This window comes from Lentzea sp. NEAU-D7 (assembly GCF_026242055.1).
Lineage (GTDB): Bacteria > Actinomycetota > Actinomycetes > Mycobacteriales > Pseudonocardiaceae > Lentzea.
The window spans coordinates 110,574-166,250 of sequence record NZ_JAPJDL010000014.1 but is presented as its reverse complement, the minus strand read 5'-3'; the positions used below and the strand labels follow the sequence as shown (position 1 = coordinate 166,250).

General features: G+C 70.3%; 58 protein-coding genes, 1 tRNA gene and 1 riboswitch (2 of these 60 running past the window's edge). Of the genes, 32 read left to right on the top strand and 27 right to left on the bottom strand.

Features of this window, described 5'->3' with window-relative positions; translation table 11 throughout:
- A protein-coding gene (locus tag ORI60_RS26865; protein ID WP_266040776.1) for a DNRLRE domain-containing protein crosses the window boundary here: on the bottom strand, positions 1-1,247 show its 5' portion. 112 nt of this gene lie to the left of the window's left edge; 1,247 of the gene's 1,359 nt are visible here — the first part of the coding sequence; its start codon is at positions 1,245-1,247; the stop codon falls past the left edge of the window.
- A 184-nt stretch (positions 1,248-1,431) separates the two neighbouring features.
- Between ORI60_RS26865 and ORI60_RS26860 the strand changes: the two genes are divergently transcribed.
- Entirely contained in the window at positions 1,432-2,019 is a 588-nt protein-coding gene (locus tag ORI60_RS26860) for a hypothetical protein (RefSeq protein ID WP_266040775.1), read from the top strand.
- Here the strand turns inward: ORI60_RS26860 and ORI60_RS26855 are convergent.
- Positions 1,982-2,968: a PHP domain-containing protein gene (locus ORI60_RS26855; protein WP_266040774.1), complete on the bottom strand. Its 987-nt coding sequence runs from the start codon at positions 2,966-2,968 to the stop codon at positions 1,982-1,984. The genes ORI60_RS26860 and ORI60_RS26855 overlap by 38 nt on opposite strands.
- A gap of 339 nt (positions 2,969-3,307) precedes the next feature.
- On the opposite strand from ORI60_RS26855, the gene ORI60_RS26850 reads away from it, so the two are divergent.
- On the top strand, positions 3,308-4,879 hold the full coding sequence (locus ORI60_RS26850) for an alpha/beta fold hydrolase (RefSeq protein WP_266040773.1): 1,572 nt from the start codon (positions 3,308-3,310) through the stop codon (positions 4,877-4,879).
- Here the strand turns inward: ORI60_RS26850 and ORI60_RS26845 are convergent.
- Positions 4,876-5,823, bottom strand: a complete 948-nt coding sequence (locus ORI60_RS26845) for an MASE1 domain-containing protein (RefSeq protein WP_266040772.1) — start codon at positions 5,821-5,823, stop codon at positions 4,876-4,878. The genes ORI60_RS26850 and ORI60_RS26845 overlap by 4 nt on opposite strands.
- Positions 5,824-6,080: 257 nt before the next feature.
- On the opposite strand from ORI60_RS26845, the gene ORI60_RS26840 reads away from it, so the two are divergent.
- Together ORI60_RS26840 and ORI60_RS26835 are read left to right on the top strand one after the other, a co-directional pair.
- Complete coding sequence (locus ORI60_RS26840) at positions 6,081-8,219, top strand: molybdopterin oxidoreductase family protein (protein WP_266040771.1); 2,139 nt, start codon at positions 6,081-6,083, stop codon at positions 8,217-8,219.
- A 63-nt stretch (positions 8,220-8,282) separates the two neighbouring features.
- Positions 8,283-10,064, top strand: coding sequence for an AMP-dependent synthetase/ligase (locus ORI60_RS26835; RefSeq protein ID WP_266040770.1), 1,782 nt, complete (start codon positions 8,283-8,285; stop codon positions 10,062-10,064).
- A gap of 216 nt (positions 10,065-10,280) precedes the next feature.
- On the opposite strand, the gene ORI60_RS26830 is transcribed toward ORI60_RS26835, so the two are convergent.
- Positions 10,281-11,243, bottom strand: a complete 963-nt coding sequence (locus ORI60_RS26830; RefSeq protein WP_323055947.1) for a LacI family DNA-binding transcriptional regulator — start codon at positions 11,241-11,243, stop codon at positions 10,281-10,283.
- A gap of 342 nt (positions 11,244-11,585) precedes the next feature.
- Between ORI60_RS26830 and ORI60_RS26825 the strand changes: the two genes are divergently transcribed.
- On the top strand, positions 11,586-12,791 hold the full coding sequence (locus tag ORI60_RS26825; protein WP_266040768.1) for a glycosyltransferase: 1,206 nt from the start codon (positions 11,586-11,588) through the stop codon (positions 12,789-12,791).
- On the opposite strand, the gene ORI60_RS26820 is transcribed toward ORI60_RS26825, so the two are convergent.
- Positions 12,762-13,322, bottom strand: a complete 561-nt coding sequence (locus ORI60_RS26820) for a TetR/AcrR family transcriptional regulator (RefSeq protein WP_266040767.1) — start codon at positions 13,320-13,322, stop codon at positions 12,762-12,764. The two genes, ORI60_RS26825 and ORI60_RS26820, sit on opposite strands and share 30 nt — an antisense overlap.
- 100 nt (positions 13,323-13,422) lie before the next feature.
- Between ORI60_RS26820 and ORI60_RS26815 the strand changes: the two genes are divergently transcribed.
- Positions 13,423-14,295: an alpha/beta hydrolase family protein gene (locus ORI60_RS26815; protein ID WP_266040766.1), complete on the top strand. Its 873-nt coding sequence runs from the start codon at positions 13,423-13,425 to the stop codon at positions 14,293-14,295.
- 3 nt (positions 14,296-14,298) lie between these two features.
- On the opposite strand, the gene araD is transcribed toward ORI60_RS26815, so the two are convergent.
- From araD to ORI60_RS26800, 3 genes are read right to left on the bottom strand one after another with little or no spacing between them, the layout of a single operon-like run.
- Positions 14,299-16,020 (bottom strand): L-arabinonate dehydratase, encoded by a 1,722-nt coding sequence (gene araD / locus ORI60_RS26810; protein ID WP_266040765.1) that lies wholly within the window; start codon positions 16,018-16,020, stop codon positions 14,299-14,301.
- Positions 16,017-16,922 carry a dihydrodipicolinate synthase family protein gene (locus tag ORI60_RS26805; RefSeq protein WP_266040764.1) on the bottom strand — a complete coding sequence of 302 codons (906 nt, stop codon included), beginning with the start codon at positions 16,920-16,922 and terminating at the stop codon, positions 16,017-16,019. The genes araD and ORI60_RS26805 overlap by 4 nt, the downstream gene beginning before the upstream one ends.
- A complete protein-coding gene (locus ORI60_RS26800) occupies positions 16,909-17,571 on the bottom strand; it encodes a GntR family transcriptional regulator (RefSeq protein WP_266040763.1) in 663 nt (220 codons plus the stop codon). The genes ORI60_RS26805 and ORI60_RS26800 overlap by 14 nt, the downstream gene beginning before the upstream one ends.
- 199 nt (positions 17,572-17,770) lie before the next feature.
- Here ORI60_RS26800 and ORI60_RS26795 point away from each other — a divergent pair, with 199 nt between their 5' ends.
- The 4 genes from ORI60_RS26795 (at position 17,771) to ORI60_RS26780 (ending at position 20,807) form a co-directional block, all read left to right on the top strand.
- On the top strand, positions 17,771-18,325 hold the full coding sequence (locus ORI60_RS26795) for an anti-sigma factor (RefSeq protein WP_266040762.1): 555 nt from the start codon (positions 17,771-17,773) through the stop codon (positions 18,323-18,325).
- Between the two features lie 169 nt (positions 18,326-18,494).
- A complete protein-coding gene (locus ORI60_RS26790) occupies positions 18,495-19,430 on the top strand; it encodes a DUF1996 domain-containing protein (protein WP_266040761.1) in 936 nt (311 codons plus the stop codon).
- A gap of 124 nt (positions 19,431-19,554) precedes the next feature.
- The gene (locus tag ORI60_RS26785) at positions 19,555-20,106 is read left to right on the top strand and encodes a sigma-70 family RNA polymerase sigma factor (protein ID WP_089953784.1); all 552 of its coding nucleotides are present in this window, start codon (positions 19,555-19,557) and stop codon (positions 20,104-20,106) included.
- Positions 20,103-20,807 carry an anti-sigma factor family protein gene (locus tag ORI60_RS26780; protein WP_266040760.1) on the top strand — a complete coding sequence of 235 codons (705 nt, stop codon included), beginning with the start codon at positions 20,103-20,105 and terminating at the stop codon, positions 20,805-20,807. Before ORI60_RS26785 ends, ORI60_RS26780 begins: the two co-directional genes overlap by 4 nt.
- 48 nt (positions 20,808-20,855) lie before the next feature.
- Here ORI60_RS26780 and ORI60_RS26775 read toward each other — a convergent pair whose 3' ends face one another.
- A complete protein-coding gene (locus ORI60_RS26775) occupies positions 20,856-21,800 on the bottom strand; it encodes a zinc-binding dehydrogenase (protein WP_266040759.1) in 945 nt (314 codons plus the stop codon).
- Between the two features lie 150 nt (positions 21,801-21,950).
- On the opposite strand from ORI60_RS26775, the gene ORI60_RS26770 reads away from it, so the two are divergent.
- Positions 21,951-22,739, top strand: coding sequence for an oxygenase MpaB family protein (locus ORI60_RS26770; RefSeq protein ID WP_266040758.1), 789 nt, complete (start codon positions 21,951-21,953; stop codon positions 22,737-22,739).
- On the opposite strand, the gene ORI60_RS26765 is transcribed toward ORI60_RS26770, so the two are convergent.
- The 4 genes from ORI60_RS26765 to ORI60_RS26750 all read right to left on the bottom strand — a co-directional run bounded on the left by ORI60_RS26765 (position 22,714) and on the right by ORI60_RS26750 (position 28,439).
- Positions 22,714-24,102, bottom strand: coding sequence for an aminobutyraldehyde dehydrogenase (locus ORI60_RS26765; protein WP_266040757.1), 1,389 nt, complete (start codon positions 24,100-24,102; stop codon positions 22,714-22,716). The two genes, ORI60_RS26770 and ORI60_RS26765, sit on opposite strands and share 26 nt — an antisense overlap.
- Positions 24,099-25,712 (bottom strand): thiamine pyrophosphate-binding protein, encoded by a 1,614-nt coding sequence (locus tag ORI60_RS26760; RefSeq protein ID WP_266040756.1) that lies wholly within the window; start codon positions 25,710-25,712, stop codon positions 24,099-24,101. The genes ORI60_RS26765 and ORI60_RS26760 overlap by 4 nt, the downstream gene beginning before the upstream one ends.
- Positions 25,713-26,061: 349 nt before the next feature.
- Positions 26,062-27,000 carry an agmatinase gene (speB, locus tag ORI60_RS26755; protein WP_266040755.1) on the bottom strand — a complete coding sequence of 313 codons (939 nt, stop codon included), beginning with the start codon at positions 26,998-27,000 and terminating at the stop codon, positions 26,062-26,064.
- Positions 26,997-28,439 (bottom strand): sodium:solute symporter, encoded by a 1,443-nt coding sequence (locus ORI60_RS26750; RefSeq protein WP_266040754.1) that lies wholly within the window; start codon positions 28,437-28,439, stop codon positions 26,997-26,999. The genes speB and ORI60_RS26750 overlap by 4 nt, the downstream gene beginning before the upstream one ends.
- A gap of 82 nt (positions 28,440-28,521) precedes the next feature.
- Here ORI60_RS26750 and ORI60_RS26745 point away from each other — a divergent pair, with 82 nt between their 5' ends.
- The 7 genes from ORI60_RS26745 (at position 28,522) to ORI60_RS26715 (ending at position 34,596) form a co-directional block, all read left to right on the top strand.
- Complete coding sequence (locus ORI60_RS26745) at positions 28,522-29,856, top strand: PucR family transcriptional regulator (protein WP_266040753.1); 1,335 nt, start codon at positions 28,522-28,524, stop codon at positions 29,854-29,856.
- A 143-nt stretch (positions 29,857-29,999) separates the two neighbouring features.
- Positions 30,000-30,071 (top strand) — tRNA-Glu (locus tag ORI60_RS26740).
- Between the two features lie 119 nt (positions 30,072-30,190).
- Positions 30,191-30,853, top strand: a complete 663-nt coding sequence (locus ORI60_RS26735; protein WP_266040752.1) for an SAM-dependent methyltransferase — start codon at positions 30,191-30,193, stop codon at positions 30,851-30,853.
- Between the two features lie 83 nt (positions 30,854-30,936).
- Positions 30,937-31,545, top strand: a complete 609-nt coding sequence (locus tag ORI60_RS26730; RefSeq protein WP_266040751.1) for a DUF4383 domain-containing protein — start codon at positions 30,937-30,939, stop codon at positions 31,543-31,545.
- 186 nt (positions 31,546-31,731) lie between these two features.
- Complete coding sequence (locus tag ORI60_RS26725) at positions 31,732-32,412, top strand: M50 family metallopeptidase (protein WP_266040750.1); 681 nt, start codon at positions 31,732-31,734, stop codon at positions 32,410-32,412.
- Between the two features lie 61 nt (positions 32,413-32,473).
- Positions 32,474-34,207, top strand: a complete 1,734-nt coding sequence (argS, locus tag ORI60_RS26720; RefSeq protein WP_266040749.1) for an arginine--tRNA ligase — start codon at positions 32,474-32,476, stop codon at positions 34,205-34,207.
- A gap of 71 nt (positions 34,208-34,278) precedes the next feature.
- Positions 34,279-34,596: a WhiB family transcriptional regulator gene (locus ORI60_RS26715; RefSeq protein ID WP_090072333.1), complete on the top strand. Its 318-nt coding sequence runs from the start codon at positions 34,279-34,281 to the stop codon at positions 34,594-34,596.
- Here the strand turns inward: ORI60_RS26715 and ORI60_RS26710 are convergent.
- Together ORI60_RS26710 and ORI60_RS26705 are read right to left on the bottom strand one after the other, a co-directional pair.
- Positions 34,569-35,366 (bottom strand): SigB/SigF/SigG family RNA polymerase sigma factor, encoded by a 798-nt coding sequence (locus ORI60_RS26710; RefSeq protein ID WP_266040748.1) that lies wholly within the window; start codon positions 35,364-35,366, stop codon positions 34,569-34,571. The genes ORI60_RS26715 and ORI60_RS26710 overlap by 28 nt on opposite strands.
- A complete protein-coding gene (locus ORI60_RS26705) occupies positions 35,363-35,761 on the bottom strand; it encodes an ATP-binding protein (RefSeq protein WP_266040747.1) in 399 nt (132 codons plus the stop codon). The genes ORI60_RS26710 and ORI60_RS26705 overlap by 4 nt, the downstream gene beginning before the upstream one ends.
- A 71-nt stretch (positions 35,762-35,832) precedes the next feature.
- On the opposite strand from ORI60_RS26705, the gene ORI60_RS26700 reads away from it, so the two are divergent.
- Positions 35,833-36,561 carry an ATP-binding protein gene (locus ORI60_RS26700; RefSeq protein WP_323055946.1) on the top strand — a complete coding sequence of 243 codons (729 nt, stop codon included), beginning with the start codon at positions 35,833-35,835 and terminating at the stop codon, positions 36,559-36,561.
- On the opposite strand, the gene ORI60_RS26695 is transcribed toward ORI60_RS26700, so the two are convergent.
- Together ORI60_RS26695 and ORI60_RS26690 are read right to left on the bottom strand one after the other, a co-directional pair.
- Positions 36,558-36,914, bottom strand: coding sequence for an STAS domain-containing protein (locus tag ORI60_RS26695; RefSeq protein WP_266040745.1), 357 nt, complete (start codon positions 36,912-36,914; stop codon positions 36,558-36,560). The two genes, ORI60_RS26700 and ORI60_RS26695, sit on opposite strands and share 4 nt — an antisense overlap.
- A gap of 142 nt (positions 36,915-37,056) precedes the next feature.
- A complete protein-coding gene (locus ORI60_RS26690) occupies positions 37,057-37,725 on the bottom strand; it encodes an ANTAR domain-containing protein (RefSeq protein WP_266040744.1) in 669 nt (222 codons plus the stop codon).
- A gap of 253 nt (positions 37,726-37,978) precedes the next feature.
- Here ORI60_RS26690 and ORI60_RS26685 point away from each other — a divergent pair, with 253 nt between their 5' ends.
- From ORI60_RS26685 to gcvP, 9 genes are all read left to right on the top strand, one after another.
- A complete protein-coding gene (locus ORI60_RS26685) occupies positions 37,979-38,194 on the top strand; it encodes a hypothetical protein (RefSeq protein WP_266040743.1) in 216 nt (71 codons plus the stop codon).
- Between the two features lie 106 nt (positions 38,195-38,300).
- Positions 38,301-38,882, top strand: coding sequence for a CDP-alcohol phosphatidyltransferase family protein (locus tag ORI60_RS26680; protein ID WP_266040742.1), 582 nt, complete (start codon positions 38,301-38,303; stop codon positions 38,880-38,882).
- A gap of 42 nt (positions 38,883-38,924) precedes the next feature.
- The gene (gcvH, locus tag ORI60_RS26675; RefSeq protein WP_266040741.1) at positions 38,925-39,308 is read left to right on the top strand and encodes a glycine cleavage system protein GcvH; all 384 of its coding nucleotides are present in this window, start codon (positions 38,925-38,927) and stop codon (positions 39,306-39,308) included.
- 113 nt (positions 39,309-39,421) lie between these two features.
- Positions 39,422-39,880, top strand: coding sequence for a glycogen accumulation regulator GarA (gene garA / locus ORI60_RS26670; RefSeq protein ID WP_030476302.1), 459 nt, complete (start codon positions 39,422-39,424; stop codon positions 39,878-39,880).
- Positions 39,881-39,928: 48 nt separating this feature from the next.
- On the top strand, positions 39,929-40,468 hold the full coding sequence (locus ORI60_RS26665; RefSeq protein ID WP_266040740.1) for a MerR family transcriptional regulator: 540 nt from the start codon (positions 39,929-39,931) through the stop codon (positions 40,466-40,468).
- A gap of 151 nt (positions 40,469-40,619) precedes the next feature.
- Complete coding sequence (locus ORI60_RS26660) at positions 40,620-41,093, top strand: bifunctional nuclease family protein (protein ID WP_030468959.1); 474 nt, start codon at positions 40,620-40,622, stop codon at positions 41,091-41,093.
- Between the two features lie 328 nt (positions 41,094-41,421).
- Positions 41,422-41,988 (top strand): MerR family transcriptional regulator, encoded by a 567-nt coding sequence (locus ORI60_RS26655; protein ID WP_323055945.1) that lies wholly within the window; start codon positions 41,422-41,424, stop codon positions 41,986-41,988.
- A gap of 88 nt (positions 41,989-42,076) precedes the next feature.
- Positions 42,077-43,048 carry a Clp protease N-terminal domain-containing protein gene (locus ORI60_RS26650; RefSeq protein ID WP_266040738.1) on the top strand — a complete coding sequence of 324 codons (972 nt, stop codon included), beginning with the start codon at positions 42,077-42,079 and terminating at the stop codon, positions 43,046-43,048.
- Between the two features lie 56 nt (positions 43,049-43,104).
- A riboswitch (glycine riboswitch) is annotated at positions 43,105-43,200 on the top strand.
- Between the two features lie 152 nt (positions 43,201-43,352).
- Positions 43,353-46,244 carry an aminomethyl-transferring glycine dehydrogenase gene (gene gcvP, locus ORI60_RS26645; protein ID WP_266040736.1) on the top strand — a complete coding sequence of 964 codons (2,892 nt, stop codon included), beginning with the start codon at positions 43,353-43,355 and terminating at the stop codon, positions 46,242-46,244.
- A gap of 45 nt (positions 46,245-46,289) precedes the next feature.
- Here the strand turns inward: gcvP and ORI60_RS26640 are convergent, their stop codons facing one another.
- Genes ORI60_RS26640 through ORI60_RS26625 form a run of 4 tightly spaced genes read right to left on the bottom strand, consistent with a single transcriptional unit; the run spans position 46,290 to position 48,141 of the window.
- Complete coding sequence (locus tag ORI60_RS26640) at positions 46,290-46,472, bottom strand: hypothetical protein (protein ID WP_266040734.1); 183 nt, start codon at positions 46,470-46,472, stop codon at positions 46,290-46,292.
- A 12-nt stretch (positions 46,473-46,484) separates the two neighbouring features.
- Positions 46,485-47,090 carry a class I SAM-dependent methyltransferase gene (locus tag ORI60_RS26635; protein WP_266040733.1) on the bottom strand — a complete coding sequence of 202 codons (606 nt, stop codon included), beginning with the start codon at positions 47,088-47,090 and terminating at the stop codon, positions 46,485-46,487.
- Positions 47,091-47,101: 11 nt separating this feature from the next.
- Positions 47,102-47,761, bottom strand: coding sequence for a maleylpyruvate isomerase family mycothiol-dependent enzyme (locus ORI60_RS26630; protein ID WP_266040732.1), 660 nt, complete (start codon positions 47,759-47,761; stop codon positions 47,102-47,104).
- Positions 47,762-47,763: 2 nt separating this feature from the next.
- Entirely contained in the window at positions 47,764-48,141 is a 378-nt protein-coding gene (locus ORI60_RS26625; protein ID WP_266040730.1) for a DUF3224 domain-containing protein, read from the bottom strand.
- A 49-nt stretch (positions 48,142-48,190) separates the two neighbouring features.
- Here ORI60_RS26625 and ORI60_RS26620 point away from each other — a divergent pair, with 49 nt between their 5' ends.
- The gene (locus tag ORI60_RS26620) at positions 48,191-49,162 is read left to right on the top strand and encodes a helix-turn-helix transcriptional regulator (RefSeq protein WP_266040729.1); all 972 of its coding nucleotides are present in this window, start codon (positions 48,191-48,193) and stop codon (positions 49,160-49,162) included.
- The gene (locus ORI60_RS26615; RefSeq protein ID WP_266040728.1) at positions 49,150-49,962 is read left to right on the top strand and encodes an aldo/keto reductase; all 813 of its coding nucleotides are present in this window, start codon (positions 49,150-49,152) and stop codon (positions 49,960-49,962) included. The genes ORI60_RS26620 and ORI60_RS26615 overlap by 13 nt, the downstream gene beginning before the upstream one ends.
- A 102-nt stretch (positions 49,963-50,064) precedes the next feature.
- Here the strand turns inward: ORI60_RS26615 and ORI60_RS26610 are convergent, their stop codons facing one another.
- Positions 50,065-51,771, bottom strand: coding sequence for a substrate-binding domain-containing protein (locus ORI60_RS26610; RefSeq protein ID WP_266040727.1), 1,707 nt, complete (start codon positions 51,769-51,771; stop codon positions 50,065-50,067).
- Between the two features lie 63 nt (positions 51,772-51,834).
- On the bottom strand, positions 51,835-52,650 hold the full coding sequence (locus ORI60_RS26605; RefSeq protein ID WP_266040847.1) for a 3-methyladenine DNA glycosylase: 816 nt from the start codon (positions 52,648-52,650) through the stop codon (positions 51,835-51,837).
- Between the two features lie 76 nt (positions 52,651-52,726).
- Between ORI60_RS26605 and ORI60_RS26600 the strand changes: the two genes are divergently transcribed.
- The gene (locus ORI60_RS26600) at positions 52,727-53,185 is read left to right on the top strand and encodes a DUF1801 domain-containing protein (RefSeq protein WP_266040726.1); all 459 of its coding nucleotides are present in this window, start codon (positions 52,727-52,729) and stop codon (positions 53,183-53,185) included.
- 78 nt (positions 53,186-53,263) lie between these two features.
- Here the strand turns inward: ORI60_RS26600 and ORI60_RS26595 are convergent, their stop codons facing one another.
- Positions 53,264-53,509 carry a hypothetical protein gene (locus ORI60_RS26595; RefSeq protein ID WP_084401880.1) on the bottom strand — a complete coding sequence of 82 codons (246 nt, stop codon included), beginning with the start codon at positions 53,507-53,509 and terminating at the stop codon, positions 53,264-53,266.
- A 10-nt stretch (positions 53,510-53,519) separates the two neighbouring features.
- Positions 53,520-53,948 (bottom strand): winged helix-turn-helix transcriptional regulator, encoded by a 429-nt coding sequence (locus tag ORI60_RS26590; RefSeq protein WP_266040722.1) that lies wholly within the window; start codon positions 53,946-53,948, stop codon positions 53,520-53,522.
- A gap of 82 nt (positions 53,949-54,030) precedes the next feature.
- On the opposite strand from ORI60_RS26590, the gene ORI60_RS26585 reads away from it, so the two are divergent.
- Positions 54,031-54,687, top strand: a complete 657-nt coding sequence (locus tag ORI60_RS26585; RefSeq protein WP_266040720.1) for an SDR family oxidoreductase — start codon at positions 54,031-54,033, stop codon at positions 54,685-54,687.
- A 96-nt stretch (positions 54,688-54,783) separates the two neighbouring features.
- Here ORI60_RS26585 and ORI60_RS26580 read toward each other — a convergent pair whose 3' ends face one another.
- Together ORI60_RS26580 and ORI60_RS26575 are read right to left on the bottom strand one after the other, a co-directional pair.
- The gene (locus ORI60_RS26580) at positions 54,784-55,287 is read right to left on the bottom strand and encodes a GNAT family N-acetyltransferase (protein WP_266040718.1); all 504 of its coding nucleotides are present in this window, start codon (positions 55,285-55,287) and stop codon (positions 54,784-54,786) included.
- On the bottom strand, positions 55,265-55,677 hold the 3' portion of the coding sequence (locus ORI60_RS26575) for a dihydrofolate reductase family protein (protein ID WP_266040717.1). The gene runs 184 nt beyond the window's last position; 413 of the gene's 597 nt are visible here — the last part of the coding sequence; its start codon lies off the right edge, out of view — the gene reads right to left on this strand; it ends in the stop codon at positions 55,265-55,267. The genes ORI60_RS26580 and ORI60_RS26575 overlap by 23 nt, the downstream gene beginning before the upstream one ends.

Here is a 55,677-nt window from a genome sequence, read left to right as displayed (position 1 = left end):
GTGTTGCGGGCCTCGCTGTTCGGCTTGATCGTGCCGAAGCCGTAGGCGCCCGCGCCGCCCATGCCCGCGACGAACGTCCGGATGCCGCGCGAGTTGTCCAGCCCGCCCGAGGGGTTCTGCGGGGCGAACCGCTCGTACTGGTGGTTGTGACCGAAGACCACCACGTCGGCGTTGGCGTCGTACAGTGCCTGGAACAACGGCCGGGTGGCCGTCGAGGGCGCGTGGTTGGCGCCGCTGGTGAACAGCGGGTGGTGCCAGTACGCCGCGGTGCACGGCTTCGTGCTCGCCGCCAGGTCCTGCCGCAGCCACTGCTCCTGCGCGCTGCCCGCCGCCATGCTGATGTTGGAGTTCAGCGACACGATGTGCCAGTTGCCGAGGTCGTAGGAGTAGTACCCGCGGCCCGACGGCCCGGCCTGCGCACCGAAGTAGTTGTAGTAACCGGTGGCGCCGCTGGTGTGGTAGTCGTGGTTGCCGGGCGAAGGCCTGGTGCGTGCCTTGTGCCTGCCCCAGGTGGGTCCGTAGTAGGTGGTGAACTGGCTCGCGGTGCCGTCCGGGTAGACGTTGTCGCCGGTGGTCCAGACGGTGCCCGGGATGTTGTCCAGCAGCGCGGCCGTGGCCGTGTCACCGGAACCGGAGTCGGCGATGTCGCCCGCGCCGACCCAGACCGGGTCGCCGGGAGGCGGGATCGTGCCGTCGGTGACCACGAGCTGCGGTGCGGTGGAACCCGACTCGCGCGAGTCGTAGTCGGCGCCGTCCGTGCTGCTGGACGTGATTCCGATGCTGTAGGTGCCGTTGCCGGTGACGTAGCTGGTGACGTCGACCTCGTACCAGGCGTTGCGCACGACCGAGCCGAGCGAGCCGACGGTGGCGCCGTCGATCGCGGGCTGGTTGTTCCAGGTGACCGCGGTCTCGGTCCAGCTGACGTTGGACATGGCTTTGAACGTGCCGCCGTTGGGGCTCTCCGCGCCGGACACGTCGTCGGTGTGGATGCGCAGCTTGGCGCTGCTGACGCTGCCGGTGATCCCGGAGACGGTGAACTTGAGGAACGTCCGCTTGATCGGCGAGTTGTCGACGCCGAGCTGGCCGGACGTGCCGTGGTTCGTGCCGGCGGACCCGTTGTCGACGTAGGTGTCGGCGGTGGGCGTGAAGGTGGTGGTGGCAGCGTGAGCTGCGGTGGAGGCGGTGAGTGTGGCCGCCGTGACGATGACGGTGGAGAGCACGGCCAAGGGAGCCCTGCGACGTGACATGCCTGTCCTTGTGGTGGTGGGCGGACATGGGCCGTCGCGAAGAGTAGGGGCGGGGTGGTTCGGTCACCAATGATCGTTCGGCGGCGGTTCGGTGAACGGTGGGAAAACCCCACCAGGGGGTGACCGCCGGGGCCGAAATCGGACGGCCTGGTATTTCGGGGACCGCCGCACGCTCCTCAAGGACATGGGAGTCGAGGTCTGCGACCCTCGCTGGCTCACCGCCGTGCCGGGAGCCGAGCTCGTGGTCGCGCTGGACGAGGTGGGTGAGCACGCCGCGGAGGGGCACCGGGTGACGGTGCTGATCGACCTGGTGCCGGGCAACGTGTCGAAGCTGCGGCACCTGGCCGCCGAGGCCGTGGGGGAAGGCGCTCGCAAGGTGCGGGTGCGGCCGCACGGCGTCGACCGGGTCGATCTCGTCTACGCGGCGGTGGAGCTGAACCGGGTCGCGGAGGACGACGCGGTCGAGGTGCGGTTCGACGTCACGTCGGCCGCGTTGCTGCGGGCCGATCCTGCGGCGTTCGTGCGGGCCGACCCGCTCGTGGTGAAGGCCGACGGGACGGTCGTGCCGATCTGCGCCGGGCTGGAGCGGTACGCGCTCGGCTCACTCGGCCCACTCGACTCGCTGGACGACCTGGTGGCCGCGTGGGATCCCGAGCCGGTCCGGGACCTGTGCCGGGTCGCGCTGGACCGCGCGCTGGCCGACACCGGGCCGCTCGTGTCCTGGTACGAGCACCTCATCCGGACAGCAGCCGTGCCGCGGTCCTGGTGTTGATCACCTGCTCCGGCTCGACCCCGCACTCCTCCGCTCGCGCGCAGCCGTAGTTCAGCCAGTCGAGCTGACCGGGCGCGTGCGCGTCGCTGTCGATGGAGAACGTGCACCCGGCGTCGACGGCCAGGCCGAGCAGCCGGCGCGGGGGATCGAGCCGTTCCGGCCGTGAGTTGATCTCGACCGCCGTGCCGTGCCCGGCGCAGGCCTCGAAGACCCGCTCGGCGTCGAACTGGGACTCCGGGCGGCCCTTGCCGACGACCAGGCGGCCCGTGCAGTGGCCCAGGACGTCGACGTGCGGGTTGCTGACCGCGTTGACCATCCTTCGGGTCATCTCGGCACGTGGCATCTTCAGTTTCGAGTGGACGCTCGCCACCACGACGTCGAGGCGTGCCAGCAGGTCCTCGTCCTGGTCGAGCGAGCCGTCGTCGAGGATGTCGACCTCGATGCCGGTGAGGATCCGGAACGGTGCCAGCTCGGCGTTCAGCCCGGCGACGACCTCGAGCTGCTTCTCCAGCCGTTCGCGGGTCAGTCCATTCGCGACGGTCAGGCGCGGGGAGTGGTCGGTCAGCACCATGTACTCGTGGCCGAGATCGCGCGCGGCCTCGGCCATGTCCCTGATCGGGCTGCCGCCGTCGGACCAGTCGGAGTGGACGTGGCAGTCGCCCTTCAGCCGCGCGCGCATCTCCTCGCCGCCGGTGATGTCGACGTGCCGGAGCTTCGCGAGGTAGGCCGGCTCGCGGTTCGCGAGCGCGTCCACGACCACCCCGGCCGTCGACTTGCCCACGCCCTTGAGGTCGGTGAGCGTGCCGAGCTTCGCCCGCTTCTCGACGTCGGCGGGGTCGAGGCCGGCGAGGACGGCGGCCGCGTTGCGGAACGCCTGGACGCGGTAGGTCGGCTCGCCCGCCCGTTCGAGGTGGAAGGCCACCTGCTTCAACGCCTTGACCGGATCCATACCTCTTCCTACCTCATCCGCGGTGTCCGTGCGGCGCGGTGCACGGGGTCGCTGCTCACGCACGACGACACTTGCGTTTGTCTGCACTACTCAGGGCGGGTTGACGTCTCGAATGGCTTCGGTGCGCCGCTGTGCGCCGCGCCGCTGCTCGAGACCGGTGACGACCGCTACCGCTGGTCGAACCGCGTGCAGGCCGTCACGAAGGGCGTCCTGGACGGCCTGACACTGACCTGAGAGGTGTGCGAGGTGCGGTGAATTTCACCCGACCTTCGGGGGTGTCGACCGGTACGGCGTCTGCGGAAGCGTTCTGTCGCTGGCCGACGATCGTGAGGGGTACGCGTGAGAAAGCGTTGGGGCGCGGCGGCTTTGGTCGCTCCGTTGTTCATGTCCCTGGTGGGAACGGCCCAGGCGGCGCCGGGACCGTTGGACGAGTACTACACGCAGACCATCGCCTGGGCCGAGTGCCCGGCGGGCTGGGTCTCGCCCTCGACGGGGGTCGAGTGCGCCACGGTCGTCGTGCCGATGGACTACAAGAACCCGGGCAACGGCAACCTGGAAATCGCCGTCTCGCGCAAGAAGGCCACCGATCCGGCGCGCCGCAGAGGCGTGCTGATGACGAACCCCGGCGGCCCCGGCGGTTCCGGTCTCGGCGCCGTGCACTGGTTCAACGCCCAGACCGACGTCCTGAAGATCTACGACGTCATCGGCATGGACCCGCGCGGTGTCGGCCGGTCGACTCAGATCCGGTGCATCTCGACGCCGTCCGACGACGAGTTCCCGTCCCGCCCAACGGATTCGCAGCTGTCGAACTGGTCGGACTACGCCCGCGCGGTCGAGGCGAACTGCCAGCGCGGCGGCGGTGAGATGCGCCGGTTCATCTCGACCATGAACACCGCGCGCGACATGGACGTCATCCGCGGAGCCATGGGGGAGAAGAAGATCTCCTACGTCGGCTACTCCTACGGCACGCAGCTGGGCGCCGTCTACGGCTCGATGTTCCCCGCGCGCCTCGACCGCAGCGTCCTCGACTCCGCCCTGGACCCGCTGAAGACGTGGCACGAGCAGGACGTCGACGTGGTGGACGCGATCACCGACAACCTCCGCAAGTGGACGGAGTGGACCGCGGCCCGCAACGGCACCTACGGCCTCGGCACCACCCCGGCCGCGGTGCGCGGTGAGCTCGACGCGATCGCCGAGCGCCTGAAGACGGGCCCCCACGGCGGCTACGCGGACGTGACCTCCTTCGACTACGCGGTGGGCGCCACCCGCTACCGCCGCTCGTGGGCCGCGTTCTCCCGCCACATCGCCTCCATCAAGGCGGGCGTCGCGGACCCGGCCGAGGCCTCCGCGATCGTGGCCGCCCTGAAGAAGGGCGACATCGAACCCACCTCGCCGGGCACGTTCCAGGCCGTGGTGTGCGAGTGGGACTGGTTCTCCGACGTCAACACCTACTACAACGACATGAAGCGCTGGCGCGACACCAACCCCTACGGTGGCACCGTCGACTACATGGCGCCGACCAACTGCACGTTCCGCGCCTTCCAGCGCCCGGAGAAGATCCCGGCCATCACCCGCAGGTACCCGGCCGGCCTCGTGGTCAACTCCGACGGCGACACCCAGACCCCGCTCGCCAACGGCCGCGTCATGGCGGAGCACCTGAACCAGCCGCTGATCAGCGTCGCGAACGACGGCCAGCACGGCCACTACGCGTTGCGCCGCAACGCCTGCGTCGACACGCTGGTCAACAAGTACCTGGTGTCGGGGATCCTGCCGGCGTCCCGGGTGACCTGTGCCGGGACGGACATCGCGGAGACCGTGCCTCCGGGGCAGGCAGCGGCCCTGGGCGCGCAGCAGGCCCGGCCGCTGAGCGACATCCTCGGTGAGATCGCGGCGGAGACGAAGCCCTTCTAGAAGGGTGGCACGACGCGGCCGAGCCGTTTGCGCACTCCTTCTTCCTGGTAGCGCGCGACGGTCTCGGCCAGCTGCACGCACGCTCGCTCGACGGCCTCCTTGGCCTCGTTGCGTTCGCTGGTGACGGCGCTCAGGATCAACCCGGTCAGCGCCACCGAGCCGTTGAACGCCTGCAGCACGATCATCGTGGTCAGCAGGTCGCCGGTGGCGAAGTGGCCGCTGGCCGCGGACATCACCGCGGCCACGGAGATGATCACGGCGCACGGGGCCGCGATCGCGTGCCGGAAGCGGAGCGCCGCCCAGATCAGCATCGGGAACACCAGGAACAGCAACCGCAACTCCGACGTGGTGACGAACGAGGCGAGCACCGCCGTGGTGAGGAGCAGCGCTCCGGCCTCGGCGAGCCGGCGCGGTGGGGCGTTCCAGCGGCGGGGCACGGTGAGCAGCAACGGCGTGAACACCAGCACGCCCATCGCGTCGCCCGTCCACCACACCGACGCCACGGCCGGCACCTCGTGCCACGCGATCACGCCGCCGAGCCGCAACGCCGCCGAGCCGACGACCGCGCTGACCAGCATCGCGCCCAGCGCGCCCGCGAACACGAGCAGCAGCGCGTCCTTCAGCCGGTCGAGCGCCGGGCGGAAGCCGAAACGGGTCAGCAGGTACCAGGCGAGCAGGGGCGCCGCCGTGTTGCCCGCGGTGATCAGCAACGCCGAGAACAGCGGCGCGCCCAGGAAGATGTTGGCGGCGAACGCTCCGAGCGTGATCCCCGGCCAGATCCGGCGGCCCGACATCAGCAGTGCCGCCACGGAGATCCCCGTCGGCAGCCACAGCGGAGTGACCTGACCCTTCACGAGGGCCAGAACCAGGCCGACCTGTGCTGTCGCGAAGTACGCGACAGCGACGGCGGCGATCGTGGCGGCGGTGCGGAATGCGGCGTTCACCGCCACATGCTCCACCTGTGCGCACAGGTTGGCCATACCTCACGCCGTGGCGTACCCACCTGGACTCACCCCGCAGGTAGCTACCGGTCAGTTCCGGAATCACGGCCAGCTTTGACCAGTGCAAATGAACATACCGGCTGGTATGCTCGGCGACTCTCAGGCGGTCGTTGGGCTGTTCGGGTTGACCTCCGCCGCGCGGTTGCGTCCGAGGGCAGGCAACTAGTACCCGTTGGTAACAAGCTGTGTGAGGGGACTCGATGAGGACCGTGTTCACGACCTGCCCGCTCTGCGAAGCGACGTGCGGGCTGGAGCTGACGGTCGAGGGCGACCGCATCACGAAGGTGCGCGGCGACCGCGAGGACGAGTTCAGCAGGGGCTTCCTCTGCCCCAAGGGCGCCTCGCTCGGCACGCTCGACGCCGATCCCGACCGCCTGAGCACCCCGCTGATCAAGCGCGACGGCGAGTTCCAGGAGACCACCTGGGAGGAGGCGTTCGCGTACGTCGACGAGCGCCTGAAGGACTTCCCCGACCGCGACACCGTCGCGATGTACCTCGGCAACCCGGTCGTCCACTCGCTCGCCGGCGGCCTCTACGCCGGGCCGCTGCGCAAGGCGCTGGGCAGCCGCAACGTCTTCACCGCCAGCACGGTCGACCAGATGCCCAAGCACGTGCAGGTCGGCCACATGTTCGGCGGCATCTTCTCCATCCCCGTGCCCGACATCGACCGCACCGACTTCATGCTGGTGCTGGGCGCGGACCCGTTCTCGTCCAACGGAAGCCTGTGGACGGTCCCGGACGCGCCAGGCCGGTTCAGGGACCTGCGCAAGCGCGGCGGCAGGTTCGTCGTCGTCGACCCGCGCCGCAGCCGCACCGCCCAGGCCGCCGACCAGCACGTCGTGATCAGGCCGGGCACGGACGTGTTCCTGCTGCTGGCGCTGATCCACGAGCTGTTCGCGCAGGACCTGGTGAACCTCCGCGACCTCGCCGGGCACGTCACCGACCACGCGGTGATCCGCGAGCACGTCGCGGAGTTCGGTCCCGAGGCCGTCGAGGAACGCACGGGCGTCGCCGCGGCCACGATCCGCGCGCTGGCGAGGCAGCTCGCCGAGGCCGAACGCGCCGCGGTGTACGGCCGGATCGGCACGACGACCGTCGAGTTCGGCACCGTCGCGTCGTGGGCGGTCGACGTCCTGAACGTCCTGACCGGCAACCTCGACCGGCCCGGGGGCGTGATGTGGCCGCTGCCCGCGCACAGCAGGCGCGGAACCGGCAGCGGCAAGGGGTTCACCACCGGCCGCTGGCACAGCCGGGTCAAGGGCCACCCCGAGGTGATGGGGGAGTACCCCGCCGTCACGATGGTCGACGAGATCGAGACGCCCGGCGAGGGCCAGGTGCGGGCGCTGTTCACGATCGGCGGCAACCCCGCGCTGTCGCTGCCGAACTCGGCACGGGTGAACGACGCGCTGTCCTCATTGGACTTCATGGTCAGCGTCGACCCGTACCTCAACGAGACCACGCGGCACGCCGACGTCATCCTGCCGACGCCCCCGCCCTCGCGCCGCGACCACTACGACATCGCGTTCCTCAACAACTCGGTGCGCAACGTCGCGAAGTACTCGCGCGCGGCCATCCCGCTGGAGGAAGGCAGGGTCGACGAGACGGACATCTTCTTCCGCCTCACCACGATCCTCGCGGGGATGGGCCCGGCCGCCGACCTCGACGCCATCGCGGCGTTCCAGCTCGCCGACCTGAAGAAGAAGGCGGGCGCCGACTTCGAACCCGAGGGCGAGACGCGCGAGGAACGCCTGCTGGACCTGAAACTCCGCACCGGCGCGTACGGGGTGACGCTGCGCCAGCTGCTCGACCACCCGCACGGCATCGACCTCGGCCCGCTCACCCCGCGCCTGCCGGAGATCCTGCGCACGCCGTCCGGCAAGATCGAGCTGACGCCGAAGCCGATCGTGGACGACCTGCCGCGCGTGCTCGCCGCCCTCGGCACGCCCGAGCCCGGCATGGTCCTGGTCGGCCGCAGGCACCTGCGCACCAACAACTCCTGGATGCACAACGTGCCGGCCCTGGTGAAGGGCAAGCCGTTGTGCACGCTCCTGGTCAACCCCGGCGACGCCCTCCGCATCGGCCTGGCCGACGGCGGCACCGCCCAGGTCACCTCGCGCGTCGGCAAGATCGAGGTGCTGGTCGAGGTCACCGCGGACATCGCGCCCGGCGTCGTCTCGATGCCGCACGGCTGGGGCCACGACCAGCCCGGCACGCGGCTCAGCGTCGCCGAGGAGCACGCCGGCGTGAACGTCAACCTCCTCACCGACGACCTGCGCATCGACCCGCTCTCGGGCACCGCCGTGCTGAACGGCACCCGCGTGCAGGTCGTGCCCGCCTGAAGACCCCTCCCCGCTGAAGAGTCCCTCCCCGTCTGCAAAGACTCAGTGCGCCCAGGAGCCGCCATGACAGCCGGAGTCACCAGCCCGAACGCGGTGCGAGCCATCCGCCGGATAGCCGACCTGCCGTTCCTCGCGGAGCAGGCCTACGGCGACGCGGTGGCGTGGCGGTTCAAGCAGGACGGGCAGTGGCGCGAGCAGACCTACGCCGAGGTCGCCGAGGTGGTGCTGGACCTCGCGTCCGGGTTCGTCCACGCCGGACTGGAGGCGGGCGACCGGGTCTGCGTGCTCGCGAACACCCGTCCGGAGTGGACGGCGGTCGAGCTCGCGGTGCTGGCGGCGGGCGGCATCGTCGTGCCGATCTACCCGTCGAGCGCCCCGGAGGAGATCGCCTGGGTCGTCGGCGACTCCGGCGCGTCGATCGTGGTGGCGGAGAACGAGGAGCAGTGCCTCAAGGTCGAGGCCGTCGGCTCGGAGCTCCCCGAGCTGCGCACGGTCTTCTCGATCGACCCGGCCGGTGACCGACCGCGGATCGCCGACCTGCAGGACACCGGCCGCACCTCGCCGCTGGCCGCCGTGCTGGACTCCCGCCGGGCCGCGATCAGGCCGGAGGACCCGAGCCTGATCATCTACACCTCGGGCACGACCGGTCCGCCCAAGGGCTGCGTCCTGACCAACGCGAACTGGGTCGCGCTGTGCCGGGTCGCGGAGGAGGCCCGCATCGACGCGATGACCGGCGTCGTCTACCTGTTCCTGCCGCTCGCGCACGTCTTCGCGCAGATCATCATGTTCGGCACGATGTACCGCGGCGGGGCGCTGGCCTACTTCGGCGGCGACATGAAGGCGATCGTGCCGGAGCTGGCCGAGGTCCGGCCGACGTTCCTGCCGTCCGTGCCGCGCATCTTCGAGAAGATCTACACGTTCGTCACGTCGAGCGTGCCCGCCGAGCAGCTCGGCCAGGCGGTCTCGCTCGGCCTGGAGGTCCGGCGCAGGCGGGCGGCGGGCGAACCGGTGCCGGCGGAGATGGCGGCCGCGTTCGAGCAGGTCGACGCGTTGTTCGCCAACGTGCGCGCGGTGTTCGGCGGGCGGCTCGTGCAGGCCCTGTCCGGTGCCGCGCCGATCTCGCCCGAGGTGCTGCAGTTCTTCCACGCGGCCGGGGTGCCGGTGCTGGAGGGCTACGGCATGACCGAGTCCACGGCGGTCGGCACGATCAACACGCTGGACCGCTTCAAGCTCGGTTCGGTCGGCGCGTCCGGTGTGGCGGGCCTCGAGATGTCGGTGGGGGAGGACGGCGAACTGCTGATGCGCGGTCCGCACGTCTTCGCGGGCTACTGGCGCAACGACGAGGCCACGGCCGAGACGCTGCGGGACGGCTGGCTGCACACCGGAGACCTGGGCGAGATCGACGCGGACGGTTTCGTGACGATCACGGGGCGCAAGAAGGACATCATCATCACCGCGGGCGGCAAGAACATCGCGCCGGCGAACGTGGAGAACGTGCTGCGCCAGTCGCGCTGGATCTCGCACGCCGTGCTGTTCGGCGACCGCCGGCCGTACTGTGTGGCGCTGCTCACACTCGACGCCGACGAGATCGTGCCGTGGGCGACGGCGCGTGGTTTGCCGTCCGACATCGAATCATTGGTGGGTCACCCGGACGTGCGAACGCTCGTGCAGGAAGTTGTCGACGAAGCGAACTCGCACTTCGCCAGTGTTTCCCAGGTGAAGAAGTTCGTGCTGCTCACCCGCGATCTGTCCCAGGAGGAAGGTGAGCTCACCCCGACGTTGAAGGTCAAGCGCAACGTTGTACACCGCCTTCACTCCGGGTTGTACGAAGGGCTCTACGAGTAACCCGTACGTACGAGAAATCCAAAAACAGGTACATCCACCCTGGCGGTTTCGGCTCGGTCAGGGCAGAGTGGGACACCAAGCGGCGCTAGGCCCCCTCCCCCCTCGGGCCCAGCCGCTTCGCGGCCCCGGCTCAAGGCGTACTCCCCCCAGACGCCCAGCCGGGGCCGCCTTGCATCTCCGTCCTTTGTGGCCGCCCCGCGACAGATCGTGATCGTGTCAGCGTTTCGGCGGCGTCGTGGTCCCGCGCACGATCAGCTGGGTCTCCGCCACGATCTGCGGCACGTCGGTGTGGTCGGAGTCGAGCCAGTCCAGCAGGAGGTTCACGGCCGTGCGTCCGGCCTGCGCCACGGGCATCGCCACCGTCGTCAGCGCGGGCGAGCACAGCGAGGCGTAGGTGAGGTCGTCGAAGCCCGTCACCGACACGTCGCCCGGCACGGAGATGCCGCGGTCGCGCAGCCGGGCCAGCACGCCCAGCGCCATGATGTCGTTGTAGGCGGCGATCGCCGTCGTGCCGGCCGCGACGGCCAGGTCCGCCGCCTGCAGGCCGCCCTCGTAGCGCGGTGCGAACGGTCCCAGGTCGACCAGGTCGACCCCGTGCTTCGCCACCGCCTTCATCAGGCCGCGGCGACGCTCCTGGTTGGACCACGAGGTGCGCGGCCCGTTGAGGTAGGCGATGCGGTGGTGCCCGAGAGCGACGAGGTGGTCGATGACGGCGTGCATGCCGCCCGCCGAGTCCATCAACGCGGCGGGCACGCCGGGCAGGCGCCGGTTCAGCAGCACCAGCGAGGTCACGCCCGCCACCTCGTAGACCTGGGAGTCCTCCAGGCCCGGCGCGCACAGCACGACGCCGTCGACCTGCTTGGCCATCGCGTGCACGAGCTTGGCCTCGGAGACCGGGTCCTCGTCGCTGTCCGCCACGAACACCGCGTAGTCGGCCTGCATCGCCCGTGCCTGCACGGCCTTGAGCACGCCGGTGAAGAACGGGTTGTCGAGGTCCGGCACGACGATGCCGATGTTGCCCGTCTTGCCCGTGATCAGCCCGCGAGCCGCCCTGTTGGGCTGGTAGCCGAGCTCGGTCGCGGCGGCCAGCACGCGCGTCCTGGTCTCCGGGCGCACGAGCTCCGGGGACGTCAGCGCACGCGAAACGGTGGCGACGGACACGTGTGCCCTGCGTGCCACGTCGCGGATGGTGACCGCCACTTGTTACCTCACCCTCAACAGCCGGTTGAACCAATCATGACGGGTCAGGTGTCAGGCCGGTCTTCGAGGCGGGTCACGAGCTGAGCCGGATTCACGAAACGGAGAGGCCTGATCCGCGACAGCCGGGCCTCCAGCGCGACTTCCATCGCACCAGACCTCGACACAGGCGCTCGCCCCAGAACAACGGAGGACCCCCGGATCCGCATCCGGGGGTCTTCCCACTTCAACGTACAGCGCACGGGGGGACTTGCGGCAAGACCCCGTCCGCCCCGCAGAATTCGCGGCCGTAGCCGGAAGCCGGGCGAACTGGGGAGTCTCGAAGTGCGTGTCGTTCTTGCGGGTTTCGGGTCGCGCGGAGATGTCGAACCGCTGATCGCGCTGGCGGTGACGGTGCGGGAGCTCGGCGCGGAGGCGGTGGTGTGCGTGCCGCCGGACGAGGAGTTCGTGTCCCGGTTGGACGCCCACGAGGTTCCGTTCGTCCCGTTCGGACAGTCGGTGCGCGAGCTGGTGACGAGTGCGCGGCCGGATCCCGCGACCGTCGCGGCCGCGCTGGTCGGCGAGTGGTTCGGCCCGGTCGCCACCGCGGCCGAGGGCGCCGACGTGCTGGTGGCGTCCGGGCTGATGCCCGCGGGCGCCCGGTCGGTGGCCGGGCACCTGGGCCTGCGGTACGTCCTCGCGATGTTCCACGACATCTCGCTGCCGTCGCCGCACCGCAAGCCGTCGCAACGCCCCGGCAGGCCCTTTCCGCCGGACGAGACGGACAACCGGGTGCTGTGGGACATCGACGCGGAGAACGTGAACGCGATGTACCGCCCGGCGTTGAACACCCACCGGGCGCGGCTCGGCCTGCCGCCGGTGGACAACGTCCGCGACCACGTCTACACCGGCACGGTGCTGCTGGCGGCGGATCCGCTGCTCTGGCCGGTGCCGGAGCTGACGAACCTGGAGGTCCAGCAGACGGGCGCGTGGATCCTGCCGGACGAACGCCCGCTCGCGCCCGGCCTGGCCGCCTTCCTCGACGCCGGCGAGCCACCGGTCTACGTCGGCTTCGGCAGCATGCCCATGCACGCCTCGGCGGACCTCGGCCGGGTCGTCGTCGACGCGGTCCGTGCGCAGGGGCGCCGGGTGCTCCTGGCCCGGGGCTGGGCCGACCTGACCCAGGTCGGCGAGGGCGACGACTGCTTCGTCGCCGGCGAGGTCAACCAGCAGGCGTTGTTCCGCCGGGTGGCCGCCGTCGTCCACCACGGAGGCGGGGGCACCACGACGACCGCGGCGCGCGCCGGTGCGCCGCAGGTGGTGGTGCCGCAGATCGTGGACCAGCCGTTCTGGGCCACTAGGGTGGCCGAGCTGGGCATCGGTGCGGCGCACGACGGACCGGTGCCGTCCTTCGAATCGCTGTCGGCCGCGCTCGCGACGGCGCTGGCTCCCGGGACCCGCGCCCGTGCCACCACCGCGGCGGGCATGATCCGCACGGACGGGGCGGCGGTGGCCGCACGGTCACTGCTGGCGGGCGAGCCCGTCGAGTAGCAGGCTGATCAGCCGCCGCGCGTCGTAGCGCGGATCGTCGTCCCGTCCGATGCACAGGTTGCCGATCCCGCGCATCAGCTCGAACGGCCGCACGTCGGCGCGGATCTCGCCGGCGGCGGCCGCCGCGTCGAGCAGCGAGCCGCACACCGGTCCGAGCCGGTCGAGGAAGTACGCGTGCAACGACGCGAAGCCGCTGCTGTCCGACTGCATCGCGCCGGCGAGCCCGTGCTTGGTCACCAGGAAGTCCACGAACAGGTCGATCCACTTCCGCAGCGCGGCGGCAGGGGAGTCCTCTGTGGACAGCAGGACGGGGCCTGCCTCCGCGCAGGCCTCGACCTGGTGGCGGTAGACGGCCACGACGAGGTCCGAGCGCGTGGGGAAGTGGCGGTAGATCGTGCCCATGCCGACACCGGCCTCGGCGGCGATCTCGCGGATCGGCGCGTCGACGCCCGATCTGACGAACACCTCGGCCGCGGCGGCGAGCAGCGTCTGCTCGTTGCGCACGGCGTCGGCTCGTTTGCGTGGTGGCACGCGCACTCCTTCCCGAGCGGTCGGTTGACAAAGCGGAACAGTGCTCCGTATCGTTCCGGAACGTCGCTCCGCTTGAGTGACTGTACTCGAAGGGAACCCCATGACCGTCTTCACCGTGAGCCCTGTCGTGCTCGAGATCCCCGGCAGGCCTGTTGACCTGCAGGTGAAGGTCTCCGCGCCGACCGAGGGCACCGGCCTGCCGATCCTGCTGCTGTCGCACGGGCAGGGCTACTCGAACCACCTGTCCTCGCTGAACGGCTACGCGCCGCTCGCGAACCACTGGGCTGAGGAGGGCTTCGTCGTCCTGCAGCCCACGCACCTGAGCAGCAGGTCCCTGAACCTGCCCGCCACCACGCCCGGCGCGCCGATGTTCTGGCGTGAACGCGCCGAGGACATGTCGCAGATCATCGACCGGCTCGACGAGATCGAGAAGGCCGTGCCGCAACTGCGGGACCGCCTCGACCGCACGAAGATCGCGGTCGTCGGCCACTCGATGGGAGGCCACACCGCGAGCCTGCTGCTCGGCATGAGGACCGAGGGCGTGAGCCTGAAGGACGACCGGATCAAGGCGGGCGTGCTGCTCGGCTCGACCGGCCGCGGCGACGCGGTCACCGACGTGGTGAAGGAGAACTACTCCTTCATGCAGACCACGGACTTCAGCGAGATGACCGCGCCCGCGCTCGTGGTCGCCGGTGACGCGGACGCCTCCGCACACCTGACCACCGCGGGTCCGGACTGGCACGCCGACCCGTACCACCTGGCGCCCGGCCCGAAGGACCTGCTCACGCTGTTCGGCGCGGAGCACGGGTTCGGTGGCGTCTCCGGTTACGACGTCGCCGAGACCACGGACGAGAGCCCTGAACGGGTCGCTGTCGTGCAGCGGCTCACCACGGCCTACCTGCGCAGTCAGCTGCTCGGGACCGCCGACTGGCAGGACGCCGCCACCGACCAGGGCCGCATCGAGTCCAAGTAGGACTCAGTGCGCATTGGGCTCCGGGTTCCGCCCGGGCCGTGACAGGAACTCGAAGTCGCAGCCCTCGTCGGCCTGCGTGATGTGCTCGTAGTACAAAGCGCCGTACCCGCGCTCGAACTTCGCGGGCGGCGGCGTCCACGCGTCCCGGCGACGCGCCATCTCCTCGTCGGAGATCTCCACGCGCAGCACCCGCGCCTCGACGTCCAGCGTCACGAGGTCGCCGTCCCGCACCAACGCCAGCGGCCCGCCGACGTGGGCTTCCGGTGCCACGTGCAGAACGCATGCGCCGTAAGAAGTTCCGCTCATCCGCGCGTCCGACACGCGCACCATGTCCCGGACACCCTCGCGCAGCAGCTTGTCCGGGATGGGCAGCATCCCGTATTCCGGCATGCCGGGCCCGCCCTTGGGGCCGCCCCCGGCCAGCACGATCACCGAATCCCTCGTCACCTCCAGCGACGGGGAGTTGATCCGTGCCTGCAGGTCCTGGTAGCCGTGGAAGACCACGGCGGGCCCGGTGTGCCGCCACAACCCGGGATCAGCCGCCACGTACTTGATCACCGCGCCGTCAGGGGCCACGTTGCCCCGCAGCACGGCCAGTCCGCCCTCGGAGGAGATCGGATCGTCCACCGGGCGGATCACCGAGGAGTCGTGCACCTCGGCACCGTCGAGGTCCTCGCCGAACGTCCGCCCTGTCACCGTGATCCGCTGGAGGTGCAACGAGTCCCGCAACCGCGACAGCAGCCCGCGCAGCCCGCCCGCGTAGTAGAAGTCCTCCATCAGGTGCGATCCGGCGGGCTGGACCGAGGCCAGCACGGGCACCTCGCGCGACAACCGGTCGAAGTCGTCCAGCGACAACGGGATCTGCGACCGTCCGGCCATCGCGATCAGGTGAATGTACGAGTTCGTGGACCCGCCGAGCGCCAGCACGGTCCGGATCGCGTCCTCGTAGGCCTCCGCCGACAGCACGTCGCCGATCGTCAGCCCCTCGCGCACCATCTCGACCACGCGCATGCCCGACGCGGCCGCCATCCGGTGGTGCGCCGAGTCGACGGCCGGGATCGACGACGCCCCCGGCAACGTGAGCCCCAGCGCCTCCGCGGCGGCCGTCATGGTCGAGGCCGTGCCCATCGTCATGCACGTGCCGGGGGAGCGGGCCAGCCCGGACTGGATCTCCGCCCAGTCGGCGGACGAGATCGTGCCCGCCCGCTTCTCGTCCCAGTACCGCCACATGTCCGTGCCTGACGCGAGCTTCTCGCCCCGCCAATGGCCCCGCAGCATCGGCCCGGCGGGCACGAAGACGGTGGGCAGTCCGGCGGAGGCCGCCCCCATCAGCAGCGCGGGGGTGGTCTTGTCGCAGCCGCCCATCAGCACGCAGCCGTCGACGGGGTAGGACCGGAGGACCTCCTCGGTCTCCATCGACAGCATGTTCCGGTACAGCATCGGGGTCGGCTTCTGGAACGTCTCCGACAGCGTGGACACCGGGAACTCCAACGGGTGTCCGCCTGCCTCCCAGACCCCGCGCTCGACCTGCTGGGCCCGTTCGCGCAGATGCATGTGGCACGGGTTGATGCCGCTCCACGTGTTGAGGATCGCGATGACCGGCTTGCCGAGGTGCTCGGCGGGGTTCAGGCCGAGCTGGCGCATCCGGGCGTTGTGCGAGAACGCCCGCAGCCCCTCGCCCTCGAACCACTCCGCGCTGCGGAGCTTCTTCGGGGCGGACCTCACAGCAGGCTCCACGAGTTCAGCAGCACACCCACGGCCGAACGGTCCGCCTCCGGCAGCACCGAGGCGGGAGGCCGCACATCCCGGCGGCACAACCCGAGCTGCGCCAGCGCTTCCTTGACCACGGACACGTTGTTCGCCGACTCGCCGGCCGCCCGCAGCTCCTCGAACTTCCGGACGAACTCCCAGAACTCCATCGCCGCACCGAACTCGCCCGCCCGCAGGCATCGGAACATCTGCACCGACAGCTCCGGCGCGACGTTCGCGAGCCCCGACGTGAACCCGGTGGCCCCGACCGCGAAGTACCCCGGCGCCGACAGCTCGGCCAGCCCGGCGATCCACGTCAGCCGCTCGAGCCCGGCGTCGCGGGCGACCGAGGCGAACCGCACCGGGTCCGGCACCGCGTACTTCACGCCGACGACGTTCGGGCACGCGTCCGCCAGCGCCGCGATCTGCGCACCGCCGATGCGCGGGTTGCGCACGTACAGGACCACGCTGAGCTCGGGCACCGCCGAGGCGATCGCCCGGTGGTAGTCCACCCACCCGTCCAGCGAGACGTACGGGTGCACCGGCTGGTGGACCATGATCCCGCGAGCGCCGGCCCGGTCCGCGAACCGGGCGGCGGCCACGGCGGACGACAGGTCGTGCCCGACCCCGGCGACGATCGCCGCGCGGTCGCCGACGGCGTCCACGGTGATCCGCAGCGCGCGTTCGGTCTCGGCTGAGGACAACGCGTAGAACTCGCTCGTGTTGCCGTTCGGCGTCACGACCGAGATCCCGCCCTCGACCATCCTGTCCACGACCGCGGCGTAGTCCTTCTCGTCGATCGCCCCGTCCGCGCCGAAGGGGGTGACGGTGATCGCCACGACGGAGGCCAGCTGCTCGGACAAGTCATCGAACGACATCGGGAAGCTCCTCGACCACTCGATCGGCGAAAGTCCGGATGTGGCGGCGCAACAGATCGGCGGCGACGTCACCGAAGCCCTCCTCGGCGGCGACGAGGATCGCCCGGTGCTCGGCCTCCTCGGCGTCCCAGGTGGGGTGGAGGCCCCAGCCGGCGACGGTGATCAGCGCGGCCTGATCCCGCAGCCCGTCGAGGATCCCGACCAGCAACGGGTTGCCGCACCCGGCGTAGAGCGCGCGGTGGAAGCGGCGGTTGGCCAGGCTGCGCCGGGTCAAACTCCGTTGGGCCAGGTCGGGAACCTCCTCCAGAGCTGACCGCGCCTCGGTGAGGTCCGCGCCCAGCTCGACCGAACGGCGCAGGGCCTCCGGTTCCAGCAGCATCCGCACGTCGTAGACGGACGCGGCCATCTCCGCGTCGACCGTGCGGACCGTGGCGCCCTTGTACGGGCTCATCACCACGAGCCCCGACCCGGCGAGCGTCTTGAGCGCCTCGCGCACCGGCGTCTTCGAGACGTTGAGCGTCGCGGCGAGATCGGTTTCGACGAGCGCCTGACCGGGCTTCAGCTTTCCGTGAAGAATCGCTTCTTTGATCGATTCCAGAACGAAGTCCGTCCGGGACGCCGGAAGGACTCCCGGCCGGTCATACATCATATATGAGAGCCTAGGAGCTGGTAGAGCCCCAGGTCAACCAATTCGTGTGTGCTGCGCAACCTCGTTGTATCTGCGTTGAACCAAGTTCCTCGCAGGCTCGTTCTGAAGGTGTTGGTCACCGCCGCACGCGGGGCTGGAGAAGGAGAAATTTGAGTGCATCGTTCCGCGTAACCGTGTCCATTGCCGCGTCCGCCAGCGCATGGCACCGAACGTCCTGGGCACCAACGAGTTGAACGAGAACGACATGCTGATGGAAGAACTGCCACCGGAGGCCGCGCTCGACGGGCCTCCGCCGGACATGGACCACCTGCTCCAGCGCACGCTGGGCACGGTTCGTGAAGAGAGAGATCAGGCCGTGCGCCGCCGTGGACGCATCACGGCCTTGTCGTCGACCCTTGTCGTCGCCGGAGTGCTCGCTGGGGGCGTCTGGCTGGGTCAGGGAATGGGGGTCGGTGGCACCGGGAACGTCGACGCGCTCCTGCAGGGGACCTCGCCGGCCGGTGCGCGCATGGCCGTGCAGGTCACCGACACCGAAGGTGGCTTGAAGCTGGTCGCGACGGTCGACGGCATGCAGGACGGGGAAGCCTGCTGGCTCGTCGTGCACACGAAGGACGGACGGACGTTCACCGCCGGCTCGTGGAGGGCGCACGGCGGTGAGGTGACCTTGGCCGGATCCGCGCTGGTGCGGGCCGGGGACGTGACGGGGGTCAGCGTGGTCGACCACGACCGCCGGCCGCTGGTGACCGCCAGTTAGCGCAGGAGGGGGACTCGGGTCGCGGAGCACCGTCGTCCACGGCCCCGAGTCCCCGCCCGCCCGGTTCGTCGGTGACGTGACGCGCCGGGTTATCGTCGTGCCCGAACGCGGTCCGTCCTGCTGAGACGGCGCACTTCTGTTCGGCCGGACGGATTGGCAGGCTGTGGACGTGGCCCGGAACAAACCGGTGACCTTCGCGGTCGCGGTGGTCGCGCTCCTCGTCGTCACGGGCTCCGCGGTGCTGCTGCGCGGCACGTCCAGCGGCTCGCCGTCCGCCGACCAGTACGTCAGCGAGCTCGACCAGGTGCTCACCGGCCCGAAGACGCCGAACGTCGTCATCCGGTGCGGCGCGAACGAGGAACGCCACCTCAACGCGGACAACCCCGTCGTCTCACCCGGCGTTCCGTTCGGCGCCCACCACACGCACGAGTACGTCGGCAACAGGTCCGCCGACGCCGGGTCGACCGACGAGTCCCTCGCGGCCGCGACCACCACGTGCGAGAAGAACGACCTGTCGACCTACTACTGGCCCGTGCTGCGCCTGACCGACGGTGTCGGGCACGACGAGCACGCGGACGGTGGCGGCCTGCACGGCAACACCGGTGAGGTGCTGCCGCCGAAGAGCGTGGAGATCCGGTACGACGGCAACCCCGTGAGCGACGTCCTGCCGATGCCCCGGTTCCTGCGCCTGATCACCGGTGATCCGTCGGCGTTCTCCAACGGCCACGGCCCCAACACGCGCGCCCGGTGGAGCTGCTCGGACCGGCCGGACCGCTACACGACGAAGTACCCGTTGTGCGGAAGCGCGACCACGTTGCGCAGCTTCGACTTCGGCAGCTGCTGGGACGGCAACAACACCGACAGCGCCTCCCACCGCACGCACGTGGTGTTCCCGCTGGCCGGCGGCATGTGCCCGGCCAAGACGTTCCCGATCCCGCGCCTGCACGTCACCGTGGGCTACGACATCCCCGAAGGCCGGCCGTTCGCGATCGACAGCTTCGAGGAGGAGCTGCGCGATCCGGCGACCGACCACGGCATGTACATCAACGCGATGCCGGAGGACCGGATGGCGGAGCTGGTCGGGCACCTCAACCGTTCCCGCTAACATCCGGCATTCCATTTTTTTCAGTTGAACGCCGTTGAACCGAAGCTCTCTGTCGCTCGTGTGTCGGCTGAGGTCTTGAACAGGACGCCCGCAGAGGTGTTCGCGGGCGGGGAGGAGTGGGTGGATGGCGGCTTTGTTCTCCCGCAAACGGGAGACCGCGGCCGACGAGGCACTGATCCGATCGCTCTACGAGGAGCACGGCCGGGCGCTTCTGGCGTACGCGACGCGGCTGACCGGCGATCGGGCGGCTGCCGAGGACGTGGTCCAGGAGACCTTGGTCCGAGCGTGGCGCCATCCCGACGCCCTCGTGAACGGCAAGGGATCGGTGCGTGGCTGGTTGCTGACGGTGGCGCGCAACATCGTCACCGACAGGGTTCGTGCGAAGGCCGCGCGGCCTCAGGAGGTGGCGGAGTCCCCGGCGACGCCCCCGATCGAGCGCGACCACGCTGACCAGGTCGTCGACTCGGTGGTGGTGCTCGAAGCGCTCGACAGGCTGTCCTCCGACCACCGCGACGTGCTGATGGAGATCTACTTCCGCGGCCGGAGCGTGACGGAGGCGGCGGAAGCGCTCGGGGTGCCACCTGGCACAGTGAAATCCAGATCGTATTACGCGTTGCGAGCCTTGAGGGAGACCTTCGGAGGTCAGAAGGTCGCACTGAAGGGGGTGGCTGGATGACCACGCAGCACGACCCGCAACTGCTCGGTGCCTACGTTCTAGGGGCACTGGACGAGCAGGAGGTGCGTGAGATGGACGAGCACCTGGCGTCCTGCCCCGAGTGCGCGCGTGAACTCGAAGAGCTCCGCGACATGGAGGCCTTCCTCGGCGAGGTGCCGCCGGAGGCCATGCTGGACGGGCCGCCCGAGGGCGGCGATCTGTTGTTGCAGCGCACCTTGCGCCAGGTGCGTGCCGAACGGGGCGGCGTCGCACGGCGTCGTCAGTTCGCGCTCGGTGCCGCGGCGGCCGTCGTGGCCGCGCTGGTGCTGGGTGCCGGTGTCTTCGTCGGTAAGGCCACGTCACCCGATGTGACGGCCCTTCCCACCCCGACGGTGGCTCCGGACCCGGCGGGCACCAGGCTCGCCACGTTCACGGACCCGGCCACCAAGGCTTCGATGACCGTGAAGGTCGTCCCCGCCGCCGGCTGGGTGCGCACGAACATGGCGATCAACGGCATTCCCGAAGGCGAGAAGTGCCGGATCTTCGTCGTCGCGAAGGACGGCAGCCGCCAGGAGGCGGGTTCCTGGGTGGTGTCCAAGAAGGGCGCCGCCGAGGGCACGAACCTGGACGGTTCCGCGCTGGTCGACCCCAAGGACGTGAAGTCCGTGGTGGTCGAGAACTTCGCGGGCAAGAAGTTCGTCGAGGTGCCGGTGCAGGCGTGACCGAGGGGACGAGGGGCCACTTCCGCTGGACGGACGTGGCCCCTCTTCTCACGGCTTGAGCACGACTTTTCCCGCCGTGGCACGGGTTTCCAGCGCCACGTGCGCCGCGGCCGCGTCCTCCAGCGCGAACGGCGGGTGCACCAGCGGCACGAACCGCCCACCGGCCAGCCCGGCCATCGCCTCGTCCTCCAGCACCCGCAGCCCGCGTCGCATCAGGCCGGGCCCGAGCGCGACGGTCGCGGTGAGGCTGTTGGCGAACAACGCCTCCGTGCTGATCGGGGTCGCGGTCCCGGACGCCCACCCGTAGATGATCTGCCGCCCGCCGGGCCCCAGCGTCTTCAGCGCCTGCGCCCCCGCCTCACCGCCGACGCCGTCCAGCACCACGGTCATGTCCTTGAGGCCGTCCGCCCAGCCTGGCCGGGTGTAGTCGATGGCGGCGTCCGCGCCGTTGTCCATGACGAGGTCGAGCTTCTCGCCGCTGGCGAGCCCGATGACCTGCGCACCCACGTTGCGCGCCTCCTGCACGAACAACGCGCCCATGCCACCGGCCGCCGACGTCACGAGCACCACGTCGTCCTTCGTGAGCTTCGCGGCGTCGAGCACCCCGACCGCCGTGCGCCCGGTGCCGATCATCGCGACGGCCGCCTCGAACGACACGTCGTCGGGCAGCGCGTGCAACGCGCCGACGCCGGCGACCGCGAGCTCGGCGTAACCGCCGCTCGCCTGGCCCAGGTGCACGACGACCCGGCGTCCGAGCCAGTCACCAGGCACGTCGTCGCCGAGCGCCGTCACGACCCCGGCGACCTCACGGCCGGGCGTCATCGGGAAGCCGACGGGGCCGAACCCGCCCTGGCGGATCGTGGTGTCGACCAGGTGCACCCCGGCCGCGGCGACCGTGATCCGCACCTGACCGCTCGCCGGCTCCGGGTCGGGAACCTCCTCGAAGCGCAGGTTCTCCGCCGGGCCGAACTCGTACTGCCGAATCGCGAACATGGCGCCGACGCTAGGAGCTCGACTTAGCTGGAGGTCAAGTGCCGGAACGCTTTCCGCGCGTGCCGCCGCAGAGCAGATCCCGGCCGGTGCCGTAATTCTTTGGGGTGATGATCCGCGGGTGGTGTCCTGTCCCGGGGAATGATCATGATCGTGACGCTGGGACCTGAGTCGGTGACGTGGCGGCTGGGCTGGTACACGCGGTTCGAGCTGGTGGTGCTGGGACGCGCGGTGCTGATGCAGGTCGCGCACCCGGTCATCGCCGCCGCGGTGCGCGACGGCTACCGCGCCGATCCGTTCGCGCGGCTCACGAGGACGATCACCTCGTCGCAGCTGCGGTTGTTCGGCGGCGAGCAGGCCGTGCGGGAGGCGGAACGGCTGGTGCGCGCCCACTCCAGGATTCCCGGCGCGGACGAGGAGCTGTTCCGCTGGGTGCACGCCACCAGCTTCGACTCGCTGCTCACGGCGTACCGGTTGCTGCGGCCCCGCCTCCCGGCCATCCACGAGGAACGGCTGTACCGGGAGTGGCGGGAGACGGGGGAGTCGCTCGGCATCAGGTCGATGCCGGGCGACCTCATCGCGTTGCGGGAGTACCTCGACGAGGTGGTCGCCACCCAGCTGAAGCCCACCGACGGGGTGGACGAGCTGCTGGAGGCGTTCCAGCTGCGGACCGGCAAGGCGCCTGGCGCCGAACACCTGCCGAGCGCGCTCTGGCCGTTGGTGCGTCCCGTGGCGGCGCAGGTGCTGCCGGACTTCGCCGTCGGCACGCTGCCGGAGGCGTTGCGGGCCAAGCTCGGTCTGGAGTGGACGGACCGCGACGGGCGCAGGCTGCGCCGGTGGATCCGGATGATCCGGGTGGTGTCCGCGTTCATCCCGGCGAGCCTGCTGCACTACCCGATGCCGTACCGGGCGATGCTCAGTGCGCGATCATCACGTGCTTGACGCGCGTGTAGTCCTCCAGGCCGTGCAGCGACAGGTCCTTGCCGTAGCCCGAGGCGCCGAACCCGCCGTGCGGCATCTCGGCCGTGATGACACCGTGCGTGTTGACCCAGACGACGCCGAAGTCGAGCCGCGCGGTCAGCGCCGCGGCCCGGCTCGTGTCGCGGGTCCAGACCGAGGACGCGAGTCCCTGCGGGACCCCGTTGGCCAGTGCGATCGCCTCGTCGTCGGAACCGAAGGCCTGCACGGTGATCAGCGGCGCGAACGCCTCCTCCTGGACCAGCTCGTCGTCCTGGCCGAGTCCGGAGACGACGGTGGGCTGCAGGAAGAAGCCCTCGGAGCCGTGCCGCTCGCCTCCACAGTGGACGGTGCCGGACGTGCGCGAGAGCAGGCCGAGCACGCGGTCCAGCTGGGCCTGGCTGTTCAACGGCCCGAAGTCGGTGCCGGGGACCTGCGCCGAGGCGGCCTTCACCAGCGCGGCGACGAACTCGTCGTGCACGGCCGAGTGCACCAGCACCCGCGAAGCGGCCGTGCAGTCCTGGCCCGCGTTGTAGAACGCGGCGCCCACGACGCCTTCCGCGGCGGCGGCCACGTCGACGTCGTCGAACACCAGGACCGGGGCGTTGCCACCGAGTTCGAGGTGCGTGCGCTTGACCATCGCGGCGGCACTGCGGGCGACCTCGACGCCGGCGCGGGTGGAGCCGGTCAGCGACACCATGGCGGGCACGGGGTGCTCGACCAGCAACCGGCCGGTGTCGCGGTCGCCCAGCACGACGTTGAACACGCCCGCGGGCAGGACCGAGGCGGCCAGCGTCGCGAGCAGCACCGTGGACGACGGCGTGGTGTCGGCGGGCTTGAGCACCACCGCGTTGCCCGCCGCCAGGGCCGGGGCGATCTTCCACACGGCCATCATCAGCGGGTAGTTCCAGGGCGTGATCTGCGCGATCACCCCGACCGCCTCCCGCCGCTGGTAGGAGGTGTGGCCGGGCACGTACTCACCCGCGGCGGCGGTGCCCAGAGCCCTTGCCGCACCGGCGAAGAACCGGATCTGGTCCACGCACTGCGGGATCTCCTCGTCCAGCAGGACCGAGCGGATCTTGCCGGTTTCCCGGACCTCCGCGTCGGCGATTTCCCCGGCCCGCACCTCCAGCAGATCCGCCAGATTCAGCAGCGCCAGCTGGCGTTCGCCGGGCGTGGTGCGCGACCAGGCGGGGAAGGCCGCCTCGGCGGCGCGCACCGCCGCGTCGACCTCGGCGGCACGGGAGACGACCGCGCGGCCGAACTCCTCGCCGGTGGCGGGGTCGATGAGCGGTGAGGTCTCCTCAGCGGTGGCGGAGGCGCCGTTGACGAAGTTCGCGACGATCACGTGTGCTCCAGGTGCGTGGGGGCGAACATGCGCAGCAGTGCGGGCAGCACGACCACGTGCGGGCCTTCTCCGGCGAACGCCTTGGCGAGGTCCTCGCGCAGTGACTCGGGTGTGCTGCGGGTGGCGGGCACCCCGAACGCCCCGGCGAGCGCCACGAAGTCGGGGCGGGTCAGTTCGGTCGCGGTGGCCTGGCCGAACGCGTCGGTCATGTACTCGCGCAGGATGCCGTAGCCGCCGTCGTCGACGATCAGCCACACGACTCGGGACCCGTGCTGCGCGGCCGTCGCGAGCTCCGAGATCCCGTACATCGCGCCGCCGTCACCGGACACCGCGAGCACCGGCCCGTCGACGGCCGCCGCGACCCCGAGCGCCGCCGGAAAGCCGTAGCCGAGCCCGCCGGCGCCCTGGGCGGAGAACTGCGCACCACCCCGCGGATCCCACGCCGACCAGGCCCAGTACGCGAGGATCGTCATGTCCCAGCAGGTCGGCGTGCCGTCCGGCACCGCCGCCCGCAGCGCGGCGAGCACCTGCCACTCCAGGTCGAGCTCCTGCTCGGAGAACCGTTCCCGCACGCTGGCCAGCAGGCCCAGCACCCGTTCCTCCGCGGCACCGTCCACGGCGCGGGCCGTCACGCCGGACGTCACCGCGCGCAACGCGTGCCGGGCGTCGGCGTGGATGCCGAGCGCGGGGTAGTTGGACTCGAGCTTGCCGAGGTCGGCCTCGATCTGGACCACCGCGCCGCGCGGCCGGAACGTCCGGTAGTTGCTCGACAGCTCACCCAGTCCCGACCCGACGACGAGCAGCACGTCCGCGCCGGCCAGGAACTCGGTGGTGTGCCAGTCCTCCAGCCACGACTGCGCGGAGAGCGGGTGCTCCCAGGGGAAGGCGCCCTTGCCGCCGAACGTCGACACGACCGGCGCCCGCAGGTTCTCCGCCAGCTCCAGCAGTTCCGCTGACGCGCCGAGGGCACCGCCCCCGGCGAGGATCACGGGCCGTTCGGCGCCGTTCAGCAACCGCACGGCCTCCTCGACGAGCTCGGCCCGCGGGTGCAGTTCGCGCGGCGACCAGACCACCGACGTCACGGGCGGCACGGAGGCGGGCGCGAGCAGCACGTCCTGCGGGATCTCGACCCACACCGGCCCGAACGGCGCGGTCAGCGCGATCTCCCACGCCTCGGCGAGCGCCGACGGGATCTGCGACGCGTGCCGGACGACCCGCGCGTGCTTGACCACGTCGCGGAACGAGGCCAGCTGGTCGGTCAGCTCGTGCAGGTACCCGCCCCGCACACCGCCGAGGCCGGCGGACGGGATCTGGGACGAGATGCCCAGCACCGGCGCCGACGCGGCGGCCGACTCCTGCAGCCCGGCGAGGGTCTGCAGCGCACCGGGCCCGGTCGACACGAGCAGCGGCGTCACCGAGCCGGTGATCCGCGCGTGACCGTCGGCGGCGAAGGCGGCGTTGACCTCGGTCCGCGAGCCCACGTACCGCAACTCGGACCGGCGCAGGGCGTCGAACAGGCCCAGGGCGTGCTGGCCGGGGATGCCGAACACCGTGTGCGCGCCGAGCGCTTCCAGCGTTTCGACGACGACGTCACCGCCGTTGCGCGTCACTGCTCCTCCTTCGGTACCAACAGGGCCAGCGTGGGCGCTGTCTGCCGCAGACGTGATGTCCTCCCAGCGGGCGTCACGCGTTCTCCTTCAGTGTCAGCGGGCCCGTCAGGTCGTAGGTCACCGTGGGCGCTGTCTGCCGCAGACGTGATGTCCTCCCAGCGGGCGTCACGCGTTCTCCTTCAGTGTCAGCGGGCCCGTCAGGTCGTAGGTCACCGTGGGCGCTGTCTGCCGCAGACGTGATGTCCTCCCAGCGGGCGTCACGCGTTCTCCTTCAGTGTCAGCGGGCCCGTCAGGTCGTAGGTCACCGTGGGCGCTGTCTGCCGCAGACGTGATGTCCTCCCAGCGGGCGTCACGCGTTCTCCTTCAGCGCCAGCAGGCTCACCAGGTCGTAGGCCACGTGCGAGGCTGCCACAGACGTGATGTCCGCGTGGTCGTAGGCGGGCGCCACCTCCACGACGTCCGCGCCCACCAGGTTCAGCCCGCGCAACCCGCGCAGGATCTCCAGCAGTTCGCGCGAGGTCATCCCGCCGGCCTCGGGCGTCCCGGTGCCGGGGGCGTGCGCCGGGTCCAGCACGTCGATGTCGACCGACACGTACAGCGGGCGCGATCCGATCCGCTGCCGCAACGCGTCCACGGTCTCGTCCACACCGCGCCGCATCACGTCCGACGACGTCACGATGCCGAACCCGAGGCGCCGGTCGTCCTCCAGGTCCTTCTTGCCGTACAACGGTCCGCGCGTGCCGACGTGCGAGATCGCCTCGGTGTCGAGGACGCCGTCCTCGACCGCGCGCCGGAACGGCGTCCCGTGCGTGTACGGCTCGCCGAAGTAGGTGTCCCAGGTGTCGAGGTGCGCGTCGAAGTGCAGCAGCGCCACCGGCCCGTGGATCCGCGACACCGCCCGCAGCAACGGGAGCGCGATCGTGTGGTCACCGCCGATGGTGACGAGCCGGGTGCCGTCGCGCTGCAGGTCCGCGGCGGCGCCCTCGATCGTCTCGACGGCTTCGCCGATGTGGAACGGGTTGACCGCGATGTCCCCGCCGTCGACGACCTGCAGGCGCTCGAACGGCGACACGTCGAGGCCGGGGTTGTACGGGCGCAGCAGCCGGGACGCCTCCCGCACGGCGGCGGGCGCGAACCGGGCGCCCGGGCGGTACGAGACGCCGGTGTCGAACGGGACTCCCACCACCGCGACGTCCGCGTGCGCCACCTGGTCGAGGCGCGGCAGCCGGGCGAAGGTCGCCGGGCCCGCGTAGCGCGGGACCCGCGAGGAGTCGACGGGGCCGATCATGCCTGCACCAGTTCCTCTTCCGCCGTGTCACCGGCCACCCGGCGGTCCCACGCCGCGAGCACCGCCGGATCCGTGGCGGGGGTGGCGAGACTGACCACGACGTAGGTCGCGAAGGACGCGCCGAGGCTGTAGTAGATGGCTTCGTTGGCGTACACGTCCACGAGCACCATGAACCCGATCGCCGTCAGGGAGCCGGCCGCCATCGACGCCATCGCGCCGAGCCGGGTGCCGCGCTTCCACACCAGGCCGCCGATGATCGCGACCAGCAGGCCGCCGACGAGGATGTTGTAGGCGACGGTCAGCGCGGCCACGACGTCGTTGAGCGCCACCGCGACGGCGATCGCGACGACACCGATCACGAGCGTGAACATCCGGTTGTCGTGGACGTCGGAGGCGGCGCCGCGGCCGCTCTTGGCCTTGCCGCGCCAGATGTCGTTGGACGCCACCGTGGCGCAGGCGATGAGGGCGCCGGACGAGGTGGACATCATCGCGGCCAGCGCGGCGGCGAGCACGAGCCCGCGCACACCGGTCGGGAGCAGGTTCTCCACGATCGTCGCGAACGCCTCGTCCTTGTTCGCGATGTCCGGGTACAGCGCCTTGCCCGCGAGACCGATCACCGCTCCCGCGACCGCGTAGACGAGGCAGTAGAGGCCGGACGTGACGCCACCCCAGGTCGCGACCCGGGGCGACTTCGCGGTGAACACGCGCTGCCAGATGTCCTGGCCGATCAGCAGGCCGAACACGTAGATCAGCAGGTAGGTGACGATCGTGCTCACACCGATGTTGCCGGCCTCGAACATCGCCGGGTCGTCCAGCCGCTGCCGGATGCCCTCGAAGCCGCCCGCGGTGGCGAGGCTGATCGGCAGCAGCAGGAACAGGATGCCCACCGTCTTCACGACGAACTGCACGATGTCGGTGAGCGTGATCGACCACATGCCGCCGAGCACCGAATACAGCACCACGACGCCGCCACCGAGGATCACGCCGACGGACTTCGGCAGTCCGAAGAGGACGTTGAAGATGGTGGAGTACGCGATCGTGGACGTGACGGTGAGCATCAGCGTGTAGGCCGCCATCACCAGGCCGGAGATCGTGCTGGAGTTGCCGCCGTAGCGGAGGTCGAGCATCTGGGAGACGGTGTAGACCTTCAGCCTGACGATCCTGCGCGCGAAGAGCGCGCTGAGCAGCAGGATGCCTAGGCCGATGGCGAACACCATCCAGGCGCCGGAGAGGCCGTACCGGTAGCCGAGCCCGACACCGCCGATGGTCGACGCGCCGCCCAGCACGACGGCCGACATGGTGCCGGAGTACATCGTGAAGCCGAGCCTGCGTCCGGCGACCAGGTACTCGCTCTTGCTGGTGGCACGGCGCATGCCCCACCAGCCCATGCCGATCATGCCGAGCACGTAGGCGGCGATCACCGCGTAGTCGAGAGCCACTGTCGGACCTCCTTGGGTTGCGGGTCACAGTAGGAACGCGTACTGGCGCCGGTAAGTGGTCGTTGTGCACAATCGGCGGGCCATGGTTGTGCAGACCGTCCCGCTGAAGGACCTCGTCGCCCGGGCCGACCTCGGGCTGACCGTCCTGTGTGGAGCCGACGGGCTGGACCGGCCGGTCCGCTGGGCGCACGTGTCCGAGCTGGAGGACCCGACGCCGTACCTGGTCGGTGAGGAGCTGCTGCTCACGGCCGGCGTGCGGTTCCCGGTCGACGTGCCCGCGTACGTCGCCGGGCTGGTGTCCTCCGGCGTCTCGGCGGTCGGCTTCGGCGTCGAGCCGGAGTTCCCGACTGTGCCGCCGCCGCTGGTGGAGGCCTGCGGGACGCAGGGGATGCCGCTGCTGGAGGTGCCGCCGTCGACGCCGTTCCTCGCGGTCTCGCAGGCACTCGGCGCGTTGCTCGCGGAGATCGCCCTGCGGGAGCAGCGGATGCTCGCCGACAGCCAGCGCGCGCTGACCCGCGCCGCGACCCGCGTCCGTCCTGTCGAGTCGGTGCTGACGACGCTCGCGGTGGTGCTGAACTGCCGGGCCGACCTGGTGGATCCGGCCTCCGCCCCCGAGGACGTCGCCTCGCTCGCCGCACGGGTGTCGTCCGGCCGGGGACCCCGTTCGGCCTCGGCCCAGGTGGGGGAGGACCACGTCACGCTCGACCCCGTCGAGTCCGCCGTCCTGGTCGTGCGGCGGGGGACACCGCTGTCGCCCGCCGAACGGGCCGTCGTCGCGGTCGCGCTCGCGTTGCTCGGGTTGCTGCGCCGGGACCTGGCGAGCGAACGCGGCCAGATCGCCCGGCTCGCCGCCTCGGCCCTGCTGCGGTCGGAGGTGTCCGGAGTGGAGGGTGTGCTCGGGCCCGGTCCCCACCGGGTGGTGGCGGGACGGTCGCGGGCCGGCTACGACGTGCTGGCGCAGCGGTACGGGCCGCTGGTCTCGGTGCGGGACGGCGGTTTCCTGGCGCTGGTGGCCTCCGGAGCGGAGGTCTCGGGGCCGGTCGGCGTCTCGTCACCGGTCGCGGAGACCGGTGTGGAACGCGCCGTGAACGAAGCCACGGCCTTGCTCGCGCGTGCCCTGGCGACCGGCGAGCCCGCCTTCCCGGCGTCCGGCCTGTCCTCCCTGGTGGACCCGGTCGCCGCCGCGGAGTTCGCCCGCCGCGAGCTCGCGCCTCTGCTCGGGCGTCCCGAACTGGTCGGCACGCTGAGGGCCTGGCTCGCCCAGAACGGCAGCTGGGACCGGGCCGCGACGGTGCTCGGCGTGCACCGCAACAGCGTCCGGCACCGGATCTCGCACGTCGAACGGCTGCTCGATCGTGATCTTGGAACGGCCGACGCGCGGACCGCTCTGTGGTTCGCGCTGACGTGGCTCGATTAATTCCTTTGCGGCGGGTGTGCGCTCTCGGTCATCATTGTTCACATGATCCGAGCAGATGAATGGGCCGGAGCGCCCTCCAAGCTGTGACCTGCTAGTTCACTTTCTTCTATTTCTACGGGCATTTTGTGTCAGTGCTCGTTCTCGGCGTGTTCGTCTAGTGGTCAGGACGTCGGATTCTCAATCCGGAAACACGGGTTCGATCCCCGTACGCGCTACGTGGCCCGGTCTTCGTGGGGTGGACCGGGCCCTCCCGCGAAGGGGTTCATGTCAGACGGACCCAAAGAATCTTCGAAAACTTCGCCCGAATGGTCTAGGCGCCAGTTACGCTCTGCGAATGGCTGCGGTCCCCGCCTTCGCACGCTACGAGGTCGACGTACGTCGGCCGAACGCCGCGCGCATCCATGACTTCTACCTCGGAGGCGCGCACAACTACGCCGCCGACCGCGCGTTCGCCAAGCAGGCCGTCCGGATCGACCCCGAACTGCCGCTCGTGACGCGCGCTCAGCGCACGTTCCTGCGTCACGCCGTCCGCCACTGCTGGGCGGCGGGCGTGCGCCAGTTCCTCGATCTCGGCTCGGGCATCCCGACGTGCGGTGCCACGCACCAGACACTGCCCGACGCCCGTGTCGTCTACGTGGACTCGGATCCGGTGACGGTCGCGTTCTCCCGCGGACTGCTGCGCGGCGAACCGCGGGCGTGCGCGGTCGAGGCCGACCTGCGCCGCCCGGACCAGGTGCTCCGCCATCCAGGCGTGGTGTCGCACCTCGACCTCCGCGAGCCGTACGCGGTGCTGATGGTCGACGTCCTGAGGTACGTCGACGACGCCACCGGCCCCGGCCGCGTCGTGCGCCGCTACCGGCACGCGCTGCCGGTGGGCGGGTTCCTGGTGGTGTCGCACCCGGCGCCGGTCGAGCAGCTCATGGAAGGTCTGTCGATCGAGGCTCCGGCCGTGGTGCCGGGCGCGTACGCGGGCATCGGCCGCAAGGGCCTGGCCTAGATCCACGCCACCGGGCCGAACGTTTGGTCCCTGTGAGGCAGGGGTAGTCCGCCGGGCGACAAGACTGGAGCCTGGAGGGCGTCATGACCCACCGCATCAAGATCGCCGGTCTTCAGCCGGTGCAGGTGCTGGCCGGACTGGCCGGCATCGCGTTCATCGTGTTCGGCGTCGTGGGCTTCACCCGCACCGGGATCGGCGACTGGGCCACGCAGTCGTTCGTGCTCGGGTTCTCCGTGAACCCGCTGCACAACCTGGTGATGGTGGCCGTCGGCGTGCTCGGTCTGCTCACGGCTCTCGGTTCGGGCCTCGCGCGGATGTACGGCTGGCTGTTGTTCGCCGGCTTCGCCGCGCTCTTCGTGTGGGACCTGATGATCACCGGGATCCTCGCCCAGAACCCGGCCGAGCAGTACGGCAACCCGCTGGCGGTCAACGTCAACGACAACTGGCTGCACCTCGGCATCTCGCTGTTCGGTCTGCTGCTCGCGGTCATGCCCGCGCGCCGCAAGCTGGTCGAGGACGAGGACCCGGTGCTGCCGGAGCCCCGCTCGGAGGCGTTCCGCGGAGAGCGGGACGGGGCGGCGATCACCGAGCCGCTTCCCACCGCGGCGCGGACCACGGAACCGATCACCCGCGAGCAGGCGGTCGTCGATCCCAAGACCGAGCGGGTGAGCAAGGACAGGATCAAGCACTAGCACTGACCTGGGGCACCAGCCCCTGTTCGGCACGGACGCGGGGGGGGGGGGGGGGGGCGGCGGGCCCGGGGCGCGGGGGGGGGGGGGGGAGGGGCGGTCGAGGGGGTGCCACCCCCCGCGGTGCGCCCCCCCCGCGCCGTCCCCCCCCACTGGCGCCTCCCCCCCCGCGTCTGTTTCGATGTCGCGATGCCTTCCGAGTTGCTGACCGACGAAGTGCTGATCACGTGGGGAACGGCGGCCGCCGCGTTCCTGGCCGTCGCGCTGCACGGGATCTGGCGGGTCACCCGCAACGTCATCACCATCGCCCACGAGGGCGGGCACGCCCTGCTGGCCGTGCTGACCGGACGGCGGCTGAGCGGGATCAAGCTGCACTCCGACACGTCCGGGCTCACCGTGTCGCGCGGCAAGCCCCGCGGGCCCGGGATGGTGCTGACCGCGGTGGCCGGGTACGTCGCGCCGTCCCTGCTCGGGTTCGGCGCGGCCGTGCTGATCACCAACGAGCAGATCCAGCTGATGCTGTGGATCAGCATCGGGTTCCTCGCCGCGATGCTCGTCATGATCCGCAACGTGTTCGGCGTGCTGTCCGTCATCATCACCGGCGGCGTGTTCTTCTTCGTCTCCTACTACGCCTCCGTCGAGGTCCGGGACGCGGCCGCGTACGTGTTCGCCTGGTTCCTGTTGCTGGGCGGTGTCCGGCCCGTGTGGGAGCTGCAGGTCAAGCGGTGGCGCCGGCAGGCCCCCCGGTCGGACGCCGACCAGCTCGCCTGGCTGACCGGGGTGCCGGCGCTGGGGTGGGTGACGTTCTTCGGGGCGGTCAGCGTCGCCGCGCTCGTCGGCGGAGGGGCGCTGTTGCTCGGGCGGTGGTGAACGGGGTTTGCCGCGGGTGAAATACTCGGGTGAACAAGCCAGAGGTCGAGAGGTGGGTTCAGTGCTGCGTGGGGATGTCGGGCTCGAACTGGGCCAGCGGGTCGCGCGGGCGTTGCGCGTCGCCCTGGACGTGGACATCACCGCCGAGGAAGCGCTGATCCGACCGTCCAACCGAGACGGTGCCGACTACCAGTGCAACGTCGCGATGAGCCTCGCGAAGAAGGTCGGCAGGAACCCCCGCGAGGTCGCCGGCCTCATCGTGGAGCACCTGGACGCCCAGGACGCGGTCGAGACGCCGGAGATCGCCGGCCCCGGCTTCATCAACCTGAAGCTGCGCCGCGAGTGGCTGGAGGCGCAGGCCGCGAAGCTGCTCGCGGACGACCGCCTCGGGGTGCCCGAGACCGACGAGCCCCGCCGGATCGCGATCGACTACAGCAGCCCCAACGTGGCCAAGGAGATGCACGTCGGGCACCTGCGCTCGACGATCATCGGCGACGCGTTCTGCCGGCTGCTCACCTTCGCCGGGCACGAGGTCATCCCGCACAACCACCTCGGTGACTGGGGCACCCCGTTCGGCATGCTCATCGAGCACCTGACCGACGAGGGCCACGGGGCCGACCACGAGATCAGCGACCTCAACGCGTTCTACCAGCAGGCACGCCAGAAGTTCGACAACGACCCGGGCTTCGCGGACCGCGCACGGCGCCGCGTGGTGCTGCTGCAGGGCGGCGACGAGGCGACGCTGGCGCTGTGGCACGAGCTCGTGGGCGAGTCGCAGCGGCACTTCAACGAGGTCTACGAGCTGCTCGGCATCGGTCTCACGGCCGAGGACAACTACGGCGAGAGCTTCTACAACCCGTACCTCGCGGACACGATCACCGAGCTGCAGCAGAAGGGTCTCATCGAGACCAGCGACGGCGCGCTGTGCGTGTTCCCGCCGGGGTTCACCAACCGCGAGGGCGACCGGCTGCCGCTGATCGTGCGCAAGAGCGACGGCGGCTACGGCTACGCCACCACCGACTTCGCGACCGTCCGGTACTGGGTGCGGGAGCGCAAGGTCGACGACCTGATCTACGTCGTGGGCACGCCGCAGGCCCAGCACTTCCAGATGATCTTCGCCACCTCGAAGCAGGCCGGGTGGCTCGACGACGCGCACACCGCCGTGCACACCGGGTTCGGCACGATCCTCGGGGCCGACGGCAAGACCATCCGGACGCGGGCCGGCGGCACGATCAAGCTGATCGACCTCCTCACCGAGGCCGTCGAGAACTCCTACCAGGTGATGCCGGAAACGTCCGAAGTGGAGGGTGAGGAGAAGGCCGCCCTCGCCCGCACGCTCGGGATCGGCGCGGTGAAGTACGCGGACCTCTCCAACGACCGGGAGAAGGACTACGTCTTCACCTGGGAGAAGATGCTCGCCAAGACCGGCGACACGTCGGTGTACATCCAGTACGCGAACGCGCGCATCCTGTCGATCATCCGCAAGGTCGGGCGTGAGGCGCCCCAGGACGCGCCGCTGGAGCTGCGGGAGCAGGCCGAGCGGGACCTGGCGCTGAAGCTGCTGCAGCTCTCCACGGCCGTCCACGCGGCCATCGACGAGCTCGCGCCGCACAAGCTCACGACCTACCTGTTCGAGACGGCGACGGCGTTCTCGACCTTCTACAACGACTGCCCGGTGGCGACCGCCGAGACGCGCGAGTTGCAGGATTCGCGCCTGCACCTGCTCACGCTGACCTCACGCGTGCTCACGCTGGGCCTGTCCCTGCTGGGGATTGGCGCACCCGAAAGGCTGTAACTGGTTTATCCCTGGTCAGACCGAGGTACGCAGTGATCGCAACTCTTTCCCCTAGTCCTCCGGGAGTCGCGATGACCTGCACCACCCGTCTGCCCAAGCCGGTCACCGAGGTGTGGGACTGGCAGATGGACGGCCTGTGCCGCGGCGAGAACAGTGCGATCTTCTTCCACCCCGACAACGAACGCGGCTACGCGCGGGCGGCCCGCGAGGACAAGGCGAAGGCGATCTGCGGGCACTGCCCCGTGCTCGAACGATGCCGGGCCCACGCGCTCGAGGCTCAAGAGCCGTACGGCGTGTGGGGCGGCATGGGGGAGGACGAACGGCGCCAGATCGTCAACGCGGCCCGGCGCCGTGTTCGTGCCTACTCCTCCAGCACGTCCCGCAGCTGACGCAACGTCTTCGCGAGCAACCGCGAGACGTGCATCTGGGAGATGCCGACCTTCTGGGCGATCTGGGTCTGGGTCATGTTGCCGAAGAAGCGCATGACCACGATCTTGCGTTCGCGCTCCGGCAGCTTCTCCAGCAACGGGTGCAGCGCCTCGCGTTGCTCGATCATCGCGATCTCGGGGTCTTCCTCGCCGATGGTCGAGCCCAGCGAGATCGACGAGTCCTCCGACATCAGCATGTCGTCGAGGGACGCGCTCTGGTAAGCGTTTCCGGCCGCGAGTCCTTCGTGGATCTCCTCGCGTGACAGGCCCAGGTGCTCGGCCAGCTCCGACGGCGTCGGGGCACGACCGAGCGACTGGGACAGCCGCGAGGTGCCCGCGTTGATCGCCAGGTGCAGCTCCTTGAGCCGCCTCGGCATCCGCACCGACCAGCTGGAGTCGCGGAAGTACTTCCGGACCTCACCCATGATCGTCGGCACCGCGAACGACAGGAAGTCGCTGCCGCGTTCGGGGTCGAACCTGTCCACCGCGTTGATCAGGCCGACCGTCGCGACCTGCACCAGGTCCTCGTGCGGTTCGCCGCGGTGGCCGAATCTGCGGGCGATGTGCTGGGCGACCGGGAGGTGTTCGGTGACGAGCCTGTCCCGCAACGTCTCGCGCGCGGGGCCGTCAGGCGTCCCCGCGAGCTCGGCGAACAGCGGTGCCAGGTGGTCGTAGTCACCCGACCGGGCCTTCTTCTCCTCGGTCTTGGTCGCCTCTTCCGATCCGGTCACGCATCCACCGCCCCTGCCGTGGACTTCACGAGGTTGATGTGCACCAGGAACCCTTCGCTCTCCTCGACCCGCGTCTGCACGGAGTCGACGAGCGCGGTCAGCACCCGCCAGCCGAAGCTGGCCTCGTCAGGCCCCGCCGCGGACTTCGCGGAGATCTTCGCCGCAACGTGGACGGCACCCTTGTCGTCCACCGCGAAGTGGCAGCTGAGCACGGCGTCCTGCGCCGCCAGCGTGATCAGCGTGGAACAGGTCTCGTCCACGGCGAGCTTCAGGTCCTCGATCGAGTCGAGGTCGAAGTCCTGCCGCATCGCGATGTCCGCGGCGACAGCACGCACGATGGACAGCTGCGTGGGATCCGCCGCCATCCGGAGCTCGACGCCTGACAGTTGAGTCACAGCCACCTCGTAGTCCGTTCTGCTTAGGGACGGCATGTAGTTGCCGTACCCGAATCGATCTCATTCCACACGTGTACTGGCGGGGCTCCCAGGGAAGTCACCTGCTGAAGGCAACCAACCGGAGGAGCGCTGTGCTTGTGCACGAAGATTTCCTTGCCCTCCGATTCCCGGCGGACGCGCGCGAAGTGGCACCTGTGCGGCACCAGCTTCGTGAATGGCTGCACGGTGCCGGTTTCGGTGAGGACGAAGCGAGCGATCTCGTCCTCGCGGTCAGCGAGGCGGTCAACAACTCGGTGGAGCACGCCTATCCGGGGGCCGCCCGCGGCACCGTCGAGGTGCGTGCGCACTGCGACCTGGACGGCTCCGCCCACGTGGACGTCACCGACCACGGCCAGTGGCGGGTGCCGCCTCCGGCGATGACCATGCGCGGACGGGGTTTTCTGCTCATGCGGGAGAGCGTGGACGAGGTCGAGATCCACCGCAGGGCGAGCGGCACGACCGTGCGCCTGCGGCGGGCCCGTTCGCCCGTGCTGCCCGTGGCCAGAGCGGCGCCCGAGTGCGACGTCCAGATCCACGAGACCTCCTCCGGCGTAGTAGCGGTCGTGAGCGGGAACGTGCCCGTCGAGGCAGGTCCGTCGCTGCGCCGCACGCTCACCACCGCGGCGCGTGGGGGCACCGTGCCGCTGACCGTCGAGCTCAGCGGGCTCGGCGTGGAGAAGGGCGGGGTCGATCAGGCCCTCCACGACGTCGCCGAGGCGCTCAGCGCGGCGGGCAACCGACTCGTCGTCCGCAGGCGCTAGGCCAGCGCGGAGTCGACGGAGTCGTGCAGGCTGAAGACCTCACCGAGCCCGGTCGCCTCCAGCGGACGCGTCACGGCCCGAGCCTTCGCCACGACCTTGAGCGAGGCCTCCTCCTGCTGCGCCCGCCTCGCGGCCTCGACGAGCACGGCCAGCCCGGCGGAACCGAGGAACGTCACCCCGGTCATGTCGACGACGAAGACGCCACCGTCGCCGAGCCCGTTGATGAGGGCCTCGCGCAACGCCGGCGCGGACACCATGTCGACCTCACCGGACACGGCGAGGACGGTGACTCCGGGCGCCGGCTGCCGCACCTTCAGCTCGATCTGCTCCGCACGCGGATCCTGCACAGTCACCGAAGTACTTCCTCTCGAATACAGGAAGCCGCCACGCAGCGGCCCCGATGCGGCTGGTGGCTCAACCGCTGCGGACACCACCGTACGGGAGTGGCCGCTTCACAGGACAGGTCGAGTCGTCCATACCCGGACAATGGTCGGTTCAAACGCGTAGCGCGTCCCACAGGTTTCGCGCGACCTCGAACGCGGCCGGCGGCGGCTCGACGACCTCCTCCGCGCTGTCCTCCAGCGTCCCACCGACGACCAGGACCAGCGCGGTGGCCACGTCCCGCAGCTTCACGTTGGCGTGCTGGCTGGCCCGCACGAGCAGTTCGAAAGCCTCTCCGGGCGCGCACGGCCGCGCCCCCATGACCAGGCCCTTCGCCTGTTCGATGTAGCGGCGGTGCTGCACCATCCGCACCATCTGGTCCGCGCGCAGCACCTCGCCCGAGCAGAACTCGACGACCGCGGCCGCCGTCGCCACGAGCGGCTCTATCTCCTCGATGGCCTTCAGGTCCTCGACCTGGGGCTTGTGCGAGAGGTAGACGGTCAGCACGACCGGCCCGCTGTCGCCCCAGCTGCCCGGCACGGCGACGACGTGCGTCCCGGAGACCTCCCCGAACACCTGCCGTTCGTCGCGCGAGGCGTCGACGAGCGGCCCCGAACCGGTGCTGAGCTGCTCGGCGTCGAGTTCCTCGGCGACCCCGATGGCGCGCAGCAGCGTGCCGTCCGGCCACACGCTCAGCCCGACGCCCTCGCAGCCGTCGAGCCGCGAGCACAGGTGGTCCATCAACCGGGAGAGGAGCTCCGCACCGAATTTCACCTGGTTCACGTGATGAGGTTAGGCCCAGCCGATCCCGGACGGGCGTTGTGCGGTCATCGGCGTACGACGAACGGTTGCGCAGGCAAGGACCCGGAGATCCGTTCCGCTTCGGACCCGAACAGCTCGGCGCGCCGATTGATCCAGTTAACGCTAAGGACCCAAACAGGACACGTGTTCTGAACCACAGTCCGCCAGAATTCGTTCTCAGGGATAACGCCGGAGCCCCGGTGCGCGACATCCCTGATGTCACGGAGGGACTGAGATGAGAACCGCCATGGAAACCCAGCCGCAGCAGGACGCAGAGTCCGATTCCGCGCTGCCGACCACGCCGTGCAGCGTGGTGTGGAGCCGGGGTCACGCCTACGTGCTCGAGGGTTTCCGCGCTCGCTGGGTGGGCCGCGACGACCGGGGCCGTCCGCACGCCATCAGCGGTGCGGAGATGCAGCGCCGCGGCTGGACGTTCACCCGGACGGCCTGAGTCCCACCCCCGCGAGAACGAACGATCCGCACCCCGCAACCAGTCGCACAGCGTGCCGTGACGCCATCCGGCAGCCCTTGCGCAGTCACTCGTTTAGAGTGCGGGTGTGCGTGATCCGGCTGATCGCCTGCTGACGATTCCGAACCTGCTCAGCGTGCTGCGGCTGGCCGGTGTTCCGCTGTTCCTGTACCTGTTGCTCGGACCCCGCGAAGACGGCTGGGCGCTGCTCATCCTCGTCTTCGCGGGCTTCTCCGACTGGCTGGACGGCAAGCTCGCCCGCTGGCTCAACCAGATGAGCAACCTCGGCGCGCTGCTCGACCCCGCCGCCGACCGCCTCTACGTGTTCTGCACGCTGCTGGCGTTCGTGATCAGGGACATCGTGCCGCTCTGGGTCGCCCTCGTGCTGGTGAGCCGGGAGGTCGTCGTCGGCATCTGCCTGCTCGTCCTGCGGCAACGCGGCTGGGGCCCGTTCGAGGTGACGTACCTGGGCAAGGCCGCGACCTTCAACCTGCTCTACGCCTTCCCCCTGCTGCTTCTCGCGCAGGGCGACTCGGGCTGGGCACAGGTCGCCCAGCCGGTCGCCTACGCCTTCACGGTCTGGGGCGGAGCCCTCTACCTGTGGTCGGCGCTGCTGTACGTCTACCAGTTCTTCCTGGCCCTGCGGGTCACACCTCGCACGGTCGCGTGAAAAGATCACCCCATACAGGTTCAGCACGAGGAGCGCAGTCAGTTGATTCCCGAGGAGCTTCGTTACACCGAGGAGCACGAGTGGATCGCCAGCACAGGCGAGAACACGGTGCGCGTCGGCATCACCGACTACGCCCAGGAACAGCTCGGTGACGTCGTCTTCGTCCAGCTGCCCGAGGTCGGTCACACCGTGGCGGCGGGTGACACGTTCGGCGAGGTGGAGTCCACCAAGAGCGTGTCCGACCTCTACTCGCCGGTCGACGGCGAGGTGACCGCCATCAACGACGCGTTGGTCCAGTCGCCGGACGCCGTCAACACCGATCCGTACGGTGAGGGCTGGATGGTCGAGATCAGGCTGAACGACCCCGAGGTGCTGGAAGGCCTGCTGGACGCGGACGCGTACAAGGCGTTGGTGGAGAAGGAGTGACGTCGATCTTTCGCCGGATCTTCGGCCGGAAGGGGAGCCGCGCTGAAGGCGGTGACCCCAACGCGATAGGTTTTACGGGAAGTGACGGATCCAGCAGCAGGAGGAGAGCTCAGGTGAGCACGAACGACGGCCCAGGCGTTCCGCCGGAGCAGTCCCCGGAGCGGACCTCCGTCTTCCGGGCGGACTTCCTCCAGGAGATGGAAGGCGGCGCCGAGGCGCCCGCACAGGAGCCGGCCGTTGCCGGTGTTGACGCCCTTCCCGCCGGTTCCGCGCTGCTCGTGGTGAAGCGCGGCCCGAACGCCGGTTCCCGGTTCTTGCTGGACCGCGACACGACGAGCGCCGGGCGCCACCCCGACAGCGACATCTTCCTGGACGACGTGACGGTCTCGCGCCGCCACGCCGAGTTCCGCCGGGAGAGCGGCGAGTTCGTCGTCATCGACGTCGGCAGCCTCAACGGCACCTACGTCAACCGCGAGCCGGTCGACCAGGCCGTCCTCGCGAACGGCGACGAGGTTCAGATCGGCAAGTTCCGCCTCGTCTTCCTGACGGGTCCTGGCTCCGCGGGAGCCTGACGCGTGACGGCCGGGCGGCCACAACGCGGGGCCTCGAGCATCGGAGCTGTGCTCGCGCAGCTCCGGCCCGAGTTCCCCGACGTCACCATCTCCAAGATCCGCTTCCTGGAAGCGGAGGGGCTGGTCCGCCCGGCACGCACCGCCTCCGGCTACCGCCAGTTCAGCACGGCGGACGTCGAGAGGCTGCGGTTCGTGCTGTCCGCACAACGCGACAGGTACCTGCCGCTCAAGGTGATCCGCGAGCAGCTCGACGCCACCCCGGTGGACTCCGGCTCGCTCTCGCGGTTCGACCTGCTGGCCCAGACCGGGTTCAGCGCGGAACAGCTGGCCCAGCTGGAACGCGACGGTCTGCTGCGCCCCGGCCCCGGTGGCCGCTTCACCTCTGACGACGTCACCGCGCTCCGCACGATCCGGACGATGACCGGACTCGGCGTCGAGCGCGAGCACCTGCGCGCGGTCCGCGCGGCAGCCGATCACGAGGTGGTCGTGCTGAAGTCGTTCTCAGATACCGAGACGGTCCGGGAATTGGCCGGCCTCTTCACCTCGTTGCACTCGATGTTGGTGCGAGCGGGCTTGCGGCAGTCCTGATCGGTCGGCGGGTGTGCCTTCTTGATCACGATCTGCCCGCAACAATTGAGCACTCGGCCCGCTTGGCGGGTAGCGTCGGAGAGGTACGCCGGGGGATGCTCGGGTGTGAAACCGGGTCGTCCCCGAACGGATTAGAGGGAGGCGAGGCCCGATGAGCGAAATGCGTGTCGTCGGCGTGCGGGTGGAGCTGCCCCAGAACCAGCCGATCCTTCTTCTGCGCGAAACCGAGGGCGAGCGCTACCTGCCGATCTGGATCGGCAGCGTCGAGGCCACGGCGATCGCACTGGAGCAGCAGGGCGTTCGTCCTGCCCGTCCGCTCACCCACGACCTCCTCAAGGACGTCATCGGTGCGCTGGGGCGCAACCTCGAGCAGGTGCGGATCACCGACCTGCAGGAGGGCACGTTCTTCGCGGAGCTCGTGTTCGACGGCGACGTGCGGGTGTCCGCGCGGCCCTCGGACTCGGTGGCGCTGGCGCTGCGCGTCGGTGTGCCCATCCACGCCGAGGAGTCCGTGCTGGCCGAGGCGGGCCTGATCATCCCGGACGAGCAGGAGGACGAGGTGGAGAAGTTCCGCGAGTTCCTCGACTCCGTCTCCCCCGAGGACTTCCGCGGCGCGGACACCTAGACACGGCGGGGGTGCGGACGCCTGAGTTTCAGGGGGTCGCACTCCGTCCCGTGAGGGCGTGAGGGCAGTTCGTTTGGACGTCCCTCGATCGGACTACCTACGGTCGTTTTGATCGCTAAACGATCACTAAACGTCACCTGAAGGTGCTAGTTCGGGTGACGGTATGACTCTCTACCTCAGGTTGAGGGTCGCAACTCCCCGCGCGTCGCGTTGACCTGCCATCGGACCGGTCTTACCGTCGAACTCGAGTGGACGTCGCCGCTTCGCGGAAGTGGACGCGGCGGCTTGACGGTCATGAGTTTCGTGGCCGTTCCGAGGGGAGGCAGGCGTGGTCGAGGAAGCGCCCTTGAGGGCCGAATCCGGGCTGCAGGGTGAACTGTTCCCGGACTCCTCGCTGCCGGACGAGCTCGTCGGTTACCGAGGACCCGCGGCGTGTCAGATCGCGGGCATCACGTACCGGCAGCTCGACTACTGGGCAAGGACCGGGCTGGTCGCGCCGACGATAAGGATGGCGCACGGCTCCGGCAGCCAGCGGCTGTACTCCTTCAAGGACATCCTGGTGCTCAAGGTCGTGAAGCGACTGCTCGACACCGGTGTCTCCCTGCAGAACATCAGGGTCGCGGTCGACCACCTGCGCCGCCGCGGCGTGCAGGACCTGGCCAAGATCACGCTCTTCTCCGACGGCACCACCGTCTACGAGTGCACCTCGCCCGAAGAGGTCGTCGACCTGCTGCAGGGCGGCCAGGGCGTGTTCGGCATCGCGGTCAGCGGAGCGATGCGGGAGATCTCCGGCACGATCCACGAGTTCCCGTCCGAACGTGCGGACGGCGTCGAGATCGCCCCGATGACCGAGGACGAGCTGACCCGCCGCCGTCGCGAGCGCGCGACCGGCTGACCGGCTCGCCGAACGTGGCCGACCGGCCGTTCGCGCGTGGCCGGTCGGCAGCAGCGCCGCCGCCTCGCCCGTCCCTAGCGTTGCCGGCATGACGCACACCCCTTCGTCACAGGTGGTCAAGGTCCTGGCCGCGGCCGTGCGGCGCGCGGTCCGCCTGGAGTTCGGCTTCGCCGGCACCGAGAACCTGCTGATCTCGCTGATCGACACGACCGGCCCCGGCCGCAAGCTCGGCGTGAAGTCGATGCGCGCCCAGGCGATGGCCAGGGGGACCGAGCTCTGGGCCGGTGACGACGGCGGGGTCGTTCCCGAGCCTGATCCGGCCGTCACGGCGCTGATGAGCGCCGCCTGCGACCTCGCCCGCGTCGAGACGGTTCTGCCCGTCAGCGTCGCGCTGGACGGGTGTCTGCGCGCGGCGGTCGCCCGGGCCGGGGACGGCGTGCTGACCACGACCCACCTCTCGCTCGCCTTGCTGGAGCAGGAGTCCGGAAGGGCTGCGGACCTGTTCGTGATTCTCGGCGTAAACGTCGAGGCGACGGCCGACGCCGTGCGAGCCGATGCCGCGCGGACCTACGCCGAACCCGAGGAAGCACCCGCGGTGTGGTTGCTGCGCAAGGCGGGGGCGCTGGAGGGGGAGTCCGGCGGCGGGTACGTGCGCTGGCTGACGCGCTGGATCGCCCGGGGCCAGGGGCTGGGCGGCCCGGTGCTGACCGTGGTCCGCAACGAGGCCGAGAGGCTGGCCGTCGCGGCGCGGCGCGACGTCTCGTCGCGCGATCTCGTGGAGGCGGTGCTGACGGTCGACCACCAGCTCGCGGTGTCGGGCCGGAGGCTGAAGCCGGAGCTCGAGTCCGGTGGGGCGGCGGCATTGCGCGAGGCGGGCGTGGACCCGGCCGCGCTGCCCGCCGGCGGTGGCCCGGTGGAACGGGCGCTGGAACGGGCGAAGCTCGTCGCGGCCCGGCGCGGGGACGCCGTCGTGGGCACCCGGCACCTGCTCGTGGCGGTGCGCGACGACCCCGCCGACCCGGTCGCCGGGGCGCTCGCCGGTCTCGGCACTGAGATGTAGGTCGCGTCCGTAGCGACTACCCGAGCTGCCTGCGGGTATTCTTCTCGGGTAGTCGCTGAACTCAGGCGGGAGAGCCCGGGCCTAGTGCCCGGCGCCGAAGGAGCAAGTCCCTCCCCGGGAACCTCTCAGGCATCCAGGACCGCCAGAGCGAGACGCCTCTGGAAAGTGGAGTCCCCGCAAGGGGAATCCCGCCGACGGTGAAAGCCCATCCTGTGGTGGGTGAACCTCTCAGGCGCCCCTCGGGGTACGGACAGAGCGGGGAGGGCACCAGGACACGTGTGCCCGCAGCCCCCGGAGGCGTTTGATGACGCAGGACCGCATTCCGCTCGCCGCTCTCGAGCACGGCACCCCGTTCGCCGACCGCCACGTCGGTCCGCGTCCCGCCGAACTCGCGCGCATCCTCGACGTGATCGGCGTCGGTTCGCTCGAGGAGCTGGCGCAGCACGCGGTGCCTTCGTCCATCCACGAGCGCGACCTCGTGCTGGACCTGCCCGCCCCGGCCACCGAGACCGAGGCGCTGGCCGAGCTGCGCGAGCTCGCCTCGCAGAACCGCCCGATGACGCAGATGATCGGCCTCGGCTACTACGACACCGTGACGCCGGGCGTGATCCTGCGCAACGTGCTCGAGTCGCCCGCCTGGTACACCGCGTACACGCCGTACCAGCCGGAGATCTCACAGGGCCGTCTTGAAGCGCTGCTGAACTTCCAGACCATGGTCGGCGACCTGACGGGCCTGCCCGTCGCGAACGCGTCCATGCTGGACGAGTCGACCGCCGCCGCCGAGGCGATGACGCTGGTGCGCCGCGCGGGCAAGTCCAAGTCGAACAAGTTCGTCATCGACGCCGACACGCTGCCGCAGACGCTGGCCGTCATCGAGACGCGTGCCGAGCCGCTGGGCATCGAGATCGTCGTCGCGGACCTGTCGCAGGGCATCGAGGGCCTGGGCCTGGGCGGCGACTTCTTCGGCGTGCTGCTGTCGTACCCCGGCGCGTCCGGTGTGGTGCGCGACCAGGCCGCGCTGATCGAGGAGATCCACGCCGCCGGCGCCCAGGCCGTCGTCGTCGCCGACCTGCTGTCGCTGACGCTGCTGCGCGCGCCGGGTGAGATCGGCGCGGACGTCGTCATCGGCACCACGCAGCGCTTCGGCGTGCCGATCGGCTTCGGCGGCCCGCACGCCGGCTACATGGCCGTCCGGTCCGGTCTGGAGCGTCAGCTGCCCGGCCGTCTCGTCGGTGTCTCCGTCGACGCCGACGGCTCGCTGGCCTACCGCCTGGCCCTGCAGACGCGCGAGCAGCACATCCGCCGTGAGAAGGCCACGTCGAACATCTGCACCGCGCAGGTGCTGCTGGCCGTGATCGCGTCCATGTACGCCGTCTACCACGGTCCTGAGGGCCTGCGTTCGATCGCGACCCGCGTGCACCGCCTGGCCACCGTGCTCGCCACGGGCCTGTGCGAGGCCGGGCTCGACGTCGTGCACGGCGAGTTCTTCGACACCGTCCAGGTGCGCGTCGAGGGCCGGGCCGCCGCGGTCGTCGAGAAGGCGCGCGAGGCCGGCATCAACCTCCGCAAGGTCGACGACGACGTCGTGGCAATCGCTTGCGACGAGAAGACGACGCGCGCGCACATCGTCGCGGTGTGGGAGGCCTTCGGCGTCACGGGGTCCGATGTGGACGCCATCGACGCCGACACCGCCGACGGCATCCCGGCCGACCTGCGCCGCACCTCGGACTACCTGACCCACCCGGTCTTCCACGCGCACCGCTCCGAGACCGCGCTGCTGCGCTACCTGCGCGCGCTGTCCGACAAGGACGTCGCCCTGGACCGCAGCATGATCCCGCTCGGCTCCTGCACGATGAAGCTGAACGCCACCGCGGAGATGGAGTCCATCACGTGGCCGGAGTTCTCGACGTTGCACCCGTTCGCGCCGGTCGAGGACGCGAAGGGCCTGCTGAAGATCGTGTCCGACCTGGAGGCCTGGCTCGCCGAGGTCACCGGCTACGACGCGGTGTCGCTGCAGCCCAACGCCGGCTCGCAGGGTGAGTTCGCGGGCCTGCTCGCGATCCGCGCCTACCACCGCGCGAACGGCAACGCCGACCGCGACGTCTGCCTGATCCCGTCGTCCGCCCACGGCACCAACGCCGCGTCCGCCGTCATGGCCGGCATGCGCGTCGTCGTCGTGAAGTGCGACGACAAGGGCAACATCGACATGGGCCACCTGCGCCAGACCGTCGCCGAGCACGCCGGCGACCTCGCCGCGATCATGATCACCTACCCGTCGACGCACGGCGTGTACGAGGACACCGTCCGCGAGGTCTGCGGCCTGGTCCACGACGCGGGCGGCCAGGTGTACGTCGACGGCGCGAACCTCAACGCGCTGATCGGCCTGGCGCGCTACGGCAAGTTCGGCTCGGACGTCTCGCACCTGAACCTGCACAAGACGTTCTGCATCCCGCACGGCGGCGGTGGCCCCGGCGTCGGCCCGATCGGTGTGAAGTCCCACCTCGCCCCGTTCCTGCCGAACCACCCGCTGCAGCCGACCGCGGGACCGGCCACCGGTGTCGGCCCGATCTCGGGCGCCCCGTGGGGTTCCGCGTCGATCCTGCCGATCTCGTGGGCGTACGTGCGCATGATGGGCGGCGACGGCCTGCGCCGCGCCACCCTGACCGCCGTGGCGGCCGCGAACTACGTGGCGCGTCGTCTCGACGAGCACTACCCGGTCCTCTACACCGGCGAGGGCGGTTTCGTGGCCCACGAGTGCATCCTCGACCTGCGCCCGATCACCAAGGCCACCGGCGTGACGGTGGACGACGTCGCCAAGCGCCTCGCCGACTACGGCCTGCACGCCCCGACGATGTCGTTCCCGGTCGCCGGCACCCTGATGGTCGAGCCGACCGAGTCCGAGGACCTGGCCGAGATCGACAGGTTCATCGACGCCATGATCGCCATCAAGCGCGAGATCGACCGCGTCGGCGCCGGCGAGTGGCCCGTCGAGGACAACCCGCTGCGCAACGCCCCGCACACCGCGGCCTGCGTGACCGTCGGCGAGTGGAACCACCCGTACACCCGCGAGGAGGCCGTGTACCCGGCCGGTACCGGTGCTCCGAAGATCTGGCCGCCGGTCCGCCGCATCGACGGCGCGAAGGGCGACCGCAACCTGGTGTGCTCCTGCCCGCCGCTCGAGGCGTACAGCAGCTGATCTGGGACGTGGGAGAGGGGCGCACTCGGGGGTGCGCCCCTTTTCTCATGCCCCGGCGGGGCAGGCGTCGTCGCCGCAGTTCTCGTCGGCGCTGAGGCCGGGCCTGGCCAGGTCGTGCTCGAACGCGAAGTGGAAGCAGTCGGGGTGCATCCGCTCGAACAACTCGAAGTCCTCGGTCTCCAGCTCGACCGTCTCACCGCAGCGCTGGCAGGTCTGTTCCTCTGACACGGCCAGATGGTCTCACCCGCGCCGGGCGAACAGCACCGCGCCGTCCTCGCCCAGCAGCCACCGCGCCTCCACGGTGAAGCCCGCGTCGCGCAGCCACCCCGCCACCCGGTCGGGCGGCCGCAGGTGCACGTTCACCCTCATCGGATGCCCGCCGTAGCCGCGCGTCTTGAGGTTCGTGCGGTCGCCGACGTGGAAACCCAGCTGCAGCAACCCGTCCGGCGCCAGCGCCTCCCGGAAGTGTCCGAAGACCACGGGCACAAGATCGTCCGGCACGTGGATCAGCGACCACCAGCAGAGGATCCCGCCGACCCCGTGGCCGAGCGGCTCGGTCATCGAGCCCACCTCGAACCGCAGCCCGGGGTGGTTCTCCCGCGCCAGCGCGATCATCGCGGGGGAGAGGTCGATCCCGAACGCGTCCACGCCCAGTCCGTTGAGCAGCGCGGTGATGTCGCCGGGCCCGCAGCCGACGTCCGCGACGGGCCCGCGCACCTCCTCGGCGAACAACCGCAGCGCCGCCCGCAGGTGCGGCAGGCCGTCGAGCAGGCCGCGTGTGCGTTCCGCGTAGCTGACCGCCACCGCGTCGTAGGAGTCGCGCGTGTCCGTCAGCCAGTCGCCCACGCCGGAGGAAGCTACTCCTCGAACGGCTCCGGCCGGTGCCGTCCGGACAACGCCAGCGAGGAGATCCACACGTCCGGATCGCCGTCCCAGTCCAGCGCCTTGATCTGGTCGGCCGACCGCCTCCCGCCGACGGCCCGCATCAGCTCGAACGACGTCGCCCGCAACGTCCCGGCGGGGTCGCCGTGCCCGAGCACGCGGTCGCCGTGCTCCAGCGTGATCCGCAACGCCGGCACGCCGTTCTCCCGCATCCGCTGGTCGAGCCGCTGCAACGGCCGCACCAGCGCCGCGCGCACCTCGACGCCGTCCCGCCCGCCCGGCACGCCCAGTGCCGCGCGGAGGTCGTGCTCGTGCGCGATCACCTCCGTCAGGAGGTCCGGCCCCATCGGCGTGTCGAACAGCGGCCGGGCCAGCTCCAGGTTCGCGTCCCACTCGGCGAAGGCGTCGGCCAGCGAGTTGCCGCGCCGGTCGCGCACCTGCCGTTCGCCCCACTCGCCGGACTCGACACCGTCGAACCGGCGGTCCGCGAAGTCGCGCAGACCGCCGGCGAGGTGCGCCACCACGTCCTTGACCGACCAGCCGGGCGTCGCCGCCACGGGCGTCTGGGGATCAGCGCCGGACACCAGCGCGGTGATCCGTTCCTTGGCCGCGTCGTAGAGAGGGGCGTTGGTCATCTTCAGACCTCGTACTCCAGGGTGTAGGTGCCGCTGCCATCCTGCGCCCAGTCCACCGTCACCGCACCTCGCGCGTTCAGGTACTTCCCGGTGCCGTCGACGACCTCGATCACGGCCTCCACAGAGGACCGGTACGCGCCGACGTGCCGCAGCACCAGCGTGCCCGCGTCGGTGGCGACCTCCTCGATCGCGGTCGTCCACGCCACGTCGTCGCCGTAGTACATGAGGTACCGGCAGCTGCCGACGCCGCTGACGTCACCCGCGTAGGTGAACTGGACGTGCGCCTCGGTGAGCTTGCGCCCTTCGACCTCCTGGTAGGACCGGCCGTCCCAGGTCTTCTCGTCCCAGCTCTTCACTTCGATGGTTCCGGTTGCCTTCATGCGGGCCACTCTGCTGGTAATTCCTGACAGATCGTGTCAGGTTCATCCCGTGAAATCCGGCAGGCTTCTCCAGGTCCTCCTGCTCCTGCAGTCCAGGGGCCGGATGACGGCCGACGAACTGGCGTCCGAGCTGGAGGTCTCGCCGCGCACGATCTACCGCGACGTCGAGGCCCTCTCCGCCTCCGGCATCCCGATCTACGCCGACCGCGGCCCCGCGGGCGGCTACCAGCTGGTCGACGGCTACCGCACCCGGCTGACCGGCCTGACGACCGATGAGGCGCAGTCGTTGTTCCTCGCGGGCCTTCCCGGCCCCGCCCAAGCGCTGGGGCTGGGGGAGTTCGCGGCCGCGGCCCAGCTCAAGCTCCTCGCCGCGCTCCCGACCGAACTGCGCGGCAAGGCCGAGCAGATCCGCCAGCGCTTCCACCTCGACACCCCGACGTGGTTCCGCGGCGACGAACCCACCGAGCACCTCGCCACCATCGCCGACGCCGTCTGGGAGCAGCGCAGGGTCCGCATGACCTACCTGCGCTGGGGCGACCAGACCGTCGAGCGCGAGGTGGACCCCTACGGGCTCGTGCTGAAGGCCGGCACCTGGTACTTCGTGGGCAGCGGCCGCACCTACCGCGTCTCGCGCGTGCTCGCGCTCGAGGTCACACCGGAGTCGTTCGACCGTCCCGGCGACTTCGACCTCGCGCGGTTCTGGGCAGAGTGGTCGGAGCAGTTCGAGGCCCGCATGTACGGAGAGCGCGTCACGGTCCGCATGACGCGCTCAGGACTGGACAAGACCCAGTACCTGCTCAGCGGCCACCAGGCCCGCGTCATCCGAGACGCCGCGCCCGAACCGGGGGAGGAGTTCGGCTTCCCCACCGAGTCGCACCGCCACGCTGTGGCTGACCTGCTCAAATTCGGTGCGGACGTGGAGGTCCTGGCGCCGGGCGAGGTGAGACGCGAACTCGTCGCGACAATCAAGGCGATGCAGGACGTCTACAACGATGCGAAGCTACGCGCATGGTTCCGCTGATTGCGTTGAACAACGGAGTACGGATCCCTCAACTCGGCTTCGGCGTCTACCAGGTGCCGGAGGACCAGGTGGCCGGTGCCGTGACGACGGCGATCGAGGCCGGCTACCGCAGCATCGACACCGCCGCGGCCTACGGCAACGAGTCCGGCGTCGGCGACGCGATCGCCGGCGTGCCCGGCCTGTTCATCACGACCAAGCTGTGGAACGCCGACCAGGGGCACGACGCCACGCTGCGCGCGTTCGACGAGAGCATGCGCCGCCTGCGCCTCGACGTGCTCGACCTCTACCTCATCCACTGGCCGACCCCCCGGCGCGACCTCTACGCCGAGTCGTGGCGCGCCATGGAGAAGCTCTACGCCGACGGCCGCGTGCGCGCGATCGGCGTCTCGAACTTCCACACGCCGCACCTGCAGCGCCTGTTCGACGAGTTCCCGACCACCCCGGCGGTGAACCAGATCGAGCTGCACCCGTTCCTGCAGCAGGAGGAGATGCGCAAGGTGCACGTGACGCACCGCATCGTCACCGAGGCGTGGTCACCGCTGGCGCAGGGCGCGCTGCTGCGCCAGCCGGACATCACCGGTCTCGCCGAGAAGTACGGCAAGACCCCGGCCCAGATCGTGCTGCGCTGGCACGTCCAGCTCGGCAACGTCGTGATCCCGAAGTCCGTCACGCCGTACCGGATCAAGGAGAACATCGACATCTTCGACTTCGAGCTGGCCCAGGACGACATGCTCGTCATCACCGAGCTCGACAACGGGACCCGCACCGGTCCGGACCCCGACCGCTTCAACGCCGCCTGAGCGACCGGTCGCGGGGGGGGGGGGCGGGGGGGGGGGCCCCCCCCCGCGCGCCCCCCCCCCCCCCCCCCCCGCACCGCCGCCTGAGCGACCGGTCGCGCTCGGTCAGGCCTTCGTCGACAGCACCTGACCGAGCGCCGCCTCCACGCCGTCCACGTCCTCGACCACCGACACCGACCCGCCGGTCGTCTGCGCGATGTCCGTCAGCGCCGCCTTGTCGACCTCGCCGCCGATGGCGATGAAGCTGACCGGCAGGTCCGTCCCGTGCAGCTGCTCCTTCAGCGCGGCCAGGTCGATCCCGCCGTCCGAGGTGCCGTCGGTGATCACCACGACCCGGTTGACCCGCCCGGCCACGTACCCGTCGTGCGCCGTCTCGTAGCAGGCCGCCAGCGCGGTGTAGAGCTGCGAGCCCTCCGCCGTCTTGAGCGCGTCGATCGACCTGCGCAACGCTTCGCGCTTCTCGCTGACGGGACCGGTGGCGACGAGCTGCTTGTGCGGCTTCGACCCGTCGAGGTCGCGGGCGAACTCCCACAGCCCGAACGATCCCGACACCGACCTGTCGACCTGGCCGCGCAGGGCCGCCTTCACCTTGTCCAGCCTGGGCTTCATCGACGTCGAGACGTCCGCCAGCACGGTGACGACCTGTCCGCCGCGGTCCGCCGAGGCCCAGGCCGAGGAGATCTGCTGCGTGGTCGTCGCGTCGGCGGCGACCAGGTTCTCCGTGACGGGGGACCAGGACACGCCCGGGGAAGGCGACGGGCGGTCCTGAGTGGACTCCACCCGCAGACCGCCGCGCGCCAGGATCGCCTGCTGCGGTGCTTCGGTCATGAAGTCGCGGAACGCCTGCGCCGCACGCACTTCCGCCTCGCCGACCTCGCTGCCGCCCAGCGCGACGTACGGGAAGTCCGCCACCGGGGCCGGTCCGGCGGGCAGCACGCCCACCAGCGGCTTCGACGGCGCCTCCTTGCCGGTGTTGTGCTTGAACAGGTCCACTTCGGACACCGGCGTGGCCGAGAAGCCCGCCGCGTTGACCGTCGCGCTGTCGCCCAGGCGCCGCAACGCGTCCCGCGTCGTGGGCGGAACCTCCGGCGGCACGGTGGCGGCGAGCTTGGTCAGCGAGGACTTCGCGGCGTCCGATCCGAGCGACTCCGCGGTGACCGGGCCCTTGCCGCCGGCCAGCGCCGCCTGGATCGCGAGCGCGGACGACGTGTTGGCGGACGGATCGGGCATCGCGACGCTGAACCGGCCCCAGGGCTGGCCGAACTTGGTCCAGTCCGTCACCCCGGGCATGTCCGACCAGCGGAAGTCCTTCAGCACCGGCGCGGCGGCCTCGGGGGCCGCGAGCAGCACCGGGGACGTGCCGACGGACTTCGGCGCCGAGCCGACGAGCTTCGCGTTCAGCGCGGACAGCCGGTTCGCCCACAGCGTCGAGTCGGGCAGCCACGCGTGCGGGCGCTTGCCGAGCTTCTGCTCGTCCCAGGTCGTCGTCAGGCCTTCCAGCACCGCGGAGGAGTCCGCGGAGATCACTTCGATCGCGATGCAGTGGTCGTACACCACGGGCCGTGTCGCGCTGTACGCGCGTGCGACGTCCCTTACGGCTTCCGCGACGCTGGGCGTCACGGAGACGCGCAGCACCGAGTCACCCTCGCTGCAGTTCTGGGCCAGGGCCTGAGAGCGCTTGTCGAGCACACTGCCGGCCCACGACAGGGCGAGCCAGCTGAGGCCAAGCAGCACCACGAGCACGACGATGAGCACGGGCCACTTGGCGATTCCGCGCTTCACCTTCGCCCGCAGAGCGCGGTGTCGAGACATCGATCCCTCACAACTACTCAGCGGCCCCCGACGACCGCCAATCACGCTAACAGGTGAACTTCGTCAGCGAAGTGAAGTCACTCCACGTATCGACTGGCAAACGGAGATGAGCCGTTCTCGCAACGGTCGTGCCCGCTCAGCGAACTCGGCCTGCCGCCGCACGTACTCCGCGCGCCCCTCCGGCGTCTCGATCCGCACCGGGGAGTACCCGAGCCCGGCCAGGTCGTACGGGGAGGCCTGCATGTCGAGTTCGCGCACGTCAGCGGCCAGTTCGAAGCAGTCGGCGACGAGGTCGGACGGCGTCGCCGGCTCCAGTTTGTAAGCCCACTTGAACAGGTCCATGTTCGCGTGCAGACATCCGGGCTGCTCGTTCAGCAACTGCTCGTCGCGGGTGGGCTGCAGAGCGTTGCGCGGCCGGGCCGGGCGTGTGAAGAACCGGAACGCGTCGAAGTGCCCGCACTGGATCCGGCTCGCCTCGACCACCTGGTCGGTGCCGTCGCTGCCCAGCCTGAGCGGCCACGCGTTGTGCCGGACCTCCTCAGGCTGCTGCCGGTAGACCATCGCCCACTCGTGCAGCCCGAAGCAGCCGAGGCGGGCGGGCCTGCTCAGCGTCGCCGTGAGCAGGTCCTGCACGAACTCCAGCGTCTTCGCCCGCTGCCCGACGAAGCTCTCGACGTCGAGCGCGACGCCCTCGGGCGTCGCCTTGTAGTGCGGGAACTCCAGGTACTCCGCCGCGTCCTCCAGGACGACGCCGGGCCCCGGATGCCAGCGTTCGAGCCGCACGGGCCGATGGCTGTAGTAGGTGAAGAGGAAGTCCATGACCGGGTGCTTCTCTTTGCGGAGCTTCCGCTCCTGATGCGGCCCCGTGAACCGGCGCATGCGCGCGACGTGCGAGTCGCGCAATTGGTGCCATTCGGCTCGGGTCAGGACTTCCACGACCGATTACCGTACGCGAATGGTGAAGAGCCAGGCCTCCACGGTCGCCCAGTACCTCGCCGAACTGCCTGATGAGCAGCGTGCCGAGCTGGAGGTGGTGCGGGACGTCGTCCTCGCCAACCTGCCCGACGGCTACGTCGAGATGATGGACTGGGGCCTGATCGTCTACGCGGTGCCGCTGGAGGTGAGCGGCCCGACGTACAACAAGAAGCCGCTTCTCTACGTCGCCCTCGGCGCCCAGAAGCGCTACTTCTCCGTCTACCTGACCACGGTGATGGAGGAGTTCGAGGAGTCGTTCCGCGCCCGGTGGGCGGCGACCGGCAAGAAGCTCGACATGGGCAAGGCCTGCGTGCGCTTCAAGCGGGCCTCCGACCTGGCCCTGGACGTCATCGGCGCCGAGGTGGCGCGCCTGCCGGTGACCGAGTTCGTCGACTGGCACGCCGAGAACAGGGCTAGAGCGGCGGCACGAGCCCGGTAGTCCCGTCGGGCGGCAGCAGCGGCCGAGGGCCGGGTCTCTCGCCCGCGCCTGCCACCGGACGAACCTCCGGGACGCGGCCTAGAGCGGAGGCACGAGCCCGGTGAACGTCCGCGCGCCGTTGCAGTGCGGGCACTCCCGCCCGTTGTCGACGGTCCGCGGCGCGCCGCCGATGATCGCGAGCGTCGGCGCGGCGATGTAGCTCGCGCCCCCGCACAGGTGGCAGACGGTGCGCGGCTCGGGTGTGACGGCGAAGAGGTCGTCCGGGTCTTCCTCGTCCTCGAAGTCGTCGTCCTCGGCGAACTCGTCCTCGTCGTCCTCGCTCATGCCGCCCAACTTAGTGGGTCGGCTCCGCCGCACGGGTCAGTGACTCGGATGTGGCTTCCTCGCCGCATTCCGCGCACACCACTCGTGGCTCCAGCACGGCGCCGCACGAGTGTTCCCACACGAGGGGGAGCGGCCCCTCCGTCACGTACGCGTCGCCCCACTCCTTGAGCATGAGCATCACGTTGTGCAGCGCGCGCCCCGAGTCCGTGAGCACGTATTCGTGCCGTGGCGGGTGTTCGGAGTACTGGTGCTTCTCCAGCACCCCGGCGGCGACCAGCTTCTTCAGCCGCACGGTCAGCACATCGCGTGAGGCACCGGTGTTCGCGGCGATCTGGTCGAAGCGGGTGACGCCGAGGAAGACCTCGCGCAGCGCCAGCAGCGACCAGCGCTCGCCCACGACTCCCAGTGCGTTCGCGATGGAGCAGCTTCGAGGTGCCATGTGGCCATCCTATCAGTGGGTTGGAAAATCCAACTTACGCCGCTAGTGTGAGTTGGGAAAGCCAACTTAGGAGGTAGGGGTCATGGACTTCAACGGTGTGGCAGTGCTGGTGACCGGGGCCAACCGCGGGCTCGGCCGGGCGTTCGCGCAGGAGTTCGCGAAGCGCGGGGCGAAGGTCTACGCCGGTGCGCGCAATCCGGCGTCCGTCGTGGACGAGGGTGTCGTCCCGATCCGGCTGGACGTCACGGACGACGCGTCCGTCGCGGCCGCGGCGAAGGAGCTCGGCGACGTCTCCATCGTCGTCAACAACGCCGGCGTGCTCGTCGGGGGCGAGGACGTGGACAGCATCAGGGCGGAGTTCGAGGTCAACTTCTACGGTCTCGTCCGCACGACGGACGCGTTCGCGCCCGTCCTGAAGGCCAACGGCGGAGGCACCCTCGTCAACGTCCTGAGCATCCTGTCGTGGGTCGGCCGTCCGGCCTGGCGCGGCTACGCGGCGTCGAAGGCGGCGGGCTGGTCGCTCACGAAGTCGACGAGGGAGGACCTGCGGGAGCAGGGAACCAACGTCATCGGGGTGCACGTGGGCTTCATCGACACCGACATGACCGACGGCATCGACGCGCCCAAGATCGCGCCGCGGGACGTCGTCTCCCAGGTGCTGCGGGCGATCGAGAACGGTGACGAGGAAGTGCTCGCCGACGAGGGCGCCCGCGCGGTGAAGGCCTCGCTGGCCGCCTGAGGCTGACCGAGCTCCCGCGCCTCCCGCCGAACGAGCGGCGCCGCCTCCGGGGCTCTCGCCCGCGCCTGCCACCGGACGAACTTCCGGGGACAAGGCCTAGCGGCGCAGCTCCCACACGACGTCCACCCCGACGCGGTTGCCGATCGCGGGCTCGCGCGGCGGTGTGCGGCGGTCTATCTCGGTGAACCCGAGCCGCCGCGGCACACCGCTGCTCGCGACGTTGGCCTCGTCGTGCCAGATCTGGACCCTGCGCACGCCCTCCAGCGCGAACGCGAACTCCACCAGCTCCGCCGTCGCCGCCGTGGCGTGGCCTCGCCCGGTGTGCGCGGGGTGCAGCCAGTAGCCGATCTCCACGAGATCGTCCCGGCCGTCGCGGCTCGCCGTCACGAGGCCGACGATCGCGTCGTCGACGGTGATGACGTGCGGGAACAGCGTCCCGCGCTCCCAGCCGCTCTCGGCGTCGGCGAGGAACTCCGCGAGCGTCGACGCGTCGTAGCCGCCGGCCGCCCACGGCATCCACACCTCCAGGTGTGCGAGCGACTCCGTGATGGCCTGGAACAGCTCCTTCGAGTCCGCGTCAGTCAGTCTCCGGAGCTTCATACCTGACTTTGTAGCGCAGGTGCGTGACCGAAGCGCTCTCAATTACGGAGACGGGGCCCTCCAGCTGGTACCCCTTGCCGGGCGCGAAGAACGGCGTGCCTCCGCCGAGGATCACCGGCACCAGGTCGAGGAAGATCTCGTCCACCAGGCCCGCGTCGATGGCCTGCCGCGCGATCTCGCCCGAGTTCAGGCCGACGCCCTTGTCTCCGGCGTGCTTCCGGGCCACCGCGACGGCTTCCTCGATGCCGCCGCTGACGAACGTGAAGTGTTCGTTGTCCTCCAACGGCCGATGGGTGAGCACGACGGTGTGAACGCCCATCGGGTGCTGGCCGCCCCAGCCGTTGGTGAAGTCGTAGAGCTTGCGCCCCACCACCAACGCGCCGGTCGCCT

Excerpts from the sequence above, each read along its gene's own strand:
- ORI60_RS26860 (WP_266040775.1), top strand. The coding sequence starts at position 1,432 with ATGGGAGTCGAGGTCTGCGACCCTCGCTGGCTCACCGCCGTGCCGGGA.
- ORI60_RS26855 (WP_266040774.1), bottom strand. The coding sequence starts at position 2,968 with ATGGATCCGGTCAAGGCGTTGAAGCAGGTGGCCTTCCACCTCGAACGG.
- ORI60_RS26840 (WP_266040771.1), top strand. The coding sequence starts at position 6,081 with ATGAGGACCGTGTTCACGACCTGCCCGCTCTGCGAAGCGACGTGCGGG.
- ORI60_RS26835 (WP_266040770.1), top strand. The coding sequence starts at position 8,283 with ATGACAGCCGGAGTCACCAGCCCGAACGCGGTGCGAGCCATCCGCCGG.
- ORI60_RS26815 (WP_266040766.1), top strand. The coding sequence starts at position 13,423 with ATGACCGTCTTCACCGTGAGCCCTGTCGTGCTCGAGATCCCCGGCAGG.
- ORI60_RS26805 (WP_266040764.1), bottom strand. The coding sequence starts at position 16,922 with ATGTCGTTCGATGACTTGTCCGAGCAGCTGGCCTCCGTCGTGGCGATC.
- ORI60_RS26800 (WP_266040763.1), bottom strand. The coding sequence starts at position 17,571 with ATGATGTATGACCGGCCGGGAGTCCTTCCGGCGTCCCGGACGGACTTC.
- ORI60_RS26795 (WP_266040762.1), top strand. The coding sequence starts at position 17,771 with ATGGCACCGAACGTCCTGGGCACCAACGAGTTGAACGAGAACGACATG.
- ORI60_RS26785 (WP_089953784.1), top strand. The coding sequence starts at position 19,555 with ATGGCGGCTTTGTTCTCCCGCAAACGGGAGACCGCGGCCGACGAGGCA.
- ORI60_RS26780 (WP_266040760.1), top strand. The coding sequence starts at position 20,103 with ATGACCACGCAGCACGACCCGCAACTGCTCGGTGCCTACGTTCTAGGG.
- ORI60_RS26775 (WP_266040759.1), bottom strand. The coding sequence starts at position 21,800 with ATGTTCGCGATTCGGCAGTACGAGTTCGGCCCGGCGGAGAACCTGCGC.
- speB (WP_266040755.1), bottom strand. The coding sequence starts at position 27,000 with ATGATCGGCCCCGTCGACTCCTCGCGGGTCCCGCGCTACGCGGGCCCG.
- ORI60_RS26745 (WP_266040753.1), top strand. The coding sequence starts at position 28,522 with ATGGTTGTGCAGACCGTCCCGCTGAAGGACCTCGTCGCCCGGGCCGAC.
- ORI60_RS26735 (WP_266040752.1), top strand. The coding sequence starts at position 30,191 with ATGGCTGCGGTCCCCGCCTTCGCACGCTACGAGGTCGACGTACGTCGG.
- ORI60_RS26730 (WP_266040751.1), top strand. The coding sequence starts at position 30,937 with ATGACCCACCGCATCAAGATCGCCGGTCTTCAGCCGGTGCAGGTGCTG.
- ORI60_RS26725 (WP_266040750.1), top strand. The coding sequence starts at position 31,732 with ATGCCTTCCGAGTTGCTGACCGACGAAGTGCTGATCACGTGGGGAACG.
- ORI60_RS26715 (WP_090072333.1), top strand. The coding sequence starts at position 34,279 with ATGACCTGCACCACCCGTCTGCCCAAGCCGGTCACCGAGGTGTGGGAC.
- ORI60_RS26685 (WP_266040743.1), top strand. The coding sequence starts at position 37,979 with ATGAGAACCGCCATGGAAACCCAGCCGCAGCAGGACGCAGAGTCCGAT.
- ORI60_RS26660 (WP_030468959.1), top strand. The coding sequence starts at position 40,620 with ATGAGCGAAATGCGTGTCGTCGGCGTGCGGGTGGAGCTGCCCCAGAAC.
- ORI60_RS26650 (WP_266040738.1), top strand. The coding sequence starts at position 42,077 with ATGACGCACACCCCTTCGTCACAGGTGGTCAAGGTCCTGGCCGCGGCC.
- gcvP (WP_266040736.1), top strand. The coding sequence starts at position 43,353 with ATGACGCAGGACCGCATTCCGCTCGCCGCTCTCGAGCACGGCACCCCG.
- ORI60_RS26630 (WP_266040732.1), bottom strand. The coding sequence starts at position 47,761 with ATGACCAACGCCCCTCTCTACGACGCGGCCAAGGAACGGATCACCGCG.
- ORI60_RS26625 (WP_266040730.1), bottom strand. The coding sequence starts at position 48,141 with ATGAAGGCAACCGGAACCATCGAAGTGAAGAGCTGGGACGAGAAGACC.
- ORI60_RS26615 (WP_266040728.1), top strand. The coding sequence starts at position 49,150 with ATGGTTCCGCTGATTGCGTTGAACAACGGAGTACGGATCCCTCAACTC.
- ORI60_RS26610 (WP_266040727.1), bottom strand. The coding sequence starts at position 51,771 with ATGTCTCGACACCGCGCTCTGCGGGCGAAGGTGAAGCGCGGAATCGCC.
- ORI60_RS26605 (WP_266040847.1), bottom strand. The coding sequence starts at position 52,650 with ATGCGCCGGTTCACGGGGCCGCATCAGGAGCGGAAGCTCCGCAAAGAG.
- ORI60_RS26600 (WP_266040726.1), top strand. The coding sequence starts at position 52,727 with ATGGTGAAGAGCCAGGCCTCCACGGTCGCCCAGTACCTCGCCGAACTG.
- ORI60_RS26595 (WP_084401880.1), bottom strand. The coding sequence starts at position 53,509 with ATGAGCGAGGACGACGAGGACGAGTTCGCCGAGGACGACGACTTCGAG.
- ORI60_RS26590 (WP_266040722.1), bottom strand. The coding sequence starts at position 53,948 with ATGGCACCTCGAAGCTGCTCCATCGCGAACGCACTGGGAGTCGTGGGC.
- ORI60_RS26585 (WP_266040720.1), top strand. The coding sequence starts at position 54,031 with ATGGACTTCAACGGTGTGGCAGTGCTGGTGACCGGGGCCAACCGCGGG.
- ORI60_RS26580 (WP_266040718.1), bottom strand. The coding sequence starts at position 55,287 with ATGAAGCTCCGGAGACTGACTGACGCGGACTCGAAGGAGCTGTTCCAG.